Genomic DNA, 57,671 nt, shown 5'->3' with positions numbered 1-57,671 from the left:
GCGGAGATGCGGGAGGCGATCGCTCGCCACGAGGCCGGCGAGTGCCGGGTCATCCCCGTGATCCTGCGGCCCTGCGCCTGGGAGAAGACGCTGCTCGGTGCGCTGCAGCCGCTGCCGAGCCGCGCGCGGCCCGTGACGAGCTACCCCAACCAGAGCGAGGCGTTCACGGAGATCGCGAAGGGGATCCGGAGCGCCGTCCGCGAGACGGAGCCGCCGACGCAGCGGCCGGCCGCTCGAAGACCGTCGAGCTCGCCCGACGCGGAGCCGCACATCAAGAAGCTGCCGCCGCGCAACCCGGGCTTCACCGGGCGCGACCAGCTCCTGAGCGAGCTGCGGAGCACGCTCACGACGGGAGGGCCCGCGGCGCTAACGCAGTCGATCAGCGGCCTCGGCGGCGTCGGCAAGACGCAGCTCGTCGCCGAGTACGCGCACCGGTACGCGAGCCAGTACAACGTCGTCTGGTGGATCCGCGCCGAGGAGCCGGCCATGGCGGCCGAGGACTTCGCGCGCCTCGCCGCGGCCCTCGACCTGCCAGAGCAGAACGAGGCCGACCACCGGATCGCGATCGAGGCGGCCCGGTCGTGGCTGTCGCGCAACGACAAGTGGCTCCTCATCTTCGACAACGTGAACGATCCGCAGGACGTCGCCCCGTACCTGCCGCACCCGCGCACCGGGCACATCCTCATCACCTCGCGCAACCCGAGCTTCCGCGGCATCGCCACCCCGCTCACCGTTCCGGCGCTCGACCGCGCCGACTCGGTGAAGTTCCTGCTCGATCGGACAGGGCAGAGCGACGCGCGCGCCGCGGAGAAGCTCGCCGAGACGCTCGGGGATCTCCCCCTCGCGCTGGTGCAGGCGGCGGCGACCATCAAGGAGACGGGATCGTCGATCGCGACCTACCACGCCGCCTTCGGCGATCACCAGCGCGGGCTCCTGCTCCGCGGCATGCCGATGGACTACCCGACGCCGATCGCCACGACCTGGGGCCTCGCGTTCCAGGAGGCGCAGCGCTTCTCGCCCGTCGCGGTCGACCTCTTGAGCCTGTGCGCGTACCTGGCGCCCGATGACATCCCGCGCGAGGGCCTCGCCGACGCCGCGCCGCACCTGCCGGCGGCGCTCGCGGAGGCGCTGAGCGATCCGCTGATGCTCGACGAGGCGGTCGCCGCGCTCCGCCGCTACTCGTTCATCGACGTGCACGAAGGCGCGCTCTCCGTGCACCGCCTCGTCCAGGCGGTGGTCCGCGATCGCCTCTCGCCCGAGGACCGGAAGGTGTGGGCCGAGGCGGCGATCCGGCTCGTCGACCACGCGTTCCCCGAGAGCAGCGACGATGTGGAGACGTGGCCCTTCTGCGCCCGATGGCTGCCGCACGCGCTCGCCGCGGCGAGCCAGGCCGAAGCGCACGACGTCGCGAGGGAGGTGCGCGGGCGGCTCCTCGCCCGGTTCGCCGTCTACCTGCAGGGGCGCGCCGCGTTCGCGGAGTCGAAGGGGTACCTGGAGCGGGCGCTCGCGCTCCACGAGGCGGTGTTCGGCGACGACGATCCGAAGGTCGCGGCCGTGCTGCGCAGCCTCGGCAGCGTCCTCCACGATCTCGGCGATCTCGGCGGCGCGCGGGCTCACCTGGAGCGCGCGCTGGCGATCGACATCGCGAGCTTCGGCCCCGATCACCCGGACGTCGCGCGCGACGTGAACGACCTCGGCAGCGTGCTCATGGATCAGGGCGATCTGCCGGGCGCCCGCAAGCACCTGGAGCGCGCCCTCGCCATCGACGAGGCGACGTACGGCCCCGACGATCCGAGCGTCGCGATACGGCTCAACAACCTGGGCGCGCTCTTCCGCGACCTCGGCGACTTCGCGGGCGCGCGCGTGCACCTCGAGCGGGCGCTCGCGATCGACATCCGCGCCTACGGTCCGGATCACCCGACGGTCGCGATCGGGCGCACGAACCTCGGTCGGCTGCTCCACGATCTCGGCGACCTCAAGGGAGCGCGCGATCAGTTCGAGGAGGCCCTCAAGATCGACGAGCACAGCTACGGCCTCTACCACCCGCGCTTCGCGCTCGCGCTGAACAACCGCGGGCGCGTGCTGCGCGATCTCGGCGACCTGGCCGGCGCGCGCGCCGACTTCGAGCGCGCGCTCGCGATCGTCGAGGACACCTACGGGCCGGACCACCCGGACGTGGCGCGGGACATCAACAACCTCGGCAGCGTGCTGCGCGACCTCGGCGATCTCGAGGGCGCGCGCGCGAACTTCGCGCGCGTGCTGAAGATCGCCGAGGCGACCTACGGCCCGGACCACCCGGCTGTGGCGATCGGCTGCAACAACCTCGGCAGCGTGCTGCAAGCTCTCGGCGAGCTGCCCGGGGCGCGCGAGCAGCTGGAGCGCGCGCTCGGCATCGCGCAAGCCACGTACGGCCCGGATCATCCGGTCGTGGCGAGCATCGTGAACAACCTCGGGCGCGTCTTGCAGGCGCTCGGCGATCTGTCGGGAGCGTGGCAGCAGATCGAGCGCGCCGTGGCGATCGCCACGAAGGCGCTCGGGCCGTCGCACCCGTCCGTGCAGATCTTCTCGCGGAACCTTGCGCGCCTCGGCGACGCCCTCGGGAGCAGCGCCGGGGCCACCTGAGCGCCGCGCAAGGAGGACGCCGGGGCGAGGTGCCCCGGCGTTCGCTGCGTCCTGGCGATTCCTTGAGCCAGGTGTGCGGAGCTAGCCGAGCAGGATCTGCGTCGGGTGCTCCAGGAGCTGGCGCAGGACCTTGAGGAAGGTCGCGCCGACCGCGCCGTCGACGACGCGATGATCGCAGGAGAGCGTCATGCTCAGGCGGCGGCCCGGCACGATCTGCTCGCCGCGCACGACGGGCTCCTGGCGGACCTGGCCCACGGCGAGGATCGCGCCCTCGGGCGGGTTGATGACGGCGCCGAAGTTGTCGATCCCGTACATGCCGAGGTTCGAGATCGAGAACGTGCCGTTCGCCATCTCCTCGGGCCGCAGCTTCTTCGCCTTGGCCCGCCCGGCGAGCTCGCGCACCTCGGCCGCGATGTCGAGCACCTGCTTGCGATCGACGTCGCGCACCACCGGCGTGACAAGGCCTTCGGGGACGGCGACCGCGACCGAGATGTCGACGCGCTGGTGGACGAGGATCGCGTCCGGGGTGAACTGCGCGTTGCACTCCGGGACGCGCACGAGCGCGATGGCGCACGCCTTGACGAGGAGATCGTTGAAGCTGACCTTGGCCGGCTTCTCCCCCTCGGCGGCGGTCGCGGCGAGATCCGCGTTGATCTGCTCGCGCAGCGCGTTCAGCGGATCGGCGTCGACGTCGATCGAGAGGTAGAAGTGCGGGACCGTCTGCTTGGACTCGGTGAGGCGCCGGGCGATCGCCTTGCGCATCATGCTGAGCGGCCGCACCTCCGGCGCAGCGAGCTCGCCGGGGGCGGTCGCCCTGGCCGCCGCGGCGGCCGGCGCCGGCTTCAGCCCCTCGAGGTCGCGCGCGACGATGCGCCCGCGCGGACCGCTGCCGGCGACGTTGCTGAGGTCGAGCCCGCGCTCTCGGCCGAGCTTCCGCACGTAGGGCGACGCCTTCACGCGCCCGTTCGACGACGGCTGCGGCGCGGCCGGCTGCGTGGGCGGCGAGACCGCCTCGCCGCGCGCCGCGGGCGGCGGGCTCGTCACGGGCGCGTCGCCGCCGGCCGGCGGCGCGGCGCGCTCTCCCTTGGGCTGAGCCTCCGCCGCGCTCGGCTTCGCCGCGGCGGCGGCGCCGCTCCCGCCGGCGAGGGCGCTTACGTCCTCGCCCGGGGCGCCGATGATCGCGACAGGCTGGCCGAGCTGAACCACGCTGCCCGCAGGCACGAGGATCTTGAGCAACGTCCCTCGATCGAAGGACTTGTACTCCATGGTCGCCTTGTCGGTCTCGACCTCTGCGAGCAGATCGTCGATGTCGATCGCGTCGCCTTCCTTCTTGTGCCAGGCGCTGATCTGCCCCTCCTCCATGGTCGGGGACAGCTTCGGAAGTTCCAGAACCTTCGCCATGGGTCTATCAACCTTGATCGGGGATGTGGGTCCGCTCAGTCAGCTTTTGTAGAGAACGCGGTGAACGTTTTCGATGATCCGCGACGCCTGCGGGATCACGTACTGCTCCAGCCGCGCGTTGTAGGGCATCGGGACGTCGAGCGTCGTCGCGCGCAGCACGGGCGCGTCCAGCTCGTCGAACGCGAGCCGCTGGATGCGATCGGCGATCTCCGCGCCGACGCCGCCGTACGGCCAGCCCTCGTGCGCCACGACCGCGCGGTGCGTCTTCGTGACGCTCTTCACGATCGTCTCCTCGTCGAGCGGGCGCAGCGATCGCAGGTCCACGATCTCCGCGCTGATGCCCTCCTTCTCCAGCTCCGCGGCCGCCTCGAGCGCGACGTGCACCATCCGGCTCCACGCGATGATCGAGACGTCGGTCCCCTCGCGCACGATCGACGCGACGCCGAGCGGCACGATGAAATCGGGATCGTCGGGCACCTCGCCCTTCACGCCGTAGAGCGTCTCGCTCTCCATGAAGAGCACCGGGTTGTCGTCCCGGATCGCCGACTTCAGGAGACCCTTCGCGTCCGCCGGCATCGCGGGCGCGAGGACCTTGAGGCCGGGGACGTGCGCGTAGAAGTGCTCCATCGCGTGCGAGTGCTGCGAGCCGACCTGCTTCGCCGAGCCGTTCGGCGCCCGCAGCACGAGCGGGATGCTGAGCTGCCCGCCGGACATCTGCCGGAGCTTCGCCGCGTTGTTGAGGATCTGGTCGAACGCCACGGCGGAGAAGTTCCACGTCATGTACTCGACGATCGGCCGGAGCCCGACCATCGCGGCGCCGATCGAGATGCCCGTGAACCCGCTCTCGGTGATGGGCGCGTCGATCACGCGCCTGCTCCCGAACTTGTCGAGCATCCCCTCGGTCACCTTGTAGGCGCCCTGGTAGTGCCCGACCTCCTCGCCGACGAGGTACACCCGCTCGTCGCGCTCCATTTCCTCGACCATGGCGGCGCGAACCGCCTCACGGAATCTTAGGACGGTCATCGCGCAAAAGGTCCTGCATAGGTTGTGGGCTCGAGCACCTCGGGCCCGGGTTCGGGGCTCTCCTCGGCGAAGCGGATCGCGTCGGTGATCTCGTCTTCCACCTCTTTCTCGATCGCCTCGAGGGCGGCCTTGTGGCCCTTCTCCTCGAGCTCGACGCGAGAGCGGAGGAGCACGTCCTTCTTCTTGCGCTCCTCGAGCTCCTCCTTCGTCCGGTACTTGCCGGGATCGCTCATCGAGTGGCCCCGGAAGCGGTACGTCCTGATCTCGACCAGCGTCGGCTCCGAGTTCGTGCGCGCCCGCGCGACGGCCTCGGCGAGGCGATCGCGCACCTGGAGGACGTGCTCGGAGTTGAAGCGATCGCGCTCCATCCCGTAGGCGAGCGCCTTCAGCGAGACGTCCTCGACCGAGAGCGTCCGGGAGAGCGGCGTCCCCATCGCGTACTCGTTGTTCTCGCAGACGAACACGATCGGCAGCTTCCACAGCGCCGCGAGCGACATCCCTTCGTGGAAGTCGCCGATGCTCACCGCGCCCTCGCCGAAGAACACCATCGAGACCCGGTCCTCGCCGCGGTACTTCGACGCGAACGCGGTCCCGACGGCGATGGGGATGTGCCCGCCGACGATGCCGTAGCCGCCGAGCATGTTGTGCTCTTTGTCGAAGAAGTGCATCGAGCCGCCGAGCCCCTTCGAGCACCCGGTGACCTTGCCGTAGAGCTCGGCCATCGCGGCGCGCGGGCTCATCCCGCGGGCGAGCGCGAGCCCGTGATCGCGGTAGGTGGTCATCACGTAGTCGTCGGGGCGGAGCGCCGCGGAGGCACCGACGGCGATGGGCTCCTGACCGATGTACAGGTGAAGGAACCCACCGATCTTGCTCTGCGCGTACGCGCGGGCCGCCTCTTCCTCGAAGCGGCGTATCTGAAACATCTTTCGGTAGAGCGACAGATGGAGATCGTCGCCGTTTGTCAGGGTAGTCATCGCGGAGATCTCAAGGGGCAGAACAGCAATTCAGACAGTCGCTAGGGCAGAGGTCGGCGTGAATCCAGGGCGCCTCTCCGGGTCCTGCGATGGACCCAGCGAGCCGCTTGACGTCGGCCGTGCAGGACAGCGACGGTGCTTACTCGGGCTCCTTTACGGGAGTTTTTTCCGCGTGACAACGCATCCGCGATGTCACGCGTTCAACGCGCAGCAGCATCGGCACCACCGGCGTCTTGCGCGCCGGGCTCTGTGGCCTCTGGCACGTCGAGGTCGTCGGTCTCCGGTGTTCCGGCGTCCGCGGCCTGCTCGTCCTCGGGGAGCGCGGTCGACACGGGCGAGGGCGCGGCGCTGCCCGGCGCGCTCGCGCTGGGCTCCGCGGCGCTGGGCTCCGCGGCGCTGGGCTCCGCGGCGCTGGGCTCCGCGCTGACCGTCGCGCGCGCGGTGGTGTCGGCGGGGTCGTGCTTCGGGCGCGCAGGCCGCGTCGACGGCGCGGGGCGCGGTCGCGGCGCCGTCGTCGCCGACGACGCGCTCGGCGCTGCTCCGACGGCGGGCTCCTCGGCGGGCGCGTCTGCAGATCGCAGCGCGGTGTGGAGGAGCAGCGCGGCCGTGGCCACGACCACGGCCGCGCCCACGGCGATCTGCCCCGCCTTCCGTTCGCGGGGAGGGAAGTTGATGTCGAGCGGATCCGCGCGCACCGCGGCTGGCTCGGCGGACAGCGCCGGCGTCGCCGTGACGGCGCTGTCCAGCATCCGCCTCGGCATCTGGCTGGAGGCGGCCCACTCGAGGCTGCTCGCGAACGCGGCGCCGAACTCGTCGCAGCTCGGGTACCTGTCCTCGGGTCGCTTCGACAGCCCGCGCGCGAGCACCTGATCGAGCGACGGCGGGAGGCCGAGCTCCCTCGCGATCGGCGGCGGCTCGTCGGTCGCGATCCGCGACGCGACCGAGACCGCGTCGTCGCCCGGGAACGCGCGGCTCCCGGAGATCGCCTCGTACATGACGGCGGCGAGCGAGAACTGATCGCTCTCGGGCGAGAACTTCCCGACGCGGAACGTCTCCGGCGCGCTGTACGCGGGCGTCCCCATGAGCCCTCCCTGGTGCGTCAGCGTCGAGTCCGGGATCCGCGCGATGCCGAAGTCGGCGATCTTGCCGCCGTTCATCGAGAGGATGATGTTCTCCGGCTTGATGTCGCGGTGGACGATGCCTGCCCTGTGCGCGATCGTGAGCGCCTCGCCGAGCTCGCGCGCGAGGCGCGCCGCCTGCGCCGCCGAGAGCGGCCGCTCGAGGAGGTGCTGCTTGAGCGTCGGCCCCTCGACGTACTCGAAGACGAGGTAGAGCCCGAAGTCCGGGTCCTCGCCGACGTCATGGAGCGTGACGAGGTTCGGGTGGGTCACCCGGGCGGCGGCGCGCGCTTCGTGGCGCATCCTCACGATCAGCTGCTCGCGGACGTCGCGCGGGATGCGCAGGTCGTCGCGCAGGTGCTTCAGCGCGACGTCGCGATCGAGCAGCGGATCGTGCGCCAGCAGCACGCGCCCCATCGCCCCCTCGCCGAGGAGGCGCTGCACGTGGTAGCGGCCGAGGGCGGCGGGCAGCACGGAGCTATCGCTCGGCTGTGCGAGCGCGCCGCCGCCATCGGAGGACGAGGATCGAGGCACGTCGCGTCGGTTCTAACCGGCCAGCGGCCCCGGCGGAAGGCCTGGCCGGCGTCTCGCTTCCGGTTATGCTCTGCCGCAGCGCGCCCCGGGTCCACGAGCGGCGCTCGCGGTCCTGCGGAGGCGGTCCCCGCAGGGCCCTGGCGGCGTGCGGCATCCCAGAGAGGGCGCAGCGAGCACAGATGAGCACCGAGAGCGCGTCGAAGCCGGTCCAGGTCGCCGGAGCTACGAAGAAGCGGGGCAAGGCCAAGTACATCGTGCTCGTCGGCCTCGTGCTCATCGTCGTCCTCGCCCAGCAGACGGGGCTCCTCGGCTTCGGCGTGGCGCACCTCCGCGCTGCAACATTCCCGAGAGACGAATCGCTGCTCGAATATGTCCAAGGCAGCGTCCCCGGCGTGGTGATCGTCGACCCTCACCAGATCGACCTGAAGGCGCTCGGCGCGGAGGGGGGCGCGGTGCGGCTGCACATCGAGCGCACCCGAGACGACATCAAGAAGGCGACGGGCATCGATCTCGGGTTCGACGTCGACAAGCTGGTCGTCGCCCCGTCGCTCGTGGTCGCGCGCGGGCGTTTCAACGAGCAGAAGCTCGCGGAGCGCCTGGCGACGCACAGCTACGTCCAGGCAGAGTACAAAGGCGTGAAGTACCTGCTCCGCGCCGGCGAGGACGCGATCGCCGTGCGCGACGGGTCGATCCTGCTGTACGGCGCCGAGCCGGAGATCCGCGCGAGCATCGACGCCGAGGAGGCCGGGACGTCGCTGGCGAGCCGGGACGAGGCGACGTCGCGCCTCGCGCACATCGGGTGGGATCGTCCCCTCCTGGGCGTCGCTCTCCTTTCCGAGAGCAAGCCGAGCCTCCGCGCGATCCTCACCGGCTCCACGGGCCCGCGCGCCGTCACCGTCGGCGTCTCGACGAAGGGCGGGCTCTCGGTGACCGTCGCGATCGACGCCGCGTCGGCCGACGCGGCCGAAGAGCTCCGGAAGCTCCTCGAGGAGAAGCGCGCGAACGTCGATGCGCTGAAGGCGCTCGTCGGACCGGAGCCCGGGGCGGCGCTCGCCGAGATCGCGAAGCGCGCGACGCTCGCCGTGGAGCCGGGCGCCGGCCGGCTGACGGTGCAAGCGGAGGTGCGCCCCGAGGAGATCGAGCAGCTCGCGAAGGCCGGCTATGCGGCGGCGGGCTCGCTCGGGGATATGTACAAAAATGTGCGGCTTCTTCAGCTCCTCGCGCCGAGCCCCTGACGCCGTCGTCCGAGCGGGAGGTGCGCTCGGCCCGCATCGATCTGGATACGGCTGTGCATGACGGTACCACCGCTCATGTCGAGCGGGAGCTGCCGGCGGTGTGGCCCTGGTCGAGGCTCAGAGCTCGGCGCAGCGCGGGCACCGCGCCTCGACCCGGTCCGTCGCGCTCTTGACCCGGGCGCGCGCGGCATCGCACCGCTGGTCCGCATCGCCGGCGAGCCCGCAGAGGTGCTGCGCGGCGCGGCTCATGGACGCGAGCGCGCGGCACGCGGTCTCACAGGGCGGCGCAGACGTCGGCTCGGCCTCGATCTTCTTGGCCGGGGGCTCGCCGCCGGCAGCCGTCGCCCGCGGTGACGGCGCGGTGCGGCTGTCGGGTACGATCGGACTCGGCGGTGAAGGCGCCGCCGGCGGCGGCGCTCCCGGCTGCGCCGCTTCCGCCACGGCCCGGCCCTCGTCGCGCTGCGCGGGCGCGCCGATCGCCTGATCGAGCTCGTCCTCCGCGCGCTCGAGCTCCGCGAGCGCCTGGTCGGCCGTCTCGATGGAGCCTCCCTTGTGCGGCGACATCGAGGTCGCACCGGCGGCCTCCGGCGCCACGGGGGCTTGGGCGACGGAGGCTCCGCCGCAGCCCGAGAGCGCGGCGGCGCTGATCCACAGGGTGGCGGCTGCGGGAGACCAGGCACGGTGTCTGTTCATCGGTCCTCCTGCGCCTGACGCGCGGCGCCCGGCTTTCGGCTCATCGCGGCGCCGCGGACCGCGGCCGCGCGCCGAGATCTTGCGTGCGGCGCGGCGAGGATGACCCCCTCGCCGTGCGCTATGCTCGCGGCGATGAATCTGCTTCGACCGATCGGCGCCTTCGTTCTGGCTCTCGGACTGGTCGCAGGCTGTCAGCGAGGCAGCTCGCGCCGGCCTGCGTCTCAGCCGTCGTACGGCCAGGCCTATCCTCCGTACGGCGCGCCCCAGCAGGGTGCTCCTCCACAGCAGCCCGGGTACCCGCAGCAGCCCGGGTATCCGCAGCAGCCCGGGTATCCGCCGGCGCAGACCGGGCCTGTGCCGGCGCCTACCTTCACCGTGCCCACGATGCCGGGGCTGCCGGTGCTCGGCGATCCCATCAACGACATCAACATCGGCTGGCTCCAGTCCGAGGCCGGCGTCGTCATGGGCGCGTTGATCGGCGCGCTGCCGGCGGCCTCGCAGCAGAAGGTGAGGGGCATCCCGTTCATCGCCGATCCGACGGTGGGCGAGGTGAACGCGTTCGCCGGCTGTGACGACCAGCGGATGCCGTTCATGGCGATCACCGACGGGCTCCTCGAGGTAGAGGCGCAGATCGCGCAGTTCAAGGCGACCGACGAGGTCTTCGGGACGAGGAAGCTCGACGAGTTCCTGCGGATGCTCGCGCAGCGACAGCGGCCTGGGCAGCCGATCATCCGGCCGCCGGCGGGCTTCGTCGATCCGGTGCAGCACACGGACGCGCGCAAGGTCGAGCGGCAGCGCCAGCTCTACGACGAGCAGCTCGCGTTCGTCCTCGGCCACGAGCTCGGCCACCACCACCTCGGGCACACGGGCTGCGCGAACGGGCAGGGGGGGAGCCGGGGCGTCACGCCCGCGGATCTCGGGCGGATGCTGTCGCGCACGCTCCCCATCTTCAACCAGCCGAACGAGATCGCGGCGGACGTGGCGGGCGTGAACAACCTGCTCTCCGCTGGCGCGCGGCAGCAGGGATACCGCTGGACCGAGGGCGGCGCGATGCTCACGCTCGGCTTCTTCGCGTCGCTCGATCAGCTCACGCCCGCCTCGATCCTGTTTGCCTTCGAGCAGACGCACCCGCACCCGCTGCTGCGGCAGCCCGTCGTCCAGCAGACCGCCAACACCTGGCGGATGACCGGAGGCGCGCCCGTGTTCACGTTCCCCGGTTTCGGCGGCTGAGCCACGATTTCCCGAGCGTCTCTGCGCTCGCGGGCGCTCGTCCGGAGAGCTCGTCTGCTGCTTCGGCTTGACGCGACCGCGCAGCGCTCCTCCCATCGCGCCGAAAGGAATCGACCATGCAAGCAGAGCTCGGGATCGAGGACCTCAAGGAAGGCACAGGCGCCGAGGCGAAGCACGGCCAGCTCGTGACGGTGCACTACGTCGGCACGCTGACCAACGGCAACAAGTTCGACAGCTCGCGCGACCGCCCGGGCCAGGGCTTCTCGTTCAAGCTGGGGGCCGGGCAGGTGATCAAGGGATGGGATCAGGGCGTCGCCGGCATGAAGATCGGCGGCCTCCGCAAGCTGACGATCCCGCCGGAGCTCGGCTACGGCGCTCGCGGCTTCCCGCCCGTGATCCCGCCGAACTCGACCCTCGTCTTCGAGGTCGAGCTGCTCGCGGTCAAGTGATCCGCTGCGTCGGCCCCGCTGCGTCGGCCGCTGCGCGCGACCGGCGCTCGGGGCGGCGCGCAGGTCGACGCGGACGACGCGCCCGCGGCGCTGCTCACGGCTTGATGGGGGCGCCGCACTCGACGCAGAACCGGTTGCCGATGAAGAGCTCGTGCTTGCAGTGCGCGCACCGCGCGACCCGCACCTCGGTCTGGCGCTTCGCGGGCTTCGATGACGGGGCTTCCTTCACGGGAGGCCTCGCCGCCGTCGTCACGGCAGCGTAGCGGCCGGAGCCAGCGGCGGCCCGCGAGCGCCGATCCGTGAGCGGCGCGGCGGCCATGCGCGACACCGCGCCAGGCGCGCCGTGGGCCTGGCTCCGCAGGCCGTTGTCCGCGATGGAGTGGATCTGGTGCGCCGCGATGCGCTCGCTGTCTGACGAGGCAGCCGCGTCGAGATCGACCTCCTCGCCCGGGAGCTGTGCGTCGTTGACCACGGCGGGCGGAAGCGCGTCGCCGAACTCATCGACGTGGAGGGGCCGGGTGTCGTCGAGCTCGGCGCTGTTCGGTTGCCGCTCGTCCTGCGCGTCGAGCTGGATGCGGACGATCAGCGCCGAGATGTTGTCGGTCCCGCCCGCCTCGTTGGCCATCTCGATGAGGAGCTCGCAGGCCTCGTGCGGATCCTGGGTGATGTCGACCACATCGAGCATCTGCTGCTCCGAGATCATCCCGCTCAACCCGTCCGAGCAGAGCAGGAAGACGTCGCCGGGCTGGGTGGGCTCCGAGCGGATGTCGACCTTCACGGCGTCCTTCATGCCGAGCGCGCGCGTGATGATGTTCTTCGGGAGCCTCGCCAGCTCGTCCTGGCTCAGGTCGGGCTTGAGCGCGAGGGCGTCGTTGATGAGCGAGTGGTCCTTCGTGAGCTGCTCGATCTCGCCGTGTCGGATCCGGTAGCAGCGGCTATCGCCGACGTGCCCGACGTGGATCTGCTCGGTTTCGCACGACACGTAGGCGGCGACCACCGTCGAGCCCATGCCCTGGTGCTGGGTGTACGTGTTCGAGATGACGAACACATCGTGGTTCGCCTTGCGGATCGCCGCGACGATGCGCCGCGCTTCCGGATCGAGCTCCTGCTCGTCGGCCGGGACGGGGCCTGGCAGGCTGCCGGCGCGGGTCGCCTCGAAGAAGTTGTCGAGCGATTTGGTCGCGAGCGCGCTGGCGACGTTGCCCGCGTTGTGCCCGCCCATGCCGTCCGCCACGACGAAGAGGCCGAGCTCGGACTTCACGAGGACGTTGTCCTCGTTGTGCTTTCGCTGGCGACCTACGTCGGTCACGGCAGCCGCGACGGGTCGGGTGCGGCTGCTCGTCCTGAACTCGCCCATTCGCGGCAGATTATACCTGCCCCTCGCTCTCGACCGCCCACATTCCGGCTGCTTTAGCGGCGGGCTGCTCCCTGGGAGCCGGTCGCCTGAGCGGCGATCCTCGGTGACGTACCGGCCGAGGCCGCCGGTGGTCGCGTGCCCCGGGGTAGGGGATCCAGCGCGAGGCGCACACCGATCTGGAAGAATCCGTAAGCCGTGGGGTCGGAGCCCTCGTCAGGGCGCGAGAGGTAGGTGCCGGCGTCGAGCTCGGCGAACACACCGACGCCAAGGATCGGCGCCGGGTAGAAGTCGGCGCCCAGCGCGATGCGGGCGACATCGAGACCGTGGAACACGTGATCGGTCGCTGTTGAACCGGCCGCCGAGGCCTCCGGCCATGTGAAGACCGCTCGCCGGTACCCCACGCCGTAGCTGATCCAGGGGTCGACCGCGATCCCCTGGGCGACGTGGTAGACGAACCCCAGACCCAGGTCGAGGCTTCGGCCGGAGCAGTCGCTGCAGCCTGCCGCTGCCGGGAGCAGGGTGTAGGAGCCGCTTGCTTCCAGGACGGTCACACGGCTCAAGCCGATGCCGAGGTTGGCGCCGAAGGCGAACCCGCCCGAGACCGTGTCGGTGACCGGTTGACCGGCGGCCATGCCGCCGAACGGCTGGCTGTACCCGGCCCGTCCCTGGAGCAGGACGTGTCCGCTTCGCTCGTCGGGCCCGGCGGGGCGCTTCACCCCGGCTTCCGGCCCGGCCTCTTCTTCCTCAGCTACCTCGGCTGCGGCCGTCGTTTGATCTGCGGGCTGGGCGAGGGCCTGGTTGGCCGAGAGCACCCAGCCCGCTGCCGCCACGCCGAGGGCCGGCGCGGTCCACCTTGTCGAGCGCGATCTCACGAACGGCCTCTAGAACAGCGCGGTCCCGAGCGCAAAGGGGGCGCGCGCCGACGAGCAGGAATGTCGCCCGGGCGGCGCGGGCGACGCGACTCGACGCAACTCGACGCAACTGCGCCTCGCGCGCCGACGACAGACCTCCTGGACATGGACAACGCACCGATCTGCAGCGACCACGACAGCCCTTCCGGACCCCTCACTTCTGCTCACCGCGATAGGGCGGCGTCCGCGCCGCCACCGGCGCCGGCCGCGCCCCTCGTGGCGCTGCCGGGAGCGCTCGCCGGAGCGCCCGGCGATCGAGCGGACCCTGGCGTGCGCGGCGGCGAGTCCTTCTCGACCCGGGACGTCACCCTCGATCTCGTGGACGACAGCGACGTGCTCGCCACGGTGTGGCTCCGCTGCGAGCACCCCGGCGGAGGCGCTCCGGTGCGCATCGCCGTCGCGCCGGGGGCCGAGCTCACCCTGGGCAGCGCTCCGGCTGCGGACGTGAGGCTCGACGATGCCGCGGTGAGCGCCCGGCACTGCCGCGTCGCGCACCGCGGCGCCTCGATCGAGGTGACGGACCTCGGCTCTCGCAACGGCGTTCGCGTCGGCGGCGTCCGCGTGCGGCAGGCGATGCTCGTCCCTGGCGGCTGCTTCGAGATCGGTCGCACGGCGATGTGCGTCGAGTCGGCTCGAAAAGTGCCGGTGATCGAGGAGGATGGGCCGCCGCTCCCCGGTCTCATCGGCCGCTCGCGGCCCATGCGGCAGCTCGCCGCGGCGGTCCGGCGGGTCGCGCCGCTCCAGCTGCCCGTGCTGCTGCGCGGCGAGTCGGGCACGGGAAAGGACGTCGTGGCCCGGGCGATCCACGCGGAGAGCACGCGGGCCGACCGGCCGTTCGTGGTCCTCAACGCCGCCACGATCCTGCGCGAGCTCGCGGAGTCCGAGCTGTTCGGCCATCGTCGGGGCGCGTTCACGGGCGCGGTTCGGGAGCGTCAGGGGGCGTTCGTCGAGGCCAACCACGGGACGCTCTTCCTCGACGAGATCGCGGCGCTCTCGCTGGAGGTCCAGGCGAAGCTGCTGCGCGTCGTGGAGGAGGGGATGGTCCGCCCGCTGGGGGCAGAGAGGGCGATGCAGATCAACGTGCGGCTCATCGTCGCGACCTGCGAGCCGCTGGAGACGCTCGTCGCCGAGCGTTGCTTCCGCGCGGATCTCTACGAGCGCCTGGCGGTGTGCCGTATCCAGCTCCCCGCGCTGCGCGATCGGGCCGACGACATCCCGCTCCTGGCCGAGCACCTCCTGGCGAGCTCGGAGATCGGCCGGCGCCAGCTGTCCCCTGGGGCGCTCGCCGCGCTGAGGGCGCACCGCTGGCAAGGCAACGTCCGGGAGCTGCGGAACGTGCTGATTCAAGCCGCGCTGCGCGCGCACGGCCGTGTGCTGCCCGAGCACATCACGGCGGTCATCGCCGATCGCGAGCCCCCGGTCCGCCGGAAGATCACGCCCGCCGATGCGCTCCGCGCCTTCGAGGAGGTGGGCGGCAACGTCAGCGCCGCGGCGCGGCTTGCGGATATCCCGCGGTCGACGATGCGGGATCTGCTTCGCGTCGCGAAGGAGAGGTGAGGGCGGCGCTCGGCGCTGGGGCGCTTTCCCGGGAGCACGCGCCGAGGGGAGGGTCTGCGCGGCGGCCGCGGGTGGGCGCTCGCCATCCGCCGAGGCGGGGACGTGGAGCTCGCGCATGAAACACCGCCCGGCATGTCTCCCTTCGGGCCATGCCACCCGGGACGTTTCGTCGCGCGCCACACAAGGCGCGCCTGAGACGTGGAGCCTGCAGGGACCTTATGGCACCTCGGTCGGTGCTGGATCGCGCCCACCCGCGGCCGCCGCGCAGACCCTCCCCTCGGCGCTACGGGCGTGGATGCGGGGGCGGCGGGTCTCGCATGCCGCGATCGATCGCGGGCGCCTTCACGCCACAGCGCGCGGGCGCCGGGCACCCAGGGCGGCGAGGGCGAGCACGAAGAGCGCCGTCAGCGCCCGGGGCGAGGGGGGAGGGGCGTCGGGAGCAGCGAGGGCGCAGTCGCTGGTGTCGTGGTGGTACGCGTCCGGCGGCGCATCGACGCACTGATGCGTCCGGTCGCAGACCTTGCCGTCCATGCAATCGCGGACCGATTTGCAGAGGGTCAGGCACTGTCCTGTGACCTTGTCGCACGCATGCGATGCGCAGGTCTTCGGCTCGCCGGCCACGCATACGCCGCCCTGGCAAACGTCGCTCTGCGTGCACGCGTCGCCGTCGTCGCAGGCGACATCGTCAATCGGCTCGCAGGTGCCTGGGATCCGGGCGCCGATGGGGATGAGGGCGATGTCCGTGGTGACCGCGCAAACGTCGCAGGAGCCGTCGCAGGCCGCGTTGCAGCAGACGCCGTCGACGCAGAAGCCGCTCTGGCAGTCGGCCGTCTGGCGGCACAGCGTGCCATTGGAGAAGAGCTCGAACAGCTCGGCGGTGGCCAGCGGGATCCCGCCCGCACCGACGCCACCGACCACGAGCACCGTCCCATCGTCGAGCAACAGCCCCGCGGGCTTGCTCCGGGGCGTCCTCAACAAGCGGGCGTCGTGCCAGACATTCGCGGTCGGGTCGTAGAGCTCCGCGCTCGCCAGCGGGCCGCCGGTGTCGGCGCCACCCGCGACCAGCACCCGTCCGTCCGGCAGCTCCGTGGCCACATGGCCCGTGCGCGCATGGCGCATGGGCGCCGCGAGCGAAAAGGACATGGTCTCCGGATCGAAGAGCTCTGCCCGGACAAGGACGCCATCGCTACCCGCGCCTCCAGCGATCAGGACGTGACCCGTCCGCAGAAGCGTGGCGCTATGGCCGGTGCGGGCGTTGCTCATCGCTGCGGGAACCAGCTCCCAGCGATCGGTGCTCGGGTCGTACAGCTCCGCGTCGCTGCGAGCGCCAACATCTCCCCAGCCTCCGACAGCCAGCACCTGTCCGTTCGGCAGCAGCGTCACGGTGAACTGCCAGCGGGCCGCCTGCATGGCGCCGCCGGGTGTCCATTGACCGGTGCCCGGGTCGTATCGCTCGACATCGCTGAGCGCGCCGCCGCTCCCCCAACCGCCGGCGACCAGCACCTGCTCGTTCTTGAGCCGAACCGCAGCGTGGTAGGTGCGGGCGCGGTTCATCGCGCCGGCGGGCAGCCAGGTTTCCTTCGCCGGGTCGTACCGCTCCGCGCTCGCGAGAGGGCCGTCGGAGCTGTTGCCACCCGCGACGAGCACGTGGTCGTTCGGCAGCAGCGTCGCGGTGTGGGCGTGACGGGCGCTGTTCATCCTGGCGGCCGGGAGCCAGGTTCGGCTTGCCGGATCGTACTGCTCTACGCGCGCCTCGTAGCCGGCGTGGCTGAGTCCCCCGACGACCAGCACGCGACGGTCGGGCAGCGGCGTCACGGTGGGGTGGACACGGCCGGTGAGCATTGACCCCGCGGTGGCCCAGCGCCCAGCCGGGTCGTACAGCTCCGCGCTCGCGAGATCACCTTCGGAGGTATAGCCGCCCGCGACGAGCACCTGCCCGCTGGGCAGCAGCGTCGCGGTGTGACTACGGCGGGCGGTACCCATCGAGCCGGCGGGCTGCCACGCTCCCGTCGACGGGTCGTACAGCTCCGCGCTCGCGAGAAAATCACCGGAGGCGTAGTCAACGCCGCCCGCGACGAGCACCCGCCCGCTGGGCAGCAGCGTCGCGGTGTGACGAGAGCGGGCGGTGCCCATCGAGCCGGCGGGCTGCCACGTTCCCGTCGCCGGGTCGTACAGCTCCGCGCTCGCGAGAGAACCAGAGGCGTGGTCAACGCCGCCCGCGACGAGCACCTGCCCGGTCGGCAGCAGCGTCGCGGTGTGATCATGGCGGTCGGCGCCCATCGAGCCGGCGGGCTGCCACGTTCTCGTCGCCGGGTCGTACAGCTCCGCGCTTGCGATAGAATCACCGGAGGCGTAGTCAACGCCGCCCGCGACGAGCACCTGCCCGCTCGGCAGCAGCGTCGCGGTGTGACTAAAGTAAAAGCGCGACGCCGCTTCGCCCTTCTTGTCCTCGGGCGGCGCGCTCTCGCCGGCCTGCGGCTCAGGCTGAGCGAGCGCAGCCCCCGGCGACACGAGCGAGGCGGCGAGCACGACCGCGATCGCTCTGGTTCGGCTCCGGAGCACGGTGGGGGACGATACAGCTTATCGGAAGGTGTCGGGGATCAACGACCCCGCCGTGGAAGTCGCACTCGGGGACGCGGGCGTCGCGGTCGCCTTCGGTGCTCTCGTCGCCCTCCCGACCGGCAGCGTCGCAGGCCTCGGCTTTGCCATGTCGAGCCGCATCCTGGACGGGGCGGCGCCGGCCTCGGTCAGGATCACCTCACCCCGCAGCTCGTCCTTGCCCTTGAAGAGCCGGACGCGATGCCGGCTCCCGGGCGCGCCCTCGAGCGTCACCTCACCGCCGTCGACCTTCGCCGGCGCCCCGTCGATTTCCACCGATACGTCGGCCGGCGACACGGCGAGCCTCGCACGCTGGAGGGCAGGGGGAGGCACGGCGACGACGGGCGCCGTGCTCTCCGGCAGCGCGGCCGGCGCCGGCTCCGTCGCAGGGGCCGAGATCGCCGCGGCCTCGCTGGGCGAGACGCTGTCCTGCTGGTTCGCCGCCATCGAGAAGCTGAAGGCGATGACGCCGGCGGCCGCCGTGAGCCCCATCGCCGTGGCGGCCACGCGGCGCGCGCGGGAGCGAGAATCGCTCCGGCCGTTCGACCGCGCCGCCGCGTCGCCGCTGCCCCTGGTGACGGTCGACTGCCCGATCGTCGTGGAGCCGGAGGCGGCTTCTCGCAGGATCCCAGGCGCATCCTCGGTCGCCGCCGACTCCTCGGTCGCCGCTGACTCGGAGGCCGCGTGCCCCACGCGTACCGCGATCCGCGTGATCCTCTGCCGGTGTGCGTCGTCCAGTGGGAGCGACATCGGACGCTTCGGCGCGATCACGGCGCATGTCGCCTCGCTGACCGGGACCAGGTGCTCCTCGCGGAGCGAAGAGCCGTGGGGGAGGAGCGGGCGGATCGCGTCGAGCATCGCCGCCGCGCTCGGGAAGCGATCGCCGGCATCGAACTTCAGCGTGCCGTGGACCACGGCCACCACCTCCGGGCCGACCCAGGGCGCGAGATCCTGGATCGGCTCGGGGCGCACAGAGCAGATCGCCATGATCAAATCGCCAAACGCCTCGATGTGCTCGTGCGGAACCCTCCCCGAGAGCGCGCGGTAGAGGACCACGCCGAGCGACCAGAGATCGGTGTGATAGTCGATGTCGGTGAGGCCACGCGCTTGCTCGGGCGACATGTAGAGCGGCGAGCCGAGGATCCCTCCGGTGCGGGTGAGGCCCGTCGTCGGGCCGCCCTGGTGCGGCTCCGGCTTGATCTTGGCGATGCCGAAATCGAGGATCTTGACCACGACCTCACCCTCCGCGCGGCGCGCGAGGAAGAGGTTCGCGGGCTTGATGTCCCGGTGGACGATGCGCGCCTCATGGGCCTTCTGAAGACCCACGCAGACCTGCGCCGCGATGCGAAGGGCGGTGTCGGGCTCGAGCTTGCCGACCCTGTCGAGCAGGCGCTGGAGGTCTTCCCCGTCCAGGAGCTCCATCACCATGTAGGGCGCCCCGGTCGCAGGATCGGTCCCTGCGTCGCGCACCCGGACGATGTGCTCGGTGTCGAGCGCTCCCATCGCCCTCACCTCGCGCTGGAAGCGCCCGACGCTGGTCTTGCTGCGGTTCAGCAGCTCGCTCTCGACGCACTTGAGCGCCAGGCGCTCGCCGGTCTCGACCAGCTCGACCTCATAGACCGAGCCCATCCCCCCTTGGCCGAGCAAGCGGAGCACCCGGTACTTTCCGTTGAACATCGCCCCGATCAAAGCCCACGCAGCATACGCGATGGATGAACGTCGCGGAACGAGGGACGGCGGACCGGCAACGGCCCATCGTCCCCGCGCTCCTCGCCGTCCTGAGCGGGCTCTCCCCCTTCGATGCGCCGGCAGGTGCTCGCCGCGCGGCGCGCGAGCGAGGCGTCGATGGCCGTGCAGCGCTCGAGCGGGTAGATGTCGCGGCGCAGAGAGGCGCACGGTCGAAGCGCGCCCCCTGGACGTGCCGGAGCGAGGCGTCCATCCATCGCACGCAGCCAGACGCCATCAGCACAGAGCCGACCGTCGGAGCGCGCCTCCCGGCGCACCGCCGTGCCCTGCCAGCACCTCCCGGCGCCGTGCCAGTGCCTCCCGGCGGCTCCCCGGCAACCCCGGGACGCGTGCCGGCACCCGCTGGTACGGCTCCTCGGACCTGCTGGTGCAGCTCCTCGGAGCTGCTGGTACGGCTCCCCGGACCTGCTGGTACGGCTCCCCGGACCTGCTGGTGCAGCTCCTCGGCGCTGCTGGTACGCCTCCTCGGACTTGCTTGTACGGGCCCTCGGACCTGCTGGTACCGCTCCTCGGAGCTGCTGGTACAGCGCCTCGGACCTGCTGGTACGTCTCCCCGGCGCTGCTGACACGATTCCCGGCCGTCTCGGCGGCGCTGGCCGCGTTCCCGGGCTGCTGGGTTCGCGCCCCGGCCCGCTGGGGCGCACTCCGGGCGCGCTGGCGCAGCCCATGGCGACACAACCGTGCTCTCCGGATCGCCAGAGCCTGCGTGGGCTGCTGCGAGCTCTGCCGTCGTGCTACGCCTGCCCGATCGCCACCCCACTGGAGGTAGGTTATGCGAATCGAACTCTCACAAGAGCAGCACGCCGTTCTGAAGGAGACCCGCGCGGTCGCGACCCCCGCGGAGTTTCAGGCCCTCCTCGATACCGCGCGGCCCGAGATGGATCGCATCGTCCGCGAGGTCATGGAGCCGAGCCAACCCATCTCGACCACCCTTACGGAGCTCCGGGACCTCTATCTGGCCGTTGTCCAGTACGAGGCGCAGCTCACGAGCAAGGCCTACGGCCCCGAGCGCCGCGCGCTGCTCCGCAGCTCCATCCAGCTGCTCGACACCGCGAACCTCTGGTTCGGCGAGGGCAAGCGCACCGGCGCCTACCAGGTCCGGCCCGTCGACCAGGTGATCAAGGCGAGCCGGCCGTGGCGCGCGCGGCTCAAGGCGTTCGCCGATCAGGCGTTCGCGTTCGAGCCGGACGTCGCCGAGCAGTTCGCCGACGTCAACACGAGCGGCACGCTCACCGAGGAGACCAGCGATCTCGCCATGCTGCTCCGGCTCGCCAAGCAGCACCAGGCCCGCCTTTCGCCCGTCGGCCTCACCGAAGACTTCCTGCGCGAAGGCGCCACCCTGCTCGACGAGGTGAGCGGCCGTGACCTGCTCGGCATCCTCGGCCTGCGGAACCGGGAAGAGGCGATGGTGCTGCGCAACTCCATCGTGACGTATGCCACGCTGCTCGGGAACGAGGCGCGCGCCGCCGGCGTCAACGCGTGCTGGGACATCCCCGAGGCGAAGCGCCGCTTCAGCGCCACCTCGTTCCGCGACGCGCTGCGGAGGCTCCGCCCGAAGCGCCGCGGCAGCGCCGCCGCGCCGGACGAGCCGGCGCCCGTCGAGACCAAGCCCACCGACGCCAAGCCCGTCGAGACCAAGCCCGTCGAGCCCTCGCCGGTCTGAAGCCACTCCCGATCGAAAACGCGGCGTGTCAGCGCTGCGGACGCACCGCAACCCCGCTGTCACGCTGGCAGGAGCGCCTGCCTCAACCGGTCGCGCTCCGCCAGGGCTGGCCTTGCTCTCGCGCTCCGCGCGTCAATGGGCGGTGCCCCGGAGGCGCTTCTTGATCGTCTCCCGAACGTCGGCGGGGAGCGAATGGAGATGCTCCTCGGAGAGCATGCGCAGCACCTCCACCGGGAGCGCGAGGAGCACCTGCTCGGGGGCGAGCCCGGCGAGCCGCTGCTCGGGGGCGAGCCCGGCGAGCCGCTGCTCGGGGGCGAGCCCGGCGAGCCGCTTTTCCACAGGCATCGCCTCGACCAGCTTCTGGAACATCTCCTCGTACCCCGGGAGCTCCTCGATGTCCGGCTGCTTCATCCTCGTGTCCCTCATCCACTGCTTCAGCCACCGTGCTGCCTCGCCCGGCAGGGCGGACCGATGGCTGAAGAGCCGCAGGTAGTCGTCGCGTTCCGCCTCGGTCACCTCGTCCGTGATGGCGAGGTACGTATCGTACATCGGCCCGTCGATGCGCGCATACCCTCCGCCGAGCGGGCTCAGAGTCCAGCCCTTGCGCGCCAGATCCTCGCGCAGCGTCGGCGTTACCGATGCGACCACCAGCACCAGCGTCAGGTCCGCTGGCGCCGGTAGCTCGTCGAGGTGAGCCGTCTCGTACAGTCCGCCATAGGTCACGAGCCGCACCAGATCCCCGGGCCGGAACGACGACTCGACGGGGCTCTTGTACTCCACGATCGCCACACGCCCGAGCCGCGCCCAGAGCGCGCGCAGCACGAGCGCCTGGTCATCCTTCCGCTCGGCGCCGACCCGACGAAGGAGCAAGAGGTCCGCGCGCTGAGGCTCGATCGTGAGCCGCACCTCGGACAGGACCTCGAAGTTCGGCGGAGCCCGGTCTGCGACGAGGCTCACGAAAGCCAGATGCCAGAGGTCGAATCGCAGCTCCATGACGGCGAGGATACCTAGCGGCGCCGCGGGCGGCCGCTTCGAAGCGCTTGCCCGACGCTCGGGATCACTGCGCGCGGAGTCGTGCCTTGCGTGGCCGGCCACGCTTCACCGCCGGTAGCTCCCGCTGGCGGAACAGCGCCCCAGGCCGGACGCCGAGCACGTCGGCCAGCTTTACAAGGACGCCCACTCCGATGTCGCTCTTGGCGCGCTCGATCTCTTCAGAAGGCGCCCGCGACGCTGAGGGAGGCCTGACCTGGCGCCACGAACGGCGCGATCGCAGTGATGCGCGGCCCGTCCGCTGCGGTCTGCTGCTTCTGCGGGTACCAATCGATCATGGCGTAGGTCGCGGTGCCGACGACCCCGACGCCGAAGAGGACCCACCCGGTGATCGCCCAAGGGACCGCGCCGTCAAAGCGGTCGAGCTTCTCGCGGAGCTTTCCGCACGCGTTCCTGAAGTCGGGCAGGTCGCCCGACGGATCTTCGCGCGCGCCACACGGCTGAGACCTGCGGTTCGCGGGGATCGCGCTCTGGTGACCCGCGACGTACGCCTCGATCTGCCCCCCGATGTCGTCGGCGCTGCTGCGCGCGTCGACCGTGATGGCCGAGCCGACGATCCCCATGACCAGGCCGACCCCGGCGACGCCGGTCCCCGCCCAGGCGAGCGGTTTGCGCGCGTACCAGTGGAAGAACGGCTCGCGTCCGCCGGAGGCCTGCGCCGGGCCCATGGAGCCCATCGTGCTGCTCGTCGAGACGCTGAAGCCGCCGGCGCCCGTCGGCGCTGCGGGTGATGGTGAGGGGCTCGGCGCGGCTGCGCCAGGAGGCGTCGCGCCGGGAGCGGGCGCGCCCGGCGCCGGCTGCGCGATGTTCGTCGCTGGAGGCGGTGCTGGCGCCGGCGGCGCCGTGGTTGAGGTGGGCGCACCGGTCGGCGTCGCCGGGGTTGGCGCGCCGACAGGCGGCGTTGCGGGCGTCGCGCCGGTCGTCCCCAGGGTGAGCGTCGCGGGCGTGGCTGTGCCGACCTTCGCGTCCACCTGGGTGGTCGCTGATCGGTCCTGGTAGGTCGCGAACAACGTGTGCTTGCCGGGCTTCACGAACACCGGATCGAGCAGCGGCGCCTTGCCGATGAGGACGCCGTCCACGCTGATGTCCGCGCCATTCGCGTCGGCGCTCACGATGAGGAAGCCGGTCTTCCGTTTCACATCGGCGATCGCCTTCTCCGCTGCGGCGCGCTGCTCCGGGGTCGCCGCGGCGTGCTCGCGCAGGAACTGCTGCAGGTGCTTGCCGGAGTCTTCGAGGTGATTGGAGCGAAGCTCGCTCTGTCCGAGGTTGAGCAGCACGGCCGGGTGTCGCTTGAGCGCGTAGACCTGGAGGAAGGCGGTGCGCGCCTCCTCGAAGCGACCGCCGTCGTACGCCTTGACCCCTTCCTCGTAGCGCTGGCGCGCGACCTCGGTCACGGGATCGGACGGTTGCGCGAAGCTCAGCGGCTCGCTGAGGAGAGAAGGGGGGAGCCCGGTCTCCGTGAGCACGGCGGGAGCGATCAGCGAGAGCAGGAGGACTGGGGCGCAGGCGCGTGTTTTCATGGCTCCTCAGATCGGGCTTCGCCTCGTCGGCGTCCGCGAAAGGGTACGATTGCAGCAGGCCTCGCTGCCGAGGCGAGAAAGAGGTGCGCTTCAGAACGGCGCATCGCGGATGATGCCGCCGCCCTTGCTGCCTCCGGTCGAGCTCGTGCCACGCTGCGCGGGCGCTGGAGGCGCGGGCCTCTGTGCAGGGGGGGCCGCCGTCGGCCTGGTCGCTGGCACTGCGGGCGTCGCTGCGCTCCCGGTGGAAGCGGGCGCCGTGGCAGAAGCTGGCGCCGTGGCAGAAGCAGGCGCCGTGGCCGCGGGAGGCGCCGCGACAGAAGCAGACGGCGTCGCGCCGGCAGATGTCGTCGCCGCGGGAGCCGGAGGAGGCGACGGCGCTGAGGCGCTCGGCGCCGGCGAGGCGCCGTCGTTCGCAGCCGCGGCGGCGGTCGATGGACCGTGGGGCGCCTGCGAGGCGGCGGGGGGCGTGGTCGCTGTGGCGGGGGTCTCCGCCACCGACGATGCCGCCGGGGGCCCGGGATCCTCTCCGGCGTCGTCTCGACGCAAGGTGCGAACGACGACGAACAGCAAGGCCAGGCCCGCCAGGGCGAGCACGACCCGCAGCGCCGTCTTGTTCGGCGTGGACACGGGGATCTCGATCGGATCGTGGTCTTCCGTGCGGACGCCGGACGCGGCCACGGAATCAGCGCTCTCCCTGGCCGGCTGCGCCGCGCGGGAGCCCCTGCGCGCCGGCCGGGCCGACGGCGGTTCATTCTCCGGGGGCGGGGAGGGGGACTGCTTCACCCGCGGCTGCGGCCCTGCGGCGTGCGCGCCGCCCGCGGCCTCCGGCTCGGCGGCTGGCGCGCCAGCCTCGGACGCCGGCTCACCCACTCCCATCTGTGTCTTCCCGGCAGGCGCGGGGTGCTGGTCCCGCGTCGCCGTGCCGCTCTCCTTGGCGATCGGGGAGCCCGCGTCCGCGGCGCCGCCGGCCGTCCGGGCGTCGATGAGCGCCTGAGGCGCGGGGCCGGCCTGCTCACCGGCCCGCGCCGCTCCCGCGTCGCGGGACGTGGCCCCCGCCGCGGGCGGCCCCGGCGGGTCGTCGCCGATGGCGATGGTCGGGACCCCCTCGATCACGGTGTCGGACACGCCGGCCGCGCCGGCTGGGGGAGCTTCGAGCACGCGCGTCGTGGGCGCCGCGGGTGCAGCAGGAGAAGGCACCGCCGCGGGTCCAGCCTTCGCCGCCGACGCTTCGGCGGGGGAGGCCGTCTGAGCTTCCGACGATTTCGCAGCGGATGCGCCGGGCTCCTGAGCTACGGCGCCGCCGCGCGCGTCGCCTCGGGCGCCCGACAGCTCGTCGAACCCCTCCCAGGATGGCCGGATCGACGAAGCGATCCGCTCCGCCTCCTCCGCAGAGAGGGAGCGCTCACCAGGTTCCGCGGTTGTCGATTGCTCCCCCGCAGTCATCGCGGTGAGGAACTTACCACCCGCGTCTGCTGCACCGCAATCTCGCGACGGATCGGCGCATCACCGGCTGCCGCGCACGGCGGGAACGCGCGCCCCCCGGCGCCCCCGGAAACCACCGCGAACGGCTCACCCGCCGCGCACCTCGCGCAGCAACGCGTCATCCCAGGTGTCGGCGACCTGGCTCACCGTCGTGACGATATCCTCGAACTCTTCGTACTCGAGCGCGCTGAGGCGCCGCAGGCAGCGCACCACCACCTCGTTGCGCGACTTGTCGATCGCGAAGGCCGCGTCGGAGGTGATGACGAAGCTGAGCTCCAGGAGGCGCCTGTAGAAGGCCTCGCGCCCGCTCAGGGGGACGGCCATGATGGGCGAGAAGACCATCAGGACGCCCTGAGCCTCCAGCACGTTGACGCCGATCGTCGCGCTCCCGTGCTGAAGCTGGGCGTATCCCGTCTCGTCGAGCGTGCTGGCGCCAGCGCCGCTCGGAGGTCTGGCCCCGCCCTGAGAGCTCGCGTTGTACCGGGCGAGATACGCGTTGACCATGCTCGTCGCGTCGGCAAACCTCTCCCCCGACGCGCGGTCCGCGTAGAGGGGTCCTGTGGATGAAGTGGGCGTGAGGTCGGGCACGTGAAACCTCCTGGACGCATCGCCAGTCGCTCGGCGCGCGGGGCTGAACTGGCGAGCCGACAGCTCATCAGCCCGGCGTGGTTGCATCGTAGCGCCCCGGCGTTCGCGGCGATCGCGCTTTTTGCAGTGGTGGCGCACGCCACCCTCGGGTGCAGCGCGGAGGGCAGCGCGCCGGCCGCGCCCGCCGGCATCTCCGACGAGGAGCGCGCCGCCGCGCTGCTCGATCCGGCGGCGCTCCTCCCCCCCCGCGCCGAGACGGTCGCCCTCGCCGATGCCGTCGCCATCGCGTCATCGCGCGCCGGGGCGCCGGCGCAGGCGGCCTCGCTCGCGGAGCTGGCCGGCGATCTTCGCATGCGGCTCTTCCGCCTCGATCAGGCGGTCACCGACGCGCGCGAGGCGATGGAGCTCTACGGCGCGGCGGCGACGGCCTTCCGCGCCTCGGCCGATCCGGCCCACGTCGAGCGCGCGTGCCAGGCCGAGCGCCGCCGCGCGCTGCTCGCCGGCGAGCTCGCTCACGACGCGGCCGTCGCGTACCGCGAGCTCTACCTGGTCTCGCGGCGCTACGCGGCCCTCGCCCCGCCCGCGCCGTCCGGCGGCGCGCCGCGCTCGCAGTGCCTGGGCGCGCTCGCGCTCGCGCTCGCGCAAGCCGCCGCCTACAGGCCGAGCGGGGACGCGCTGCGCGCGCTGGAGCAGGAGGGGCACCGCGTCGAGGGCGTCGCGCTCGCGCTCGCAGCGGGGCCCGCGCCGGGCTCCTCCGCCGCGCCCGCGAGCTCCGCGACCGCGGCGCCGGTGCAGGTGACGACCGCCGAAGCCACCGGCGATGTCGTCGTCGCCCCCCGGGCGCCGGCCGCGCCCACCGGCCCGGTGAAGATCACCTCGATCGAGCGGCACGGCTCGGACAAAGGGGCGCGCGTCGTTGTCGAGCTCTCCGCGCCGACGACGTTCGACGTCGGCACGCTCGCGGCGGACGAGAGCGCCGGCAAGGACGCGCGCGTGTTCGTCGACATCGCGAGGGCGACGTCGCGCGGCGTCGCGCGGGAGATCGAGGTCGGCGGCGTCCTGCGGCGGGTGCGCGTCGGCGTCCAGCCGAACGGAACGCGCGTCGTCCTCGATCTCGCCGCCAACCTGCACCGCCGGATCTTCTACCTCCCCGATCCGTTCCGGATCGTCGTCGACGTGAGCACCCGCGCTCCGCTGCGCGACGACAAGGACAACCCCGGCGGCGCGCGGGAGGTCCGGCGCGTCGCGATCGACCCGGGGCACGGCGGGAACGACACCGGCGCCGTCGGCCCCACGGGGTTGAAGGAGAAGGACGTGACGCTCGACGTCGCCCATCGCGTCGCCCCGCTCCTCGCGCGCGAGCTCAAGATCGAGACGCTCCTCACGCGGGACAGCGACACCTACGTGCCGCTGGAGCTCCGCACCGCGCGCGCGAACGCGTTCCACGCCGACCTGTTCGTCTCGATCCACTGCAACGCGAGCGAGAACGGCCGCGCTCGTGGGGTCCAGACGTTCTCGCTCGCGGCCCCTCACGACGGCGAGGCGACGTCGGCGCAGCTCGCGGCGCGCGAGAACGCCGCCCGCGCCGAGCGGGGAGGGCAGGGCGTGGACCTGGGTGATCCCGGCGCCCGCCTCGAGGTGGCGGCGATCCTGTCGAACCTCAACGTCGGCGACATGGCGGCCCGCTCGCGCCACTTCGCCGAGCTCCTCCAGCGGTCGTCGCTCGCCTCGCTCTCGCCCCGCTACCCCGACACGAAGGATCAAGGCGTCAGGGGCGCGGGCTTCTTCGTCCTCGCGGGCGCCGACATGCCGGCCGCGCTGTTCGAGACGTCGTTCATCTCGAACCCCGAGGACGAGGCTCGCCTCGCGACCGCCGACTTCCGGCAGAAGATGGCGGACGCCATCGTGAACGCGATCCGCGCCTACCGCGAGGGCAAGTGAGGGGCGCCGCCGGCGTGCGCGGGCCGCGCTGGCGTCGCCCGCGCACGCGTCACCCTCGCTCGAGGCCCATGAGCCGCTCGAGCGAGTCGCGCAGCTCGCCGGCCTCGCCCTTCTTGATGAAGTCGTAGGCGCCCGCCTCGGTCGCGTTCTTCTTCATGTCCTCGTGGTTCGAGTACACGATGCAGCGGATGTGCGAGGTCGCGTCGATGGAGCGGAGCCGCTCCAGACAGCGCACGCCGTCGAGGCCCGGCATCATGATGTCCAGGATGAGCGCGTCGGGCTGGAGGTTGCCCACCGCGACGAGCGCGTCGAACGGATCCTGGAACGTGGTCAGGTCGAACCGCCGCGAGAGGGTCTTGCGGAGCGCGGCGAGGACGGAGGGGTCGTCGTCGACCACGACGACCTTCGGCTTGCCCATCCGGAGGATCTCCGGGATCGGGTAGCCGTACTTTCGGAGGAAATCGAGAACGTCCAGCCGCCGGAAGCGGAGGTGCCGTCCGGGCGTGCGGAAGTGGCGGATCTCCCCCTTGTCCGCCCAATTGTGGATGGTCTTGAGGTCCACCTGACAGAAGCGCGCGACGTCGCTCGCGGTGAACAGCTCGGGCTGCGTCGTGTTCTCTTTCGGGTTCGTTTCCATGGCTCACTCCTCGAGATCAGGCGTCGCCGGCACGGAGGGGGCATTCGTCTGGGGGGTGTCGAAGCTGGTCGGCACGGGTGGATCTGGCTCTCGTTCCTGTTTGATGTGGATCAGGGATCCATGTGCGCAGCATTCTTCGGCGACGAAGCGCCCGTTGCGCAGGACATAACGGGTCGGCCCCTCGGCGCGCCGATCGCGCGCCTCGTGCGAAGGGTCGCCTGGCAGCGCCAGGTAGGGCGGCTCGGCCCCATCGCCCGGGACGAAGCGCGGACAGATCGGCAAGAGCGACTGGCGTTCCGCGAGCGCCACGGCGCTGCGCACGTCCAGGGCCACGGCGAGGAGATCGAGCGTGCGTGAAGTCGGCGGAGCGAGAAGGATCTCCCCACGCGCGGCGCGCTCCAGGACCTCGGACGGCGCGGCCCAGAAGCTCATCGTCGTCTCGTGTCCGTCGTGTCGCCCGATCTGGCCCGGCGGTAGCGGCAGCAGGAAGAAGCGCGCGTCGAAGCGCCGCGCCTCCGCGACGGGCGTGATCCACCGCGCCCACGGGACGAGCGCCGCGAGGGCGAGCTTCAGGCCACGCCGCGCGAGGACCGCATCGAGCGGCGCCCCGGCGGCGAGCTCCCGCCCGACCTCGTCGACGTCGTCGCCAGACAGCGGCGGATCGGTCGGCAGGATGCTCCCTTCCTCCAGCGTCTCGCGGCACGCGGCCACGCACAGCGCTCGCGCAGGCGTCTCGCCCGTCGCGAACGCAGCGGCGCGCGCCGGCGGCTCGGTCGCCCGATCCCTCCAGACTTCCGCGCCGTCCTGCGCGTCCACCTTCCCACCGGGGAACACCACGGCGCCTCCCATGAAGCTCGAGCTCGCGTGGCGGCGAACGCAGAACACCTCGATCCCCGCGCGACCGTCACGGAGGACGATCACCGTCGAGGCATCGCGGGGACGGACAGGGGTTCGGTTCTGATCGAAATCCAGCAATATGGGATAAATTTGTTCCACGTGAGCTGCCTTTCGTCAAACCGTCCGCTGCGTCTCACTTCCGGCGTGCTCTGTGGCGAGCATGCGGATTTGAGGCCAAGTCCGCCGCCTTTTCCGGTGGCTCGGGGACTTCCCGCAGATGCTTTCCACGCAGTCCCGACAACCGATGCCGACGGATGCCGCGGCGTCCGGTCGGTCGCGGGCGAGATGGCGAATGACGACGCGCGTGACGACCGATGGCGAATCGAGAGGCGTCGGCCGCAGTGATAACGGGCGATCTCTGCCTGCGACGGAGGCGTCGTTGACGGGCTCGGCTCCCACGCCTAGAATCCCGCGCCTCGCAATTTCGGGGGGGTGTCTGGCCTCTCCGGACATGTCGCGGAGCCGTAAGCCCCGTCCCGGCAGCCGGGGTCAGCGCCCCGCGGCTTGCATGCGCCAGGGAGCTCAGGACGGCAGCGCCGAACGGCGCATTCGACGCGAGAGGACCTATGAACAAGGCCCAGCTGAAAAAGTTCAAGACCCTGCTTGAGACGAAGCGCGACGAGATCGTCAAGAAGGCCAAGCAAACGCTGACCGAGGACATGATGCTCGACGCGAACGATCTCCCTGACGAGATGGACCTCGCGTCGAGCGAGTACCTGCAGTCGTTCACCTTCCGGCTCCGCGGCCGCGAGAAGTCGTTCCTCGACAAGATCCAGAAGGCCCTCGTGAAGATCGAGGACGGCTCGTTCGGCAAGTGCGAGGAGTGCGAGGAGGAGATCTCGGCGAAGCGCCTCGAGGCGCGCCCCGAGACGACCCTGTGCATCCGCTGCAAAGAGGATCAGGAGAGGGTCGAGAAGGACTACGGCTGACGCTGCGCCGCGCGCGGAGGCCGCCCGTCGGTGGCCTCCACGCGCGATGGTGCCTCCGCGCCGTCGGGCGTGCGCTCCCGCTCCTGGTCCGTGTCGTGCGGACGGGACGGGGCCACGCCCGTTTTGCTATTTGCGGGCGGCCGCGCGGGCGCGCGGCTGCTGCGGGGTGCGACGCTTCGCCGCCGTGAGCGTTTCGCGCAGGTACGCGCCGGTGAACGACGCCTCCTCTTGCGCGATGTCCTCCGGGGTGCCGGCGGCGACGATCGTCCCGCCGCGCTCGCCGCCCTCGGGGCCGAGGTCGATCACCCAGTCGCTGCAGGCGATCACGTCGAGGTTGTGCTCGATCACGAGGACCGTGTTCCCCGCGTCGCGCAGGCTCATCAGGCTCGCCGTGAGCACCTCGATGTCGGAGAAGTGCAGGCCCGTCGTCGGCTCGTCGAGCACGTAGAGCGTGCGGCCGGTGGCCTTGCGCGCGAGCTCGCGCGCGAGCTTCACGCGCTGCGCCTCGCCGCCCGAGAGCGTCGTCGCCGGCTGCCCCAGCGTGATGTAGCCGAGGCCGACCCGCGCGAGCGCGGCGAGCCGCTCCCGGACGCGGGGGAGCGACTCGAACTGGTCGATCGCCTGCTCGACCGTCAGGTCGAGCGCGTCGGCGATCGACATCCCGCGGTAGAGCACCTCGAGCGTCTCGCGGTTGTACCGGCGGCCGCCGCACGTCTCGCACGTCACGAAGATGTCGGGCAGGAAGTGCATCTCGATCCGGAGCACGCCGTCGCCCTGGCAGGCCTCACAGCGGCCGCCCTTCACGTTGAACGAGAAGCGGCCCGCCTTGTATCCGCGCGTCCTCGCCTCCGGGAGGCCCGCGTAGAGCTCGCGGAGGAGCCCGAAGACCCCCGTGTACGTGGCCGGGTTGGACCGCGGCGTGCGGCCGATCGGGGCTTGATCGATCGAGATGACCTTGTCGATGTGCGAGAGGCCCTCGATGCCGTCGCACGCGCCGATCGGGGCGGAGCTCCTGTACAGCTCGTTCTTCGCGGCCGGCAGCAGCGTGTCGACGATGAGGCTCGACTTGCCCGAGCCGGAGACGCCGGTGACCGTGCAGAAGAGGCCGACGGGGATCTCGGCCGTGACGTTGAGGAGGTTGTGGGCCCGCGCGCCGCTCACGCGGATGAAGCGCCCGTCGGGGCGCTGGCGCTTCGTGGGGATCGCCAGCTGCTTCTTGCCGCTGAGGTAGGGGCCCGTGATCGACGCCGGATCGGCGCTCAGCTCCTCCGGCGTGCCCTGCGCCACCACGTTGCCGCCGTGCACGCCCGCGCCCGGCCCCATGTCCACGATGTGGTCGGCCGCGAGGATGGCGTCGCGGTCGTGCTCGACGACGACCACGGTGTTGCCGAGGTCGACGAGCCGCCGGAGCGCCTCGAGCAGGCGCGTGTTGTCGCGCGCGTGCAGGCCCACCGAGGGCTCGTCGAGCACGTAGAGCACGCCGACGAGCGCGGCCCCGATCTGCGTCGCGAGGCGGATGCGCTGGCCCTCGCCGCCGGAGAGGGTCTGCGCGGAGCGGTCGAGCGTGAGGTAGTCGAGCCCGACGTCGATGAGGAACCCGAGGCGGGCGATCACCGCCCGGAGCAGCGGCTCGGCGATCGCGCGCTCGCGCGGCGCGAGCGCCCCGTCGACGTGGGCCTCGCCCGCGGCCTGCCCATCGGCGGGGGCCCGCGGCGCCCCTTCCTTCGGGGGCATGAGGCCCTCGAGGAAGACGCGCAGCGTGCGCAGCGGCAGGGTGCCGACGTCCGCGATGTTGCGATCCCCGAGGCGCACGGCGAGCGCCTCGGGGCGCAGGCGCCTGCCGTCGCAGGCGTCGCACACGCGCGTGATGACGAAGCGGCCGATCTCGTCGGAGAGCGCGGCGCTGTCCTCGTCGGGATCGGCCTCCTCCTCGTCGGCGAGGGCGGGCTCGCCGCTGCTCAGCAGGCGCTCGAGCCGCGGGATGATCCCCTCGTAGGCGGCCCTCTTCTTCCCCCGACCGCCGGCGGCCGGGGCGTCGCTCCCCTCGAGGATCGCCTGCCGCACCGCCGCCGGCAGCTTCGCCCACGGGACGTCCGGATCGCAGCCGAGGGCGCTGACGGCCCGCTCCGTCTCCGTGGCGAGCGAGAGCGAGCCGCGCCGCCCCCAGGCCACCACGGCGCCCTCGCGGAGCGTGCGCCGAGGATCGGGGACCACGCGGTCCGGATCGATGCGGGTCCTCGCGCCGATGCCGTCGCAGGCGGGGCACGCGCCGTGCGGGCCGTTGAAGGAGAACATCCGCGGCTCGATGGGCGGCAGGGAGATGCCGCAGTCGATGCACGCGAAGCGCTCGCTCATCCAGAGCGGCTCGATCTTCATGCCGTCGCTGGAGATGTCGACGAGCAGCCTGCCCTCGCCCAGCTTGAGCGCGAGCTCGACGGAGTCGGTGAGCCGGCCCTTGATGCCGTCCTTGACCACGATCCGGTCCACGACCACATCGAGGTCGTGCGCGCGCGTCCGATCGAGGACGATCTCGTCGCCGAGATCGACGATCTCGCCGTCGATGCGCGCTCGCACGAAGCCCTCCCGGCGCAGCCGCTCGATGTCGAGCTTCAGCTCTCCGCGGCGGCCTCGCGCGATGGGCGCCATGATCGTGACCCGCGTCTTGTCGCCGAAATCGAGGATGCGGTCGACGATCTGCTGCACCGTCTGGGCCTCGATGCGCTTGCCGCACGCGGGGCAGTGCGGGGTGCCGACCCGCGCGAAGAGCAGGCGGAGGTAGTCCGAGATCTCGGTCACCGTGCCGACGGTCGATCGCGGGCTCTTCGCCAGCGCGCGCTGCTCGATCGCGATGGCGGGCGAGAGGCCCTCGATCGACTCGACGTCCGGCTTGGACAGCTGCTCGAGGAACTGCCGCGCGTAGGCGGAGAGCGACTCGACGTAGCGGCGCTGCCCTTCCGCGTAGATGGTGTCGAACGCCAGGGACGACTTGCCCGAGCCGCTCGGGCCGGTGATCACCACCAGGCGGTCGCGCGGAAGCGACACGCTGACGTTCTTGAGGTTGTGCTGCCGGGCGCCTCGAACGACCAGTCGATCCATAGGGGGAACCGGAGAGCTATCACACACGGAAGCGGGCGTGGCGCCGCTCCTGCTCGCCGCTCGCTGCTCGGTCGGCTCTGTTGCCCCGCCCCGTCGTCGCGCGCCGCGACGCGCTGCGCACGGCGCGGGCGAGGTCTTCCGGTTGTCTTGCAATTCTTCTCACGTCGCTGCGCTGCGAGCTGGACTATGAGAGGGCGCGCAGGTGGAAGCGCGTGCAAGGAGTGTCCTGATGGCGGTCGGCGCCGGCGCTGCGCTCGGCGTGGTCGCGCTCCTTGCGCGGTACGCGCCTGAGCTCGACGCGCTGCTGCTCGCGCCGCCCTCTCCGTCCGGGCGCTTCGAGCCCGGTCCCGCTGCGGCGCGCTCTGCCGGGCCCGCGGCGCCCGCGTCGTTCACGCCAGCACCCGCAACGGCCGCTGGTCAGGGGGAGCCAGCAGCGCCCGCGCCGGGCTCGCCTCCCGGTGCGGCCGCGGTTTCGCGAAGCGCGAGCCCGCGGGCGACCGCGGCGGCCCCGCTGGTGGATCCCTTCGCGGAGGATCCGGTAGCGCGCGCTGCGTGTCCCGCCGACATGACCTTCGTGGAGGGCGATTTCTGTCCATCCCTCCCGTATGTCTGCACCCGCAGCGGCGACGGAGCCGGCCATGGCTGCCCCGAGTACGGGCGCGGCGCCCGGTGCAGGGCTCCGGTGGATCACCGGCGCTTCTGCATCGACCGCCACGAGTGGCCGAACCGGGTGGGCGAGCTCCCGCGCGTCTACGTCGACTGGTACGAGGCGAAGTCGCTCTGCGCCTCGATCGGCAGGCGGCTGTGCCGGCGCTCCGAGTGGATGCTCGCTTGCGAAGGCCCGAAGCGCCTGCCGTATCCTTGGGGCTTCGTGCGCACGCCAAGCCCTTGCAACATCGACCGCGCCGCGATCGAGTTCGACATCGACGCCATGGTGGACGAGGCGACCCGCGAGGGCGAGATCGCCCGGCTGTGGCAGGCCGATCCCATCGGATCGCACCCGAACTGCATCAGCGCCTACGGGGCGTACGACCTTTCCGGCAATGTCGACGAGTGGACCGACAACCTCGCCGACGATCCGGGCACGTCGCGCCCGGCCACGCTCAACGGCGGCTACTGGGGTCCTGTTCGGAACACCTGCCGCCTCACGACCGGAGGGCACGGGCCGACGTTCAAGTTCTACCAGGTCGGCTTCCGCTGCTGCGCGGACACGGTCGACGGCGTCGTCACGCCGCCGCCGCGGCCCTTCATCGAGCGCGACCGCGAGAAGGACGGCGTGTACGACTGACATGCGCGAGCGCATCGCCTTCATCGCCGCCCTCGTCGTCGCCGCCCTGGTGAGCGCGCTCCTCTTTGCCCCCCGCTTCCAGAGGCCGCCTGGGCCGCTCGACGCGGCGAGCGCGGCCCCGGTCGCGAGCGTCGCCCCGCCGGAGCCGGCCCCGCCGGCGCCCGCGCTGGCGCCTCAGGCGCCTCCGCCGCTGCCTGCGTACGTGCGCGTCGACCCGGAGAGCCGCGCGGCGTGCCTCGGCGGGATGGTGCTCGTCGACGGCATCTACTGCCCGTACGTCGGGCACCACTGCGCCGCGTACATCGACGAGGAGAAGGACATCTGCGCGCGGTTCGAGCCGGAGGTCCTCTGCGAGGGGCGCCTCCAGCACCGGCGCTTCTGCATCGACGTCTTCGAGTACCCGAACATCGAGGGCGTCCGCCCGGTGGTGATGGTCAACTGGCTGGAGGCGAAGCGCGCCTGCGAGATCGAGGGCAAGCGGCTCTGCTCCGGCGAGGAGTGGGAGTTCGCGTGCGAGGGGCCGCAGATGTGGCCCTATCCCTACGGGATCGCTCGCGATCCCGACGCCTGCAACATCGACAGGAAGATCTCGATGCCGGTGCTCGAGACGTTCGCTGACCCCTGGAAGATCTCGGCGGAGGTCGAGCGGCTCGATCGCCGGGTTGCGTCCGGGGAGATGAGCCGGTGCGTCAGCCCCTTCGGCGTGCGCGACATGACCGGCAACGTGGACGAGTGGGTGAACAACGAGCTCGGCACGCTGGACGAGAAGCCGTTTCGATCGACGCTGAAAGGGGGGTACTGGGGGCCGATCCGCTCGCGGTGCCGCCCGGTCACGTCGACGCACAACCGGTGGTTCCGCTTCTATCAGGTCGGGTTCCGGTGCTGCTCCGACGCGCTCGACGGCGGCAAGGCCGTGACCCCGGCAGCCAAAACGGCGCGCATCCCGCGCCGCAGCCCGATGGTCGATCCGGGCGGGCGGCAGGGGCCGTGAGGGGCCGCGGCCTGTGGCGTGGCCTCGGGCGTGGCCTCGGGCGCGGCCTGTGGCGTGGCCTCGGGCGTGGCCTCGGGCGTGGCCTCGGGCGTGGCCTCGGGCGTGGCCTCGGGCGTGGCCTCGGGCGTGGCCTCGGGCGTGGCCTCGGGCGTGGACTGACCGCGCACGCCGGCGCGATGTCCGGCGAGGCCCCTCGTCGCGCTGCGCCCCGTCCGCGGACGGGCTTCCTTCACGGCCGAGCCACCCCTGATCGCCGTGGCGCCATCGGGGAACCCGGTCCGGCCGAACCGCTCCCCTTCCAACTGCGCGCCGCTTGGACTACGTTGTCCGCCGGTGCGAAAGTGGGCGGACCCGATCGGGGGTTCGCCCTTGTACCAGGGCCTATAGCTCAATCGGTCAGAGCCCCCGGCTCATAACCGGGCTGTTCCTGGTTCGAGTCCAGGTGGGCCCACGAAAGCCACGAAACAGAAGGAGACAAGGAAGCACGTGAGCATCCGCGAGCAGATCGCATTCCTCGAAGAGCTGTCGGCCATCGACAGCGAGATCCGCCGCATCGATGAGCAGCTCGACAAGCAGCGCGGCAGCCTGGAAGGGATGCGGTCCGATCTGAAGCGGCTAGAGGAGCGGCTGAAGGGCGATCGGGAGACCCTGGCGGCGATGGAGAAGACGCGCTCCGAGCTCGTCGTCGAGCTCCGCCAGATGTCGAGCCAGATCGAGCGCTCGCGGGAGAAGCTGCAGCGCTCCCGGAACGAGCGCGAGTCCAACGCGGCGCAGCGCGAGATCGAGGAGCTGCGCAAGCTGCACCGCGATCGCGAGGAAGAGATCGAGCGGCTGAACTCGGCCTCCGAGGGGGCGCGCTCGGCGATCGATGTGGCGGAGGCGAAGCGCGTCGAGCTGGCGGGGGCGATCGACGGCAGCGCGCCGGGGACGCAGGCGTCGCTGGCGGCGCTCGAGACCGAGCGCGGCCAGCGCGCCGAGGCGCGCCAGCAGGTGGTCGGCAAGCTGCCGGTCGTCCTGTACCGCCGCTACGAGTCGATCCGGACGCGCAGGCCCGTCGCGATCGCCCGCACCTACGACGGCACATGCCTCGGCTGCCACCTGTCCGTGCCGCCGATGATGTTCCAGAAGATGCGCCGCCAGGAGGAGTTCGAGCGGTGCCCGAACTGCAACCGGATCCTCTACTACATGCCGCCGGAGCCCGCGACGGGCAGCACGCCGGCCGCGGACCCCTCCCGCGCCTGATCCAGGGTGCGCGGCTTGAAGACGTGTTCCGCCTGCTTCAGGCTCTTCTCGCACGACAGCGGCTTCTGTCCGGTCGACGGGCAGCGCCTCATCCCGGTCGCTGAGGTATCGCCGCCGGTCCACCCGGAGGACAGGCGCGTCGGCGCGACCCTCTGCGGCGGGCGCTACCAGGTCTGGCGGATCGTCGCCGACGGCGGCATGGGGCGCGTCTATCAGGCGCTCGATCTGCGGACCGGCCGCAGCGTCGCCCTGAAGATCCTCCACCCCGAGGTCGCGCTCGACGAGGTAAGCGTCGAGCGCTTTCACCGCGAGTTCGAGGTCAGCGCGTCGCTGCCCCACGAACAGATCGTCGATGTGCTCGCCTTCGAGAAGACCGAGGACCACAGCTTCGCGCTGGTCATGGAGTACCTCGAGGGCGAGGAGCTGCGGACGGTCCTCAAGCGCGACAAGGTGCTGCCCCCCGAGCGCCTGGTGCGGATGCTGTCGCAGATCGCGCTCGGCCTCGAGGAGGCCCACAAGCGCAAGGTCGTGCACCGCGATCTCAAGCCGGACAACATCTTCCTGGTCGGCACTCACGACGGCGACATGGTGAAGATCCTCGACTTCGGCAGCGTGCGCGACAACAGCGAGGGCGCGAAGAAGCTGACCGTCGTCGGCACGACGATCGGATCGCCCTTCTACATGTCCCCCGAGCAGGCGCAGGGGCTGCTCGCGCTCGACCATCGCGCCGACGTCTGGTCGGTCGCGGCGATCGTGTTCGAGTGCGTCACGGGGAAGGTCCCGTTCCACGCGCCGACCGGTCCGATGATCCTCGTGGCCATCATGGGCAGCAACCCGCTGCCTCCGAGCGTGGCGGGCAAGGCGTACGGGGCGCCGGCCTCGCTCGATCCGGTGATGGAGGAGGCCTTCATGAAGAGCCCGGAGGCGCGCCTCCCCTCCGTCGGCCTGCTCGCCGATCGCGTGGGCCAGGCGTACGGCCTCGCGGGGTCGCACCGCGACTGGGCGTACCTGCCGCAGAAGGAGCTCGCGGCCCGGATCCGCGCCGCGCTGCCGTCGGTCCTGGCCCGCCAGGCGCATGCCCCGGCGAGAGTCGGCGCGGTCCCCGCCGGTGCGAGCGGCGGATCGATCGCCGCCGCGGCCATCGCGCCCTCGCCGGACGCTGCTGAGGCGTTTGCCGAGGACATCGTGATGGGCGTGCCACAGCGCTTGCCGCGCTGGGTCATCCCCGCAGCGGCTGGCGCGGCGGTGCTGCTCTGTGCGCTCGTCGCGCTGCTGATTTCGCGCTGACGGCGGCGCCGGGCCGCGCGCTCGAGCGACGTTGCGCCTTACGCGCCGCGGCGGCGGCTGGGGCGTAAAGCGCGCGCGCTCCGGTTCAGTGCGCCATCGTCCTGGGCGCCGAGGCCCCGCGTTCGCGCTGGCGCCGCCGCTGTGTTATTTGTGTTGACCATGAGCACTCATCCTTCAACTCGGACCCGCAAGCCCCTCTCCGCCGCGATGTGCCTGATCGCGCTCTCCGGGCTCCCCGTCCTCGGCTGTAGCCAGAGCGAAGCGGCGACCTCTCGCGGCGCCCCCGAGGCAGCACCTGCGGCCCCACCCCAGGGCGGAAAATCGAAGGTCGAGGATGCGGTCTACACCCTCGAAATGAAGCCGACGGGGACGTACAAGGCCGGCCAGGAGGGGCTCGTGGAGGTGTCGCTCCTGTCGAAGGGCGACTACCACATCAACGACAAATACCCCATCAAGTTCAAGGTCACCGAGGCGGCCGCCGAGGGCGTTTCGTACCCGAAGCCCTTGCTCAAGCGCGAAGACGGCACGTTCGAGGAGAGCAAGGGCCTCCTCAAGGTCCCGTTCGTGGCGGCCAAGAAGGGCAAGACCAAGGTGGCGGGCGTGCTCTCCTTCAGCATCTGCAGCGCCGCGAATTGTTTGATGCAGAAGCAGGAGCTCGAGGCGGTCGTCGACGTGCAGTAGGCAGAACGGTAAACTCAGCCTCACGTGAACAACGACACCTCCGGTTGCCGGGGGGGCCAGCCCAGCGAGGTCGGCCCCAGCCAGACGGTCCAAGGCAGTGCGGCTGAGCGGGCTCGAAAGGCCCTCTCCGAGCTCGATGCCATCGCCTCCTCGATGGCGCGGCGCTTCAACGAAGAGCAGCGGGTCCTCTCGTTCCAGCAGTACCTGGAGCTCTTCGCTTCCAATCCGGTCCGCTTCGGACGCGACGCGGCTCGCTACGTCCGCGACATGTTCGACCATTTCGGCACGCGGACGATCAAGAAGCCCTGGGGGGAGCTGACCCGGTTCCAGCTCTTCGATCTGCCGTGGGAGCTCCCCGCGACCGAGCCCGCGCAGCAGGGCGCGCCGGCCGCGGCCTCCTACCACGGCCGGGACTTCGCGCTGATCGGCCACGAAGAGCTCCAGGCCGAGGTCTACCGGGTGCTCTGCAACTTCGTGCGCGAGGGCAGGGCCAACAGGCTCGTCCTGATGCACGGGCCGAACGGCTCGGCGAAGAGCACGCTCGCCGCCTGCATCCTGCGCGCCCTGGAGCACTACTCGACCCTCGATGAGGGGGCCGTGTACCGCTTCCACTGGGTGTTCCCGAGCCGCAAGACGATGCGCGGCTCGATCGGCTTCGGCGGCGACGTGAAGGCGAGCGCCGCGGACGGCACGAGCTACGCCCACCTCGAGGACGATCAGATCGACGCCCGGCTCGTGATCGAGCTCAGGGATCACCCGCTGTTCCTGCTCCCGGTGCGAGAGCGGCGCGCGCTCATCCTGAAGCTCTACGAGGACGCCGGCGCGACGGAGCCGCCGCCCGAGTGGCTGATGAGCGGCAAGCTGTCCCACAAGAACCAGCAGGTCTTCGAGGCGCTCCTCGTGGCGAGCGGCGGCTCGCTCGTCGAGACGTTGCGGCACGTCCAGGTCGAGCGGTACTTCATCTCGCGCCGTTACCGCGTCGGCGCGGTCACGATCGGCCCGGAGCTCTCGGTCGACGCCGGCGAGCGGCAGATCACGGCAGATCGCTCGCTCGCCTCGCTCCCGACCTCGCTCCAGGCGACGACGCTCTTCGAGGCGCACGGTGAGCTCATCGAGGCCGCCGGGGGCGTGCTCGAGTTCAGCGATCTCCTCAAGCGACCGCTCGACGCCTTCCGGTACCTCCAGCTCACGCTGGAGACGGGGGAGGTCAGCCTGCCGCAGCAGACGGTGCAGACGAACGTCGTGATGATCGGTAGCGCCAACGACGTGCACCTCAACGCCTTCCGGGAGCACCCGGAGTTCCCGAGCTTCCGCGGGCGCTTCGAGCTCCTGCGCGCGCCGTACCTCCGGAGCTACCCCGACGAGCAGGCGATCTACGACACGCAGATCGTCCCGTTCGTGACCCGCCACGTCGCCCCGCACGCGACGCGCGTCGCCGCGCAGTTCGCCGTGCTCACCCGGATGCGGCAGCCGGAGGCGAAGCGGTACCCCGACGCGCTCGCGCCGCTCGTCTCGAGCCTCACCGCCGTCGAGAAGATGGAGCTGTTCGCGACGGGCACGGCGCCGGAGCGGTTCGACGCCGAGGCGCAGAAGGTCCTGCGCGCGGGCATCGAGGCGATCTACCACGAGAGCGACGCGTCCGTGGACTTCGAGGGGCGCCTCGGCGTCTCGCCGCGGGAGGTTCGGACGCTCCTGCTCGACGCGGCGCAGAGCGAGGACCACGCGTGCCTCTCCCCGTTCGCCGTGCTCGCGGAGCTCGACGCGCTCTGCAAGCGCCAGGCGGAGTACGACTGGCTCAAGGAGAAGCAGCTCGCGGGCGGCTACCACGATCACCGGCTCTTCCGCGAGGTCGTGCGCACGCGCCTGCTCGACACGACCGAGGAGGAGATGCGGACGGCCAGCGGCCTCGTCGACGAGACGCGCTACGCCGAGCTGTTCGATCGGTACGTCTCCCACGTCGGCGTCTGGGTGAAGGGGGAGAAGATCAGGAACCCGCACACCGGCGACTTCGAGAACCCGGACGAGCGCATGATGCGCGAGGTGGAGGCGCTCCTCGGGGTCCGCACGAAGCACGACGATCACCGGCGCGGTCTGATCTCGGCCATCGCGGCGTGGGCCATCGACCACCCTGGCCAGAAGATCGTCAACGCGGTCGTGTTCCCGCAGCAGATCCGCAAGCTGCGGGAGGCGGTGTTCACGGAGCGGCGCAAGGGCGTGGCGCTCCTGGTTCGCGATCTCGTCGCGCTCCTCCGCGACGCGCAAAGCGACGGCAAGTCCGACAAGGGCTGGGGCGAGCTTCGCGAGGAGGAGCGCAGGAACGCGACCCGCGCGCTCGAGCGGCTGCGCGGGATGGGCTACTGCGACCGCTGCGCGCTCGACGCCGCGAGCGCGCTGCTCCGCGCGCGCTTCGCTGAGCTCGTCACCTGAAGCGAAGCATGATCATCGACTCCCACTGCCACGTCGATCCGCGTCATTTCCGCGAGGGAGCGGACGCCGTCCTGGACCGCGCGCGGGCCGCCGGCGTGGACGCGTTCGTGGTCGTCGGCGTCGACGCGGATCTCTCCGCGGCACGCTTCGCCGCGGATCTCGCCGCGCGGCGCGCCGACGTGCACGCCGCGGTCGGCGTCCATCCGCACGACGCCTCCGCCGTGGACGACCGGATGCTCGCGGAGCTCGAGGTCCTCGCGCGCCGGCCCGAGGTCGTGGCCGTCGGCGAGATCGGCCTCGACTACCACTACATGCACTCGTCGAAGGACACGCAGCAGCGCGTCTTCGCCGACCTCGTCGCCCTCGCTCGGAGGGTGGAGAAGCCCATCGTCATCCACACGCGCGAGGCGCCGGAAGACACGCTCGCGATCCTGGAGCGCGCCCAGGCGAGCGACGTGGGCGGCATCATTCACTGCTTCTCCGAGGATCGCGCGTTCGCCGAGCGGGCGCTCGCCCTCGATTTCGACCTCTCGTTCTCGGGCATCGTCACCTTCAAGACCGCGCGCGCGATCCAGGAGGTCGCCGCCTGGGCTCCGGCGGATCGGATCCTGGTCGAGACGGACAGCCCTTACCTCGCGCCGGTGCCGTTCCGGGGGAAGCGGTGCGAGCCAGGGCACGTGCTGCACACGGCGCGCTTCGTCGCGGAGCTCCGGGGCGAGCCCTTCGAGGCGCTGGCCGCGCGCACGGCGGAGAACACCCGCAGGCGGCTGCGGCTCCCGCTGGACGGCGCGCTCACCGGCTGAGACGAGCGCGCGCGGTCTGCGCCTGCGGGCTCGCCCCAGGCACGCCTCGAGGCATAGTGACAGCACGATGGCGCAGAGGTCTCGCGACGGCCGCCGGATCGCCTCCGCGTGGGCGCTCTCCGTCGCAGCCCACGCAGGGCTGGTGGGCGCAGGCGCGCTGGCCGTCGCAGGCTCGTTCTCGGCACGTGAGGTCGCGCGCGCGCGGACGGTCGGGTCGCCAGCCGCGGTGAGCGCGCCGATCGAGATCGAGCTGCCCGTCGTCTCGGACGGCACGCTCGACCGCGCGGCGGCGACCGCGCCCGAACTGGGCGTCCTCCTTTCGCGAGGCGGAGGGGAAGCCGCACCGCGGCCGGACACGGGGACGAGCGGGCGCGGCGGCACCGACGCGGCGGAGCTGCCTGCGTTGAACCTCGCCGACAGGGACGACGCGATCTTCCTGTCTCCAGAGATCCGCTCGCGCCTCGACAGGAGCCAGATCCAGCGTATCCGCTCGTCGCCCCAGCGCGCGTCGCGCGAGGACTGGCGAGCCAGCCGGGAGCCCATGGAGCTCACGTTCCTCGCGGGAGGGCGGGTGGGCCGTCGGCCCGAGCGACGCACGTCGGCCGAGCGCGATCCGTCGCTCGGGGCGCGCGATGGCGGCGCGCCCCAGCGTCGAGGCGGCGTGCTCGGCGCTGCGGCCCAGCCTGCGGGCATCGACGGCGCGAGCGACGTGCCCGCTGCGCGCGACGCGACGCTCCCCCATGGGGCGAGCCCGCGCGCCGCCGGCGGCGCCGTCGAGGGAGGCGAGCGCGCGTCCGCGGGGCTGGGCGTTCGCGACGCGCGGCCCGGCGAGGATCATCGCGAGAGCGCGGCGGTTCCGCTGGCCCGGCCGATGGTCGCGGTGGGCACGCCATCCGTCCCCGCCGACGCCGTGGGGCATCCGAACGACACGGTGGACAGCGAGCAGGAAGTGGCGACGGCGATCCAGTCGCTCGTCCACGCCAGCTCGGCCGGAGGGGCGCGTGGGTTCGGGCCAGGCGGACAGGAAGGACCGGGCGCGACCGGCGCGGGTGGCGTGGCGGGCCGCGGTGCGCGTTCCAGCGCGCTCGGTTCGGGGCGCGGCCGGCTGCTCGACAACGATCCGCTCGATCGCAGGCGCAGCCACTACATGAGGCAGGTCATGGCCAAGCTGCACCCGCTGTGGGCCGACGCGTTTCCGAAGTGGGCCGCGGGCGAGGGGCTTCAGGGGACCGTGATCGTGACCTTCGTGATCCGCGCGGATGGGACCGTGGGAAGCGCGTCGGTGACGCGGCCGAGCGGCATCCCCGAGTTCGATGAGAACTGCCGGCGCGCGGTGCTGCGCGGTTCGCCGTATCCTCCGGTGCCGCCCGAGCTCGGCGAGAGCTTCCGGTGGTCGATGCCGTTCGACGCGAAAAACCCGGCAGTCCTGCCGAAGCACCGAGAGCGCGAACGGTGATCCCGAGCAATCTTCTGGGATGACTGCGGTGACCGTGATGACCGTGATGACCGTGAAGACGGAGATGACCGCGATGACCGCGATGACCGCGTGTCGCGACGCGCACGACCTCGCTTGACAGAGTGGAGACGTGGCGGTACTAGTCCGCCCTCACTTTTGCCGAAGTAGCTCAGCTGGCTAGAGCAGGCGTTTCATACGCGCCGGGTCGGGGGTTCGATTCCCTCCTTCGGCACCAGCAGTGGTGACAGTCGGCCGCTGGCCTCCCTCGGAGGGCCAGCGGTGGCTGAGTGAACATCAAGGCCGCACGTGGACGAGGGTTCCTTCCTCGTCGTTGCTGTACACAGCGTGCCAGCCTTCGGGGAGCTCCGGCTCGGCCCACAGGAAGATGCGCCGCGCATCGATGGGCGTCAGCGCGATGTCGTGGAAGCCCTGCGCTTCGCCGACCCCTGCGCCCAAGTACATGCCGGTGATCGCCTGGCCCGGCGCGAGGTCCATCACCCACGGGGCGTCGGTGACGTCGAAGCTGTCGGCGACCTCGCGCGGATCGATGTTGCGCGTGACGTGCTTGCTCCTCACGCGGAAGGTGCCACGCGCGGTGGACGCGGTCGATTCAGGGTCGCGCAGCTGGTCGCGTCCGGACGAGATCAGCGTGGCGTAGATGGGCTTCTGCCCCTCGTAGGCCGTCAGCGTCTGGTTCACCAGGCTGACGTCGAGCCAGCGCTGCGAGCCTTTGGCGAAGTCGGGGAGCTTGGTGCGACGCACGACGACGACGAGGTCCTGCGCGCGCAGCCAGAAGCCGTCGCGCGCCTCCTCGAAACGGACGCCGTCCACCGTCCTGAACCTGCCCGTGAGCGGCACGCCCGTGTGGCGCTCGAGCTCCTCGTCGTTCTCGCTCGCCTTGCCGCGGCCGAGCGACCACGTGTGAACGTCGTGGCGATGGACGAAGGCCACAGGCAGGCCGAGCTTCTCGACATCGAGGCCGTGCCACGGTGATCCGAGCGCGGCCTGGAGCCGGTCGGCCGGGATGAGCCGTCCGTCGGGCGTCACGCCGAACCTGCGCCCGTCGGCCGCTCCCGCCGTGAACGCGCGGGTGATCGCGACCCCGCTGCCTTTGCGCAGCGCCACCGTCTTCAGCGCGGCGCGCAGATCGACGTGGGCGCCGTCTTTTCCGCCGATGTCGATGCCGAGCGCGGCGACGGGCGGGAGCGGCGCGACCGCGTCGGCGATCGGGAAGAAGAAGTACCCGGCCTCGGTCCTGCGCCCGTCCTCGCCGATGCCGTCGCCGCGCGGCAGCAGCACCGGGGGCCCCGAGGAGACGCCGCGCGCGTCCAGCGGGACGTCGTTGGCTGACGCGCCGAGCTGCGCGTCGCTGCGCTGCACACGCTCGAGGTGGCGATCGAGATCCGGCTCGGCGTGCTGCACCTCCTCGCGGCTCGGCACCCCGAAATACGCCGGGGTGCCCTGGGTTCGCGCGCGGCCGTAGCGGTAGGGGAGGGGCCGCGACGTGTCGGGTGGAGCCGGCAAGAGCGCGAGCACGTCGGTGTTCAGCGTCGCGCCGTCGCCTGCGCAGACGAACCCGCGGGGGCGGACCGCATACCATCCGCCGCTGCACCCCGCGCGTCCGTACGGCTCCGAGGACCTCACGACGGCGGCGCCAGGATAGAGCTCGCCGAGCTTGCGAGCGCCCGCCTGCGGACGCGCGAGCACGGGCGTCCCTGCGCGAAGCGCGACCAGCTTGGGGCCGTCCGCCGGCAGCGCGGCGACCTCGAGCGCACCGTCGTCGCTCGCCCCCTCCTTCGACAGCTCCACCGCCGCGCCTGCCGGTTTGCATCCGCACATGGTCAGCGCGACGAGCAAGCTTGCGAGCCGCCCATCGACGCGTCGCGCGCGGAGGCCGCCCTCGGTGCGCCGTGGCGCGCAGAGCCGCGGCGTCCGGCGGCGCGGAGACGAGGCCGGGCGGGAGCGATCCGTCGGCATGGAAGCGAGCGGCATCCGTCGATGCATGCCCGGCTGGCGCGCGCTGGGCCAAGTTCCGTGGCGTCGCCGGCGCATCGTCGGTGCGCTCGGCGCGCGTGTCAGGGACGCGCGTCATCAGCGCGCGTGCCGCCCGGCCGCTGGCACAGCGCCAGCGTCGACGCCATGAGGTGCGCGTGCGCCTTCGCCCTGCGCTGGTGTTCCTCCTGCTCGCGCCGTACGCCCTCGTCTTCTATGCATTCCTGGCGTTGCGCCGCGCCTCCGCGTCGCTCCGGCCGCGGCACCCGTGGCGCACGTGGGTGAGCTCGAACCTCCTGATCGGGGGGTTCCTTCTTCCAGGCGACGTCGCCGAGCTCCGTCGCCTCGGCGTCCGCGCCGTGATCAACGTGTCGCGCGAGCTGTACGATCCGGTGCTCGCGCTGCGCGCGGCGGGGGTCGAGTACCTGCGCATCCCCTGCTGGGACATGTGCGCTCCCACGCTCGAGGAGGCCGCGCGCGGCGTGGCGTTCCTCGAGCGGCATATCGTCGCTGGCCACCGTGTCCACGTCCACTGCGCGAGCGGCGTGGGCAGGAGCGTAACGCTCGCGCTCTGCTACCTCGCCACCCGCGGCGGCATCGAGGTGGGCGACGCGCTCGCCCTCATCGAGCGGCGGCGCCCGCGCGTCGCGCTGAGCCCTGCGCAGCGCGCGTTCGTCGAGCGCTACGTCGCGTGGCACCGAGAGCACGCGGAGGGCGGTGCGCGCGCGGCGCCGCCCGGGATCACCTCCGGCGCAGGAGGGACTTCAGGCTGAAGAGCCCGAGCGCGGGCGCCGCGACGGCGAAGGCGCCGCCGCACGCAGCGAGGATGAGCGCGGCACCCCACGGCGCCGCGGCCGCCGCCTCGGGCAGCGCCGCCTTCAACGCGGCGCCGCAGCCGACCGATATGGCCGCGAGCAAGGCCACGCGGCCGATCCGGATCTGATCCAGGCCGAGCCCGCCGATCTCGCGCCGCACGCGGTGCCCGAGGGCGATCGCCTCGACCCACCCTGCGATGACGGCGCCGAGCACCACGCCGAGCACGTCGAGCCACCGCATCAGGAGGAGCGCGACGGCGGTGCTGACGACCACGCGATAGAGCGCGTAGCGGGCCGGGGTCCTCGTGTCCCCCAGCGCGAACGAGGCGGTGATCAGCACGCGCCCGGCGGCGTTCCCGAGCAGCGCGAGCCCGTAGGCGCACACGAGCGGCTCGACCCGCGCCGTCGACGCCTTGTCGAACGTCCCGGTCTGCAGCAGCAGCGTGATGAGCTCCCGCCCGAGCACCATGAACACGGCCGCGGCCGGCACGGTGAGCACCGTGATCCGCGCGAGCGACGCCCCGAGCCGGCGCGACAGCGCCTCGTTGCGCCGCGCGACGTCGGCCTCGGCCGTGTCGCGCGCCATCTCGGGCAACGCGACCGCGGCCTCGCCGACGCCGAGGACGCTCATCGGCAGGAGGTAGACCGTCTGCGCGTAGTTGAAGGCCGCGTTCGCGCCGGCGCCGAGGAAGCTCACGAGGAGCGTGTCGACGAGCCCGGACACCTGGATGATCCCGCGGCCGAGCAGCGCGGCGGGCAGCTTGCTGCCGGCCTCGCGGACGCTCGGGTCGCGCGCGTCGAGGCGCGGCGTGAGCCCGCCGAGCAGCGCGCGCGCCGACGGGAGCAGCAGCGAGAGCTGCAGCGCCGCGCCCGCGAGCGCGCTCCACGCGAGCGCCTCGGCGAGCGGCTCCCCGCGCATGCCGAGCCACGCGCCGCACGCGAGCAGCCCCGCGATCTGGGCGGCGCTCCATGCGACGGGCGCGGCGTACGGGAGGAAGAACCGCCGGTGCGCGTTCAGCACGCCGAGCCCCCACGCGGACAGCACGAGCAGGCCGGTCATCGGGAAGATGATCCGGACGATCCGGGTCGTGCTGGCGAGCTTCTCGGCGTCGAAGCCTGCCGCGACCACGAAGGACAGCCACGGCGCCGCGAGCACGCCGGCGATCGACGCGGCCGCGGCGGCGACGAGCAGGATCCCGAGCGCGGAGAGCGCGAAGTGCGCCGCGCGTCGCGCGTCGCCGGCCGCGCGGAGGCGCGCGTAGACGGGGATGAAGGTCGCGGAGAGCGTCCCCTCGCCAAGCAGGTTCTGGGTGATGTTCCCCGCGCGGAACGCCGCCGCGAGCACGTCCGCGAGCTCGGATGTACCGAAGAAGTGCGCCGTCACCCGCTGGCGGAGGAGCCCGACGAGCCGCGAGAGGATGATCCCTGCGGTGACCATCGCCGATGAGCGCGCCGCGCTGGTCGCTGTCTCCTGCCCGGCCGCCGGCGGGCCTGCGCTGGTCGCCGCGGGCGCGCCCGGGGCTGCGCTCGCCGGCGTGGTCCCTGCCTGAATGGCGGCGGGCGGATCGAGATCGGGCGGCACGGCGGCGCTTCTATCAGACCTCCCGCCCCCGGGCGACCTCGGCGCCGGCTGGCCGGCACCTCAGTCCCTGAGCCTCGCCGTGCCGAGCCGCTCCGCGTGCGCCAGCACCCGCCGGGCGATGGCCGGACCCTCGTCCCGGCGGTCGAGGTGCCGCGGGATGAGCCCGCGCTCCGCGGCCTCCCACAGCTCCGGCTGAGAGATCCCGGACTCGGTGCGCGAGCGCAGCCGCGACAGGGAGATGTCCATCGCGGGTAGCAGGATCGGCGCTTGTGGAGCGCGGAGGAGCGCCGGATCGATGCAGCACGAGAGATCGTTCGCGCCGGCGGAGCGCGCGTTCAGCGAGGGGAGATTGAAGCGCGCTTCCAGCGTGCGGATCACCGACGCGTGATCGAGCACGGTGCTCACCGCGCAGCCCCTCCGGACGAACGGGCCCGCGACGATCGACGGCACCCGGAACCCGAGCTGGGTGAACAGGGGGTCGTCGTCCGTCGTCGTCGGCGGCGCGACGTGGTCGAAGAAGCCGCCATGCTCGTCGTAGGTGATCACGAGGAGGCACTGGCCCCACTGCGGGCTCTTCGCCAGCGCGTTGTAGATGCTGGCGATGAGCACCTGCCCGAGCTGAACGTCGTGGTCCGGGTGGTCGTCGTTCGCGGTGGCGCCGAAGAACTGGGGATCGATGACGGAGAACGAGGGGAGGATCCCCGCGGCCGCGTCCTCGAAGAAGCGCTCGATCCCGGACACGCCCTTGAATCTGAAGTACGCACCCGAGCACCACGGGACGTCGTGGAAGTAGTTCCTGCTCGAGATCCCTGCGTCGCTCAGGAGCTCGAACACGCTCGTGAAGCCGGTGACCGGCACGTTCCTCGAGACGCCCCTCGACGTGGCGCCGTGCAGGAAGAACCGGTTCGGCCACGTCGGGCCGAGCACCGAGGAGAACCAGCGCTGGCAGATCGCCGACGCGTCTGCGAGCGCGTAGAGGATCGGCAGCTGCTCCCGCACGTGATAGCCCATGACGTCGCGCTGGTCGGGCCCTGCGTGCGCGATGACGAACCCGTCGTTCCTCCCTTGATTCCACTGCGTGTGGGCTGCGTCCCAGCTGTGCGGCGGGTCGGCGGGCGTGAAGTTGTCGAGCTGGAAGGGCGAGATCCGCGTCCCATCGAGCGCTCGGTTCGATTCTGTGCCTGTCAGACCGTCGATCTGCCGGCCCTCCTTCAGCAGCAGCGAGCCGAGATAGTGGTCGAAGGAGCGGTTCTCCATACAGAGAACGACGATGGTGTTGATGGGCGCCAGCAGCTCCGCCGGGCTCAGACCTCCCGTCTCTGCGCAGCGATCCGGAGCGCCGACGGCCTCGCCATTTTCCGGCTGTCCCGAGCTGACTGTTCCTCCTGAGCCACCCGCGCCGCCCGCTCCGTCGCTCTCGTCCGCGCCGCCCATGCTCGGCGGGGCGTTGTCGAGCACCATCGCGCCCTCTGGGGTGCTGCATCCGAAGGCCGAGGCGCCGAGCGCAGCACCGAGCCCGGTCAGCACATGGCGGCGGGTCAGAGGATCACGCGTCGAACCATTCCGTTTGTTCATCACACACAGGATTCGCACGAACGCGGGGCCGATGAAGGAGTTTTGGTCTCCTCCAGAGGTGACGAATCGTCCGCTGCGTAATCGATGAAACGGACGTAGCGGACGTAACTGAAGCAGATGTAACCGTTGTAAGGTACGTAACTGATGTGATTGGCATAACGAGCGGAACGGATGTGACGGATGTGGTCGACGTAAAGGGATCGACCGATGAAGTCGAAGTAGCGGGAACAGTCGACGTAACCGGCGTAACCGGCGTAACGGAGAAAACCATTCTTTTCGCGAGGTCGGAGGGGTGGTATGGGTAGAAAACGCGGGGGTCTACGTCTGCAAACAGTCACCTTCCGATGAGCTCGAATCCACTTCCACCTACTCCCGGCCGGCAAGCTACCGTCGCGAACGGCCGGCCGCTGCGGTTGTGCATCGTGGACATGAACAATGGCCACGTGAACCAGGCGATGCGCTGTCTACGCGGGCTCGCTGCGGGGTTCTTCGAACGCGTCCAGGCGCACAATCCAGGCCTATCCTGCGAGATCGTCGAGGTGTCTCCCAGAGACACCAACGCACCCATCCCCACGGACTGCGATCTGTACCTCGCGTCAGGCGGGCCCGGCTCTCCCTTTGATGGGGAGGGCGAGCCCTGGACGCAGGATTTTGCGCGCTTCGTGGACGGCGTGGTCGAGTCGGCGAGCCAGGGGGGCGCGCACCGGCGTGCTCTCTTCGCGATCTGCTACTCGTTCGAGCTCGTCGTCCATCACTACAAGCTGGCCGACGTGGTGCCGCGCGCCGATCGCAAGTTCGGCGTCATGCCGATCTACACGACCCCCGTCGGCCAGCAACACCCGCTCCTGGCGCCGTTCGGCGACCGTCTCTTCGCGTTCGAGCACCGCAACTGGGAGGCGGTGAACCTCGACGAGCGCCGGCTGAGCTCCCTCGGCGGCCAGCTCCTCGCCCGCGAGAGCCGTGACGGCATCTCCAAGGGTCGGGCGATCCTCGGTCTGCAGGTCGCGCCCGGCGTCGAGGCGGTCCAGTTCCACCCAGAAGCGGATCGCGCCGGCGTCATGAGCTGGTTGGCGCGCCCTGAGCAGGCGGCTGCCTTCAAGGCGGCCTATGGAGAAGTAACCTATCTTGCGATGCTGCGCACGCTCGACGATCCTCGCCGGCTCGCGCGCACCTACGCGCTCGTCATTCCGGGCTGGCTCGGGCGCTGCTTCAACGAGATCGCCGGTCCCCGCGGCTATGCGGAGCTCCCATCGCTCGAGGACGTCCCGTGCTCTCGCTTCAACGCGCACTGCCGCGCCGAGGAGGCGTCCGCGCCGCCCGCGCGATCGCCCGGCTCTGGCGAACGCGTTGTGCGCGAGATCTGAGCGGAGCGCCGAGGCCGCCTGAAGTGTGCGTCCGAGGGCTACACTGCAGAAACGAAAGAGAAAGAACTGGGAGCTAGAGGCAGTAGAGGCAAAGGAAACAAGGTAGTGAGCGAGAGGAGGAAGGGGAGGAAACAAAGCGGTAAAGTCGGAAAAGGGAGAGATGGGGCGGAGAGCGGCTCAGTTGGCTGCATGCCGCGTGGCGCCTGATGCGTGGATGCGTGCGCGTGCTGCGTGCGGCTACGCCGCAGCGCCGACGAAGTGCTGCTCGCGCCTTGCGCGCTGGGCGACCTTTAGCTTATGGTCATAGGATAACGGGACGAGCGCGAGCAGGGCTCGCGGGCCAACATTTCGAGCCGGAGGCTCCTCGGGCACGCATGAGAGAGAAGGCATGAATCACCCGCGTCCGGCCGCTCCGACGAGTCTATCTTCGCCGGACGTCCGCGAGCCGGGCGCGTCCGAGGAAGGCCACGCTGGCGTCGACTTGCCTGTGGAGACCAAGGTCGCACGGCCATCCATGGCGCACGACGATCTCGGAGCACAGGACGTCCAGTACGAGTCGCAGCTGGGCGTGACGGACCCGATCGCCATGTCGCAGGTCCGTGATGCGTTGACGCAGCTGAGCCGCGAGCGCGGGACGCAGCCGCACGTGCTGCTCATCATCTACCACCGGCAGGGCGCCGAGACGGTGCGGCTGATCGAGGGGGTCGGCGTCGTCATCGGCCGCGATCCGAGCGCCGATGTCGCGATCCCCGAGCGCAGCCTGTCGCGACGCCACGCGCGCTTCACGTTCCAGCGCGGCGACGTGCTCATCCAGGATCTCGGCTCCACGAACGGCACCTTCCTGAGCGGGCAGCGCGTCGAGCACGGCGTCTTGAAGCCCGGCGACGAGGTGGTGCTCGGGGAGATCACGGCGTCGCTGCGCGTGATCGCGAGCGCCGAGCTGCCGGTGCTGAACCTCGACGCGCTGGACGGGCGTCGTGGCGCCCCGGAGCGGCGAAAGATGCCGAGCATCGAGAACCTGGTGGGCGGACCCACGCCGGTGGGCGCGCTGCGCACGGTCGGCGACGAGGGGCTCGTGATGCGCAGCCCCGCGATGCGCCCGGTGCTCGAGACCGCCATGCGCCTCGCGCGCTCGTCCGCGCCTGTGCTGCTCCAGGGCGAGACGGGGACCGGCAAGGACGTGCTCGCGCGGCTGATCCACGAGGCTGGCCCCCGCCACAAGATGCAGATGATCCGCGTCGGATGCAGCGGCGTGCCTGCCCAGCTCCTCGAGAGCACGCTCTTCGGCCACGAGGCCGACGCCTTCCCCGGCGCGACCCACGCGCAAGAGGGCGTCTTCGAGGCGTGCGCTGGCGGCACCGTGGTGCTCGATGAGGTCGGCGACCTCCCTCCGTCCTGCCAGGCCGCGCTGCTGCACGTCCTCGACACCGGTCGCATGGTCCGCGTCGGCTCGACCAAGGAGATCGAGGTGGACGTGCGGGTCGTCGCGACGACCTACCGCGATCTCGAGGCGATGTGCGAGGCGGGCACGTTCCGTTCGGATCTGCTCTACCGGCTCAACGCGGTGCCGCTGCGCATCCCGCCGCTCTGCGAGCGGCGCGAGGACATCGGACCGCTGGCGCAGCGCTTCCTCCGGCAGGCGAGCGAGGTGCACCGCAGGAACGTGCGCTCGCTCGATCCGGAGACGCTCGCGCTCCTGGAGCAGTATCCCTGGCCGGGCAACGTCCGCGAGCTGCGCAGCGCCATCGAGCGAGCCGTCGTCATCGCGCGGGGGCATGTCATCACCCCGCTCGACCTGCCGGAGAGCATCCACTCCCTCTCGGCGCCCAAACGCACCACGCCGCCGCCGGATCGGCCTCCCATCGAGCTCGCAGGGCCGCCCAGCTCTGCGCCGGCGATCGGGCTCAAGGCACAGATGGACCGTCTGGAGACGGAGATCATCCTCGATGCCCTCCGCGGCACCAACGGCAACCTGGCGATGGCCGCTCGGCGGCTCAGGATGCCGCTGCGCACGCTCCAGGAGAAGATCGCGAGCCACGGACTGAAGCGCTCCGACTACCGGGACGGCCCGTCGTCGCGGTCGAAGTAGCGAAGCACGCCGCGCTAGCCTTCGTCCTCCAGCACCGCCAGGGCCGCATTGCGCCCGCACGCGCCGTGGACCCCGGCGCCGGGATGCGCATAGGACGAGCCTAGGTACAGGCCGCGGAGCGGCGTCCGGTAGCGGAAATAGGGGAACACCGGCCGGAAGATGAGCTGGTGCCGGATGTCGGCCGAGCCTCCGCCGAGATCGCCGCCGATGAGGTTTGCATCCATCGCCTCGAGATCGTCCGGCGCCCAGATCGTCCGGGCGATGATCCTCTGCCGGAAGCCGGGGGCGAGCTCCTCGATCCGCGCCTCGATGCGATCGGCGAAGCGCTCGCGCGAGCCCGCCCAGCCGCCCTCGATGGAGGAGGGGACGCGGGAGTAGGCCCACAGGGTGTGGCGGCCGGCCGGCGCGCGCGTCGGATCGACCAGCGACTGCTGCCCGATCACGAGATAGGGGTGCTCGGGGAGCGACCCGGCGCGCACCTGCCGCGTGAAGGCCGAGAGATCGTCGAGGCTGTCGCCCGCGTGCACGACCGCCGCGCGCGCGGCGTCCTCGTGGGACCACGGCGTCGGGCCGTCGAGCGCCCAGTCCATCTTGAAGGTGCCGAACCCCTGGCGGAACCGGCGCATGGCGCGCTGCACCCGCCCGGGAACCAGCTCTGACGCGAGCAGGCGGAGGTAGAGCGTCGGCGCGGCCAGATCGGCGACGATCGCGCGGCGGGCGCGGATCTCCTGGCCGTCGTCGAGCCGGACCGCTGCCGCCCGTCCCTGCCTGGCGATGATCTGGTCGACCCGGGCGCCGCAGCGGAGGGCGCCCCCGCGCTCCTCGACGCGCCGGAGCAACGCGCTCGTGATCGAGCCGGCGCCGCCCTCGGGCACCGCGAAGCCGCCGCTCGAGGCGAGCACGGTCAACATGAAGCCGACGATCGCTCCGCAGGGATCGTCCGGGCCCACGTCGGTGTGGAGGGCGAGCCCGGGGACGACGCGTCGGGCCGCCTCGGTCCGGAAGGTGCGCGTCGCGAAGCCACGTCCGCTCGAGAGGGCCACCTGCGCGAGGCGGAGCAGGTTGAGGGGCCCGAGCCGGAGCAGCTGCCCGAGGGCGGGCGGCGTGGACAGGAGCGCGTTCAGCATCCGCTCGCGGGTGGCCGCGTGCCAGCCGGCGATCCGGCGCCACGCGGGGCCGTCTTCGCCGAGCGACCGCGCCGTCGCCTCGACGTCCCGCGCGATCGAAGCGCACGTCCCGTCGGGCGCCGGGTGAGCGCTGTCGATCGGCGCGTGCCGCCACACGAGGCCGGCCCCCGGCAAATCGAGCGGCACCAGCGCCGGGCTCGTCTGCCCGAAGGGGAAGAACGCCGCGCCGAGATCGTGGCGGAACCCCGGGAGGGTCACCTCGCGCGTGCGGACCGCGCCGCCCGGCTCTCGCTCGGCTTCGAGGACGAGCACCGAGAAGCCCGCGCGGGCGAGGTACGCCGCCGCTGTGAGGCCGTTCGGTCCCGCGCCCACCACGATCGCATCAGGGTCTCCACTCTGCATCGTCGTCTGCGGCTCCTCAGCCCACGAGCTGCGCGCTCGGCATGGTGCGGTTCGAGGCGATCGCCTGGCCGCTCCGCCCCACGACGAGCACGCCGACCGCGAGCACGTCGGGGAACATCGCGACGCCGCGCTGCGCGGCGCGCGCGGGCGCGACGCCGTCGGCGAGCCAGTCGTAGACGGTCCGCGCGAGGAAGCGGCGTGCGATCTCCTCGCCGACGCCCGTCGCCGCCACGGCGCCGTGGGGGCCGGCGTAGATCCCCGCGCCGAGGAGCGGCACGTCCCCGATGCGGCCGCGGAGCGAGTAGGTCGACCCGCCCGTCGACGCCGCGGCGGCGAACCGGCCGTGCGTGTCGCGAACGACGGCCCCGACGGTGTCGCACTCGATCGGCTCGGCGTCGAAGTTCCAGAACCGCGTCGCCGTGAGCGCATGGAAGCGCGCCGCGTCGTTCGTGGTTTCGTCGTCTCCGCCCTCGCCTCGCAGCGCCGCGAGGGCGCGGTCGTGCTTCCGGCGCGCCTCCTCGGTGACCGGATCATGGTCCGGGAACCCCAGCTGGCGAGCGAACGCCGTCGCCCCGGCGCCGGCGAGGAGCAGGTGCGGCGTCTCCACCACCTTCGCGGCGACAAGGACGGGGTTCTTCACGCGCTCGATGCACGCTACTGCGCCGAACCGTCCATCGCTGGCCATCACGGCCGCATCCATCTCGACCGTCCGCCCGTCGAGGCGGAGGTTCGAGCCCGTCCCGGCGTTGAAGCGTGGGTCGTCCTCGAGGCACGCGGTCGCCCCGATCGCCGCCGCGAGCGCCTCTCCGCCCGCGTCCAGCGCGCGGCGCGCCTCGTCGGCGGCCCTGGCGCAGCTCTCCGAGCCGCTCTGCGGCGCGGTCACCCCGCCGTGCGTGAGGATGACGTAGTTCACGTCGTTCTCCTGCGCGTACCACGACGGCGCGCCGCCGCGAAGGCAGCCTGGCGCGCGGCGGCCGGCGGGGCGAGCGGCATCGCTCCAGCCAGCGGGAGGGCCGCGAGGCTCCGGCGCTGGGACCGCTGCGCTCGACACCCTGCCGCGCTCCTGATACGTCGCGCGCTCAGCCCGGAGCGGGGGCCGGCGCCAGCCGACCGTCCGCAGCGGGACGAAGGCGGCGGCCCGGTCGAAGGCCGCCGGCCGAGCCGCCCATCGAGGAGAGCAGAGACCGTGGCCAAGAACGAAGCGCCGAAGACCGCCATTACGCCCACCCGCAACGAGGACTACCCGGAGTGGTACCAGCAGGTCGTGCGCGCGGCCGACCTCGCGGAGAGCTCCCCGGTCCGCGGCTGCATGGTCATCAAGCCGTGGGGCTACGCGATCTGGGAGAACATCCAGCGCGAGCTCGACAGCATGTTCAAGGCGACCGGGCACAAGAACGCCTACTTCCCGCTGTTCATCCCGAAGTCGTTCCTCGAAAAGGAAGCGGAGCACGTCGAGGGGTTCGCGAAGGAGTGCGCCGTGGTCACCCACCACCGGCTCGTCCCCGGCCCTGGCGGCGGGCTCATTCCCGACCCTCAGGCCCGGCTGGAGGAGCCGCTCATCGTGCGCCCCACGTCCGAGACGATCATCGGCGCGGCGTTCGCGAGCTGGGTGCAGAGCTACCGGGATCTCCCCTTGCTGATCAACCAGTGGGCGAACGTCGTGCGCTGGGAGCTCCGGACGCGCCTGTTCCTGCGGACGGCGGAGTTCCTGTGGCAGGAGGGGCACACGGCGCACGCGAGCGAGGCCGAGGCGCGCGAGGAGACGCTGCGCATGCTCGGGGTCTACGCGACGTTTGCGCGCGACTTCATGGCGATGCCCGTCCTCGAGGGGCCGAAGACGGCGAGCGAGCGCTTCCCCGGGGCGGTCGACACCTATGCGATCGAGGCGATGATGCAGGACCGGAAGGCCTTGCAGGCCGGGACGAGCCACTTCCTGGGGCAGAACTTCGCGAAGGCGAGCGGCATCAAGTTCCAGACCAAGGAGGAGACCGAGGAGTACGCCTGGACGACGTCCTGGGGCGTGTCGACGCGCCTCGTCGGCGGGCTGATCATGACCCACAGCGACGACGACGGCCTGGTGCTCCCGCCGCGCCTCGCGCCCGCGCACGTCGTGATCCTCCCCGTTTACCGGGGCGACGACACGCGAGCCAAGATCGACGAGTACATCGACGGGCTCGCGAAGGAGCTCCGGGCGCAGCGCTTCGGCGAGCGCCGCGTCGAGGTCGAGATCGATCGGCGCGACATCCGCGGCGGCGAGAAGCAGTGGGAGTGGGTGAAGAAGGGCGTCCCCCTGCGCATCGAGATCGGGCCGCGCGACGTCGACGCCGGCGTGGCCATGGTGATGCGCAGGGACCGCTCGCCGAAGGACAAGTCGAGCATCGCGCGCGGGGAGCTCGTGGGGCGCATCACGGAGATCCTTGGCGACATTCAGGCGACGCTCTACGCGCGCGCGCTCGCCGTGCGCGACGGCAACACGCACGTCATCAACAGCCGCGCAGATTTCGACGCGTTCTTCGCGTCGACCGGGGGCAAGGAGGCGCAAGGCGGGTTCGCGCTGGCGCACTGGTCCGGCGATCCCGAGATCGAGACGGCGGTGAAGGATGCGCACAAGGTGACCATCCGCTGCATCCCGACCGGGGGGTTCGAAGGGGCGCCGTGGGCCGACGCGCTGACGGGTGAAGGGCAGTGCATCTTCACCGGCAAGCCCAGCCCGCGGCGCGTGGTGTTCGCGAAGTCGTACTGAGCCGCCGCGGTTCGCCGGGCGTGCGCCGACCCGTCGGCGCGGAAAAGGCGCCGCGCGCTTCCTTGCAGCAGCGGCGCCTCAACGGCGAAGGGCGGGGAGCACGTGCTCCGTCAGGATCGCGGGGAGCAGCCGCAGCTGCGCGCAGTGCTCCCCGGGACCCGTTCCGGCGTAGCCGCGCACGTAGAGGCTGCCGCCGTCGTACATCCGGGTGAGCCGCAGCGCGTCTCCTGCCTCCTCGGCGCGATCGCCCGGCGCAGCGGAGGGCCCGTCGTCCCCGCTCGAGGTCACCGCGATGGGGGTGGCTCCAAGCTCACGAAGTAGGAACGTGGCCGCCTCTTTCGTGGACGCGTAACCGCTGGTCGGGATGTCGGTGTGCGTCAGGTAGAAGACCGGCGCGCCGCGCGCGGCGGCGTTGGCCAGCGCCACGTAGGGGGCGAGCTGCCCCGGCGCGAGCGACGTCTGCCCCGGCATGTAGGAGCCATAGAGGGAGTCGAGCAGGATCAACGCATCCACGTGGCTGCTCCCGCGCTCGATGATCCTGCCGATCGCGCCGGAT

42 protein-coding genes and 2 tRNA genes (2 of these 44 only partly in view) are annotated in these 57,671 nt (G+C 71.6%); 22 read left to right on the top strand and 22 right to left on the bottom strand.

The genetic code is table 11. The features are described 5' to 3' along the window. Positions 1-2,622: the 3' portion of an FxSxx-COOH system tetratricopeptide repeat protein gene (gene fxsT / locus WMF19_RS21870; RefSeq protein ID WP_437900857.1), read on the top strand. 249 nt of this gene lie to the left of the window's left edge; only the last 2,622 of its 2,871 coding nucleotides appear in the window; the start codon falls outside the window, past its left edge; the stop codon is at positions 2,620-2,622. An 81-nt stretch (positions 2,623-2,703) separates the two neighbouring features. On the opposite strand, the gene WMF19_RS21865 is transcribed toward fxsT, so the two are convergent. From WMF19_RS21865 to WMF19_RS21850, 4 genes are all read right to left on the bottom strand, one after another. Beyond that, positions 2,704-4,023, bottom strand: a complete 1,320-nt coding sequence (locus tag WMF19_RS21865; RefSeq protein ID WP_437900856.1) for a pyruvate dehydrogenase complex dihydrolipoamide acetyltransferase — start codon at positions 4,021-4,023, stop codon at positions 2,704-2,706. A gap of 39 nt (positions 4,024-4,062) precedes the next feature. Next, the gene (locus tag WMF19_RS21860; RefSeq protein WP_437803372.1) at positions 4,063-5,046 is read right to left on the bottom strand and encodes a pyruvate dehydrogenase complex E1 component subunit beta; all 984 of its coding nucleotides are present in this window, start codon (positions 5,044-5,046) and stop codon (positions 4,063-4,065) included. Further along, positions 5,043-6,020 carry a pyruvate dehydrogenase (acetyl-transferring) E1 component subunit alpha gene (pdhA, locus tag WMF19_RS21855; protein ID WP_272099573.1) on the bottom strand — a complete coding sequence of 326 codons (978 nt, stop codon included), beginning with the start codon at positions 6,018-6,020 and terminating at the stop codon, positions 5,043-5,045. The genes WMF19_RS21860 and pdhA overlap by 4 nt, the downstream gene beginning before the upstream one ends. A 200-nt stretch (positions 6,021-6,220) precedes the next feature. Continuing rightward, on the bottom strand, positions 6,221-7,672 hold the full coding sequence (locus WMF19_RS21850) for a protein kinase domain-containing protein (protein WP_437900855.1): 1,452 nt from the start codon (positions 7,670-7,672) through the stop codon (positions 6,221-6,223). Between the two features lie 179 nt (positions 7,673-7,851). Here WMF19_RS21850 and WMF19_RS21845 point away from each other — a divergent pair, with 179 nt between their 5' ends. Continuing rightward, positions 7,852-8,907, top strand: a complete 1,056-nt coding sequence (locus tag WMF19_RS21845) for a hypothetical protein (RefSeq protein WP_437900854.1) — start codon at positions 7,852-7,854, stop codon at positions 8,905-8,907. Positions 8,908-9,024: 117 nt separating this feature from the next. Here the strand turns inward: WMF19_RS21845 and WMF19_RS21840 are convergent, their stop codons facing one another. Continuing rightward, on the bottom strand, positions 9,025-9,600 hold the full coding sequence (locus tag WMF19_RS21840) for a hypothetical protein (protein ID WP_437900853.1): 576 nt from the start codon (positions 9,598-9,600) through the stop codon (positions 9,025-9,027). Between the two features lie 132 nt (positions 9,601-9,732). On the opposite strand from WMF19_RS21840, the gene WMF19_RS21835 reads away from it, so the two are divergent. Next, positions 9,733-10,830 (top strand): M48 family metalloprotease, encoded by a 1,098-nt coding sequence (locus WMF19_RS21835; RefSeq protein WP_437900852.1) that lies wholly within the window; start codon positions 9,733-9,735, stop codon positions 10,828-10,830. A gap of 116 nt (positions 10,831-10,946) precedes the next feature. Further along, positions 10,947-11,279, top strand: coding sequence for an FKBP-type peptidyl-prolyl cis-trans isomerase (locus WMF19_RS21830; protein ID WP_272099563.1), 333 nt, complete (start codon positions 10,947-10,949; stop codon positions 11,277-11,279). Positions 11,280-11,373: 94 nt separating this feature from the next. Here the strand turns inward: WMF19_RS21830 and WMF19_RS21825 are convergent, their stop codons facing one another. Both WMF19_RS21825 and WMF19_RS21820 read right to left on the bottom strand, forming a co-directional pair. Continuing rightward, complete coding sequence (locus tag WMF19_RS21825) at positions 11,374-12,588, bottom strand: Stp1/IreP family PP2C-type Ser/Thr phosphatase (protein WP_437900851.1); 1,215 nt, start codon at positions 12,586-12,588, stop codon at positions 11,374-11,376. A gap of 101 nt (positions 12,589-12,689) precedes the next feature. After that, on the bottom strand, positions 12,690-13,508 hold the full coding sequence (locus WMF19_RS21820; protein WP_437900850.1) for a hypothetical protein: 819 nt from the start codon (positions 13,506-13,508) through the stop codon (positions 12,690-12,692). Between the two features lie 144 nt (positions 13,509-13,652). On the opposite strand from WMF19_RS21820, the gene WMF19_RS21815 reads away from it, so the two are divergent. Then, the gene (locus tag WMF19_RS21815; protein ID WP_437900849.1) at positions 13,653-15,104 is read left to right on the top strand and encodes a sigma 54-interacting transcriptional regulator; all 1,452 of its coding nucleotides are present in this window, start codon (positions 13,653-13,655) and stop codon (positions 15,102-15,104) included. 342 nt (positions 15,105-15,446) lie between these two features. Here the strand turns inward: WMF19_RS21815 and WMF19_RS21810 are convergent, their stop codons facing one another. Then, on the bottom strand, positions 15,447-17,633 hold the full coding sequence (locus WMF19_RS21810; RefSeq protein WP_437900848.1) for a Kelch repeat-containing protein: 2,187 nt from the start codon (positions 17,631-17,633) through the stop codon (positions 15,447-15,449). Between the two features lie 51 nt (positions 17,634-17,684). Further along, positions 17,685-19,379 (bottom strand): protein kinase domain-containing protein, encoded by a 1,695-nt coding sequence (locus WMF19_RS21805; protein WP_437900847.1) that lies wholly within the window; start codon positions 19,377-19,379, stop codon positions 17,685-17,687. Between the two features lie 841 nt (positions 19,380-20,220). Between WMF19_RS21805 and WMF19_RS21800 the strand changes: the two genes are divergently transcribed. Beyond that, positions 20,221-21,111, top strand: coding sequence for a hypothetical protein (locus WMF19_RS21800; protein ID WP_437900846.1), 891 nt, complete (start codon positions 20,221-20,223; stop codon positions 21,109-21,111). Positions 21,112-21,243: 132 nt separating this feature from the next. Here WMF19_RS21800 and WMF19_RS21795 read toward each other — a convergent pair whose 3' ends face one another. From WMF19_RS21795 to WMF19_RS21780, 4 genes are all read right to left on the bottom strand, one after another. Beyond that, positions 21,244-22,104 carry a hypothetical protein gene (locus WMF19_RS21795; RefSeq protein ID WP_437900845.1) on the bottom strand — a complete coding sequence of 287 codons (861 nt, stop codon included), beginning with the start codon at positions 22,102-22,104 and terminating at the stop codon, positions 21,244-21,246. A gap of 218 nt (positions 22,105-22,322) precedes the next feature. Next, positions 22,323-23,681, bottom strand: coding sequence for a hypothetical protein (locus tag WMF19_RS21790; protein WP_437900844.1), 1,359 nt, complete (start codon positions 23,679-23,681; stop codon positions 22,323-22,325). 90 nt (positions 23,682-23,771) lie between these two features. Further along, positions 23,772-24,839 carry a hypothetical protein gene (locus tag WMF19_RS21785; protein WP_437900843.1) on the bottom strand — a complete coding sequence of 356 codons (1,068 nt, stop codon included), beginning with the start codon at positions 24,837-24,839 and terminating at the stop codon, positions 23,772-23,774. 411 nt (positions 24,840-25,250) lie between these two features. Beyond that, positions 25,251-25,667, bottom strand: a complete 417-nt coding sequence (locus WMF19_RS21780) for a YbjN domain-containing protein (protein ID WP_437900842.1) — start codon at positions 25,665-25,667, stop codon at positions 25,251-25,253. Positions 25,668-25,880: 213 nt separating this feature from the next. Between WMF19_RS21780 and WMF19_RS21775 the strand changes: the two genes are divergently transcribed. Next, positions 25,881-27,692, top strand: a complete 1,812-nt coding sequence (locus WMF19_RS21775; protein ID WP_437900841.1) for an N-acetylmuramoyl-L-alanine amidase — start codon at positions 25,881-25,883, stop codon at positions 27,690-27,692. Between the two features lie 49 nt (positions 27,693-27,741). Here WMF19_RS21775 and WMF19_RS21770 read toward each other — a convergent pair whose 3' ends face one another. Further along, positions 27,742-28,329 carry a response regulator gene (locus WMF19_RS21770; RefSeq protein ID WP_012236418.1) on the bottom strand — a complete coding sequence of 196 codons (588 nt, stop codon included), beginning with the start codon at positions 28,327-28,329 and terminating at the stop codon, positions 27,742-27,744. 3 nt (positions 28,330-28,332) lie between these two features. Continuing rightward, positions 28,333-29,325 carry an NUDIX hydrolase gene (locus WMF19_RS21765; RefSeq protein ID WP_437900839.1) on the bottom strand — a complete coding sequence of 331 codons (993 nt, stop codon included), beginning with the start codon at positions 29,323-29,325 and terminating at the stop codon, positions 28,333-28,335. 467 nt (positions 29,326-29,792) lie between these two features. Between WMF19_RS21765 and WMF19_RS21760 the strand changes: the two genes are divergently transcribed. Continuing rightward, a complete protein-coding gene (locus tag WMF19_RS21760; RefSeq protein ID WP_012236416.1) occupies positions 29,793-30,155 on the top strand; it encodes a TraR/DksA family transcriptional regulator in 363 nt (120 codons plus the stop codon). 126 nt (positions 30,156-30,281) lie between these two features. Here the strand turns inward: WMF19_RS21760 and uvrA are convergent, their stop codons facing one another. Beyond that, positions 30,282-33,251 carry an excinuclease ABC subunit UvrA gene (uvrA, locus tag WMF19_RS21755; RefSeq protein ID WP_437900837.1) on the bottom strand — a complete coding sequence of 990 codons (2,970 nt, stop codon included), beginning with the start codon at positions 33,249-33,251 and terminating at the stop codon, positions 30,282-30,284. 229 nt (positions 33,252-33,480) lie between these two features. On the opposite strand from uvrA, the gene WMF19_RS21750 reads away from it, so the two are divergent. The 10 genes from WMF19_RS21750 (at position 33,481) to WMF19_RS21705 (ending at position 43,661) form a co-directional block, all read left to right on the top strand. Continuing rightward, positions 33,481-34,539 carry a formylglycine-generating enzyme family protein gene (locus WMF19_RS21750; protein WP_437900836.1) on the top strand — a complete coding sequence of 353 codons (1,059 nt, stop codon included), beginning with the start codon at positions 33,481-33,483 and terminating at the stop codon, positions 34,537-34,539. 1 nt (position 34,540) lies between these two features. After that, positions 34,541-35,530 (top strand): formylglycine-generating enzyme family protein, encoded by a 990-nt coding sequence (locus WMF19_RS21745; RefSeq protein WP_437900835.1) that lies wholly within the window; start codon positions 34,541-34,543, stop codon positions 35,528-35,530. Positions 35,531-35,907: 377 nt separating this feature from the next. Continuing rightward, positions 35,908-35,981 (top strand) — tRNA-Ile (locus WMF19_RS21740). A 35-nt stretch (positions 35,982-36,016) separates the two neighbouring features. After that, on the top strand, positions 36,017-36,772 hold the full coding sequence (locus WMF19_RS21735) for a zinc ribbon domain-containing protein (RefSeq protein WP_437330470.1): 756 nt from the start codon (positions 36,017-36,019) through the stop codon (positions 36,770-36,772). Positions 36,773-36,787: 15 nt separating this feature from the next. After that, positions 36,788-38,059, top strand: coding sequence for a serine/threonine-protein kinase (locus tag WMF19_RS21730; protein WP_437330469.1), 1,272 nt, complete (start codon positions 36,788-36,790; stop codon positions 38,057-38,059). A gap of 159 nt (positions 38,060-38,218) precedes the next feature. Beyond that, entirely contained in the window at positions 38,219-38,740 is a 522-nt protein-coding gene (locus WMF19_RS21725) for a hypothetical protein (protein WP_437330468.1), read from the top strand. A 24-nt stretch (positions 38,741-38,764) separates the two neighbouring features. Beyond that, the gene (locus WMF19_RS21720; protein ID WP_437900834.1) at positions 38,765-41,167 is read left to right on the top strand and encodes a PrkA family serine protein kinase; all 2,403 of its coding nucleotides are present in this window, start codon (positions 38,765-38,767) and stop codon (positions 41,165-41,167) included. A gap of 8 nt (positions 41,168-41,175) precedes the next feature. Next, complete coding sequence (locus WMF19_RS21715; RefSeq protein WP_437803355.1) at positions 41,176-41,970, top strand: TatD family hydrolase; 795 nt, start codon at positions 41,176-41,178, stop codon at positions 41,968-41,970. A 67-nt stretch (positions 41,971-42,037) separates the two neighbouring features. Continuing rightward, positions 42,038-43,426, top strand: coding sequence for an energy transducer TonB family protein (locus WMF19_RS21710; protein WP_437900833.1), 1,389 nt, complete (start codon positions 42,038-42,040; stop codon positions 43,424-43,426). Positions 43,427-43,584: 158 nt separating this feature from the next. Next, a tRNA-Met gene (locus tag WMF19_RS21705) sits at positions 43,585-43,661 on the top strand. 59 nt (positions 43,662-43,720) lie between these two features. Here WMF19_RS21705 and WMF19_RS21700 read toward each other — a convergent pair. Beyond that, the gene (locus tag WMF19_RS21700) at positions 43,721-45,265 is read right to left on the bottom strand and encodes a L,D-transpeptidase (RefSeq protein ID WP_437900832.1); all 1,545 of its coding nucleotides are present in this window, start codon (positions 45,263-45,265) and stop codon (positions 43,721-43,723) included. Positions 45,266-45,576: 311 nt separating this feature from the next. Here WMF19_RS21700 and WMF19_RS21695 point away from each other — a divergent pair, with 311 nt between their 5' ends. Further along, the gene (locus tag WMF19_RS21695) at positions 45,577-46,191 is read left to right on the top strand and encodes a protein-tyrosine phosphatase family protein (protein ID WP_437900831.1); all 615 of its coding nucleotides are present in this window, start codon (positions 45,577-45,579) and stop codon (positions 46,189-46,191) included. Here the strand turns inward: WMF19_RS21695 and murJ are convergent. Both murJ and WMF19_RS21685 read right to left on the bottom strand, forming a co-directional pair. Beyond that, a complete protein-coding gene (murJ, locus tag WMF19_RS21690) occupies positions 46,160-47,815 on the bottom strand; it encodes a murein biosynthesis integral membrane protein MurJ (protein ID WP_437900829.1) in 1,656 nt (551 codons plus the stop codon). The two genes, WMF19_RS21695 and murJ, sit on opposite strands and share 32 nt — an antisense overlap. A gap of 60 nt (positions 47,816-47,875) precedes the next feature. After that, positions 47,876-49,390, bottom strand: a complete 1,515-nt coding sequence (locus WMF19_RS21685) for an alkaline phosphatase family protein (RefSeq protein WP_437900828.1) — start codon at positions 49,388-49,390, stop codon at positions 47,876-47,878. A gap of 428 nt (positions 49,391-49,818) precedes the next feature. Here WMF19_RS21685 and WMF19_RS21680 point away from each other — a divergent pair, with 428 nt between their 5' ends. Together WMF19_RS21680 and WMF19_RS21675 are read left to right on the top strand one after the other, a co-directional pair. Further along, positions 49,819-50,754 (top strand): hypothetical protein, encoded by a 936-nt coding sequence (locus WMF19_RS21680; RefSeq protein WP_437900826.1) that lies wholly within the window; start codon positions 49,819-49,821, stop codon positions 50,752-50,754. Positions 50,755-51,142: 388 nt separating this feature from the next. Further along, positions 51,143-52,843, top strand: coding sequence for a sigma 54-interacting transcriptional regulator (locus WMF19_RS21675; protein ID WP_437900825.1), 1,701 nt, complete (start codon positions 51,143-51,145; stop codon positions 52,841-52,843). Positions 52,844-52,857: 14 nt separating this feature from the next. On the opposite strand, the gene WMF19_RS21670 is transcribed toward WMF19_RS21675, so the two are convergent. Both WMF19_RS21670 and WMF19_RS21665 read right to left on the bottom strand, forming a co-directional pair. After that, positions 52,858-54,372 carry a phytoene desaturase family protein gene (locus WMF19_RS21670; protein WP_437900824.1) on the bottom strand — a complete coding sequence of 505 codons (1,515 nt, stop codon included), beginning with the start codon at positions 54,370-54,372 and terminating at the stop codon, positions 52,858-52,860. 16 nt (positions 54,373-54,388) lie between these two features. Then, positions 54,389-55,285 (bottom strand): isoaspartyl peptidase/L-asparaginase, encoded by an 897-nt coding sequence (locus WMF19_RS21665; RefSeq protein WP_437900823.1) that lies wholly within the window; start codon positions 55,283-55,285, stop codon positions 54,389-54,391. A gap of 273 nt (positions 55,286-55,558) precedes the next feature. Here WMF19_RS21665 and proS point away from each other — a divergent pair, with 273 nt between their 5' ends. Continuing rightward, the gene (proS, locus tag WMF19_RS21660) at positions 55,559-57,115 is read left to right on the top strand and encodes a proline--tRNA ligase (protein ID WP_437900822.1); all 1,557 of its coding nucleotides are present in this window, start codon (positions 55,559-55,561) and stop codon (positions 57,113-57,115) included. A gap of 78 nt (positions 57,116-57,193) precedes the next feature. On the opposite strand, the gene WMF19_RS21655 is transcribed toward proS, so the two are convergent. Continuing rightward, positions 57,194-57,671, bottom strand: partial view of a hypothetical protein gene (locus WMF19_RS21655; protein WP_437900821.1) — the 3' portion only. The gene runs 404 nt beyond the window's last position; 478 of the gene's 882 nt are visible here — the last part of the coding sequence; its start codon lies off the right edge, out of view; the stop codon is at positions 57,194-57,196.

The organism is Sorangium sp. So ce124 (assembly GCF_051525235.1).
Classification (GTDB): Bacteria; Myxococcota_A; Polyangia; order Polyangiales; family Polyangiaceae; genus Sorangium; species Sorangium atrum.
The sequence above is the reverse complement of the archived record's forward strand: the minus strand, read 5'-3'. Positions and strand labels throughout refer to the sequence as shown.

Bases quoted from the DNA above. Each gene is read 5' to 3' on its own strand.
- WMF19_RS21700 (WP_437900832.1), bottom strand. From the start codon at position 45,265: ATGTGCGGATGCAAACCGGCAGGCGCGGCGGTGGAGCTGTCGAAGGAG.
- WMF19_RS21725 (WP_437330468.1), top strand. From the start codon at position 38,219: ATGAGCACTCATCCTTCAACTCGGACCCGCAAGCCCCTCTCCGCCGCG.
- WMF19_RS21675 (WP_437900825.1), top strand. From the start codon at position 51,143: ATGAATCACCCGCGTCCGGCCGCTCCGACGAGTCTATCTTCGCCGGAC.
- pdhA (WP_272099573.1), bottom strand. From the start codon at position 6,020: ATGACTACCCTGACAAACGGCGACGATCTCCATCTGTCGCTCTACCGA.
- WMF19_RS21715 (WP_437803355.1), top strand. From the start codon at position 41,176: ATGATCATCGACTCCCACTGCCACGTCGATCCGCGTCATTTCCGCGAG.
- WMF19_RS21840 (WP_437900853.1), bottom strand. From the start codon at position 9,600: ATGAACAGACACCGTGCCTGGTCTCCCGCAGCCGCCACCCTGTGGATC.
- WMF19_RS21750 (WP_437900836.1), top strand. From the start codon at position 33,481: ATGGCGGTCGGCGCCGGCGCTGCGCTCGGCGTGGTCGCGCTCCTTGCG.
- WMF19_RS21710 (WP_437900833.1), top strand. From the start codon at position 42,038: ATGGCGCAGAGGTCTCGCGACGGCCGCCGGATCGCCTCCGCGTGGGCG.
- WMF19_RS21830 (WP_272099563.1), top strand. From the start codon at position 10,947: ATGCAAGCAGAGCTCGGGATCGAGGACCTCAAGGAAGGCACAGGCGCC.
- WMF19_RS21795 (WP_437900845.1), bottom strand. From the start codon at position 22,104: ATGGAGCTGCGATTCGACCTCTGGCATCTGGCTTTCGTGAGCCTCGTC.
- WMF19_RS21780 (WP_437900842.1), bottom strand. From the start codon at position 25,667: ATGGTCAACGCGTATCTCGCCCGGTACAACGCGAGCTCTCAGGGCGGG.
- WMF19_RS21790 (WP_437900844.1), bottom strand. From the start codon at position 23,681: ATGAAAACACGCGCCTGCGCCCCAGTCCTCCTGCTCTCGCTGATCGCT.
- WMF19_RS21845 (WP_437900854.1), top strand. From the start codon at position 7,852: ATGAGCACCGAGAGCGCGTCGAAGCCGGTCCAGGTCGCCGGAGCTACG.
- WMF19_RS21760 (WP_012236416.1), top strand. From the start codon at position 29,793: ATGAACAAGGCCCAGCTGAAAAAGTTCAAGACCCTGCTTGAGACGAAG.
- WMF19_RS21860 (WP_437803372.1), bottom strand. From the start codon at position 5,046: ATGACCGTCCTAAGATTCCGTGAGGCGGTTCGCGCCGCCATGGTCGAG.
- WMF19_RS21815 (WP_437900849.1), top strand. From the start codon at position 13,653: ATGGACAACGCACCGATCTGCAGCGACCACGACAGCCCTTCCGGACCC.
- WMF19_RS21745 (WP_437900835.1), top strand. From the start codon at position 34,541: ATGCGCGAGCGCATCGCCTTCATCGCCGCCCTCGTCGTCGCCGCCCTG.
- WMF19_RS21685 (WP_437900828.1), bottom strand. From the start codon at position 49,390: ATGAACAAACGGAATGGTTCGACGCGTGATCCTCTGACCCGCCGCCAT.
- uvrA (WP_437900837.1), bottom strand. From the start codon at position 33,251: ATGGATCGACTGGTCGTTCGAGGCGCCCGGCAGCACAACCTCAAGAAC.
- WMF19_RS21800 (WP_437900846.1), top strand. From the start codon at position 20,221: ATGCGAATCGAACTCTCACAAGAGCAGCACGCCGTTCTGAAGGAGACC.
- WMF19_RS21770 (WP_012236418.1), bottom strand. From the start codon at position 28,329: ATGGAAACGAACCCGAAAGAGAACACGACGCAGCCCGAGCTGTTCACC.
- WMF19_RS21835 (WP_437900852.1), top strand. From the start codon at position 9,733: ATGAATCTGCTTCGACCGATCGGCGCCTTCGTTCTGGCTCTCGGACTG.
- WMF19_RS21805 (WP_437900847.1), bottom strand. From the start codon at position 19,379: ATGTTCAACGGAAAGTACCGGGTGCTCCGCTTGCTCGGCCAAGGGGGG.
- WMF19_RS21670 (WP_437900824.1), bottom strand. From the start codon at position 54,372: ATGCAGAGTGGAGACCCTGATGCGATCGTGGTGGGCGCGGGACCGAAC.
- WMF19_RS21680 (WP_437900826.1), top strand. From the start codon at position 49,819: ATGAACAATGGCCACGTGAACCAGGCGATGCGCTGTCTACGCGGGCTC.
- WMF19_RS21865 (WP_437900856.1), bottom strand. From the start codon at position 4,023: ATGGCGAAGGTTCTGGAACTTCCGAAGCTGTCCCCGACCATGGAGGAG.